This window comes from Vibrio frigidus (genome assembly GCF_042465995.1).
Taxonomy (GTDB): Bacteria; Pseudomonadota; Gammaproteobacteria; order Enterobacterales; family Vibrionaceae; genus Vibrio.
The window spans coordinates 115344-172695 of the sequence record NZ_JBCDMC010000010.1 but is presented as its reverse complement, the minus strand read 5'-3'; the positions used below and the strand labels follow the sequence as shown (position 1 = coordinate 172695).

Here is a 57352-nt window from a genome sequence, read left to right as displayed (position 1 = left end):
CATGTAGAAGATTCCCGTTTTCACGGGAATGACGGTGGCTTCATTTTGCGTTTTCAGCCTTGGATATGAGGCTAACTCACTCATTCCCGTCCTTTCGCCATTTCACAGTCCTTCACTCATTCCCATTCTTTCGTCATTCCCGTGAAAACGGGAATCTTGAGGGTATTAGATCCCCATTTTCATGGGGATGACGTTGGTTTGGCACTGATCACCAACATGGGTAACAGATCTGACCGGGCACATGGGTAACATGTAGAAGATTCCCGTTTTCACGGGAATGACGGTGGCTTCATTTTGCGTTTTCAGCCTTGGATATGAGGCTAACTCACTCATTCCCGTCCTTTCGCCATTTCACAGTCCTTCACTCATTCCCATTCTTTCGTCATTCCCGTGAAAACGGGAATCTTGAGGGTATTAGATCCCCCATTTTCATGGGGATGACGTTGGTTTGGCACTGATCACCAACATGGGTAACAGATCTGACCGGGCACATGGGTAACATGTAGAAGATTCCCGTTTTCACGGGAATGACGGTGGCTTCATTTTGCGTTTTCTATTTCTTTACACCAGAAAACAAAAAACCCAGCTACAAGAGCTGGGTTTTTATTGAAACTGTCAATCAATTACTTGATTTTTGCTTCTTTGTACATAACGTGCTTACGAACAACTGGATCAAATTTCTTGATCTCAAATTTGCCCGGCATGTTACGTTTGTTCTTATCAGTGGTATAGAAGTGTCCTGTACCAGCTGAAGAAACTAGCTTAATTTTCTCACGAATGCCTTTAGCCATCGTTCAATTCCTCTTAAACTTTTTCGCCAGAAGCTCGTACATCAACAAGAACAGCATCAATGCCTTTCTTATCAATAATACGCATACCTTTAGCAGTTAGACGTAGTTTAACAAAGCGTTTTTCGCTCTCTACCCAGAAACGATGAGTTTGTAGGTTCGGCAGAAAACGACGCTTAGTAGCATTTCGTGCGTGTGAACGGTTATTACCCGCTACTGGACGCTTACCAGTTACTTGGCATACTCGGGACATTTAAGTCTCTCCAAAATCGTTTCAGCTCGATATCAACCTTGGTGGCCGAACCTCTCTACATCTACTATATAAGTAAAGAATTGAGGTTAAAAACCGCTATGGAAATCCATACAAGGCTATCAAAGGTCGCGCATTATACTAACTTGACGTACATTGCTCAAGACCTGAATAGATCCTTTTGCAGGATTTCGTGATCTTTTTTTGAGCAGAGCTGATTTGTGTTCAAAAAATAGTGCGCGAATCATAGCAGAAAATTTAAAAAAGATAAGTGTTTTTTTGATTTTAGAGAAATAAGCTAAATATCGTCACTGCAACTGACGCAAACTGATTCAAAAAACTATTAACAATCTGAGTTATCGATGACATTGAATCGAGCACAGATAAGTGAAAAACTAAGGGACGAGTAAAAGATAAGTATTACCGCTCAAAAGTTTAGCGTGGTTTAGGCTTATGCTAAACTCCATCCCAGTATTAATATTTGGAAACGTGTATGAAACCTATTTTGCCTGAATATAGCCAATCGAATGTTTTAGTTATTGGTGATGTAATGCTTGACCGTTATTGGAATGGTCCAACTGGACGTATTTCACCAGAAGCGCCAGTACCCGTTGTCAAAGTAGAGAATAATGAAGAACGGCCCGGTGGCGCTGCGAACGTTGCAATGAATATTGCTTCTCTACGCGGTCATGTCCATATCATCGGCTTAACCGGTGATGATGAGCCAGCAAGAGTTTTACACGACACGTTAAATGGCTTAAAGATTGACTGCGACTTTGTAAAATTGCCCGAATACCCAACCATTACCAAACTGCGCGTCATTAGTCGTGGGCAACAGTTGATTCGTTTAGATTTTGAAGAAAAATTTAAACATGTCGATCCTGAATTAATCTTATCTCGCATGGACGCTGTACTTCCTACAATAAATGCCGTCATTTTGTCAGATTATGCGAAAGGCGCCTTAGAACACGCTCAACTGATGATTCAAAAAGCGCGTGCGGCTAACGTACCGGTGTTTATTGACCCTAAAGATGTTGATTTTGAACGCTATCGCGGTGCCACTCTCTTAACGCCTAATATGGCTGAGTTTGAATTGAAAGTCGGCAAAATCGAATCAGAAGAAGAGCTCGTAGCAAAAGGGTTAGGACTAATTGAAGAGTTTGACTTAGAGGCTCTACTCGTAACTCGTGGCGAACATGGCATGACTTTATTACGAAAAGGCATGGCTGCATTTAATCTTCCCACTCAGGCTCAGGAAGTGTATGACGTAACAGGCGCTGGCGATACGGTTATTTCCGTATTGGCCGCTTCCGTCGCGGCGGGAAAACCGTTGGATCAAGCCTGTGCGTTAGCCAATGCTGCTGCCGGTATTGTCGTCGGTAAGCTAGGTACTTCGACGGTATCTGAAATTGAACTTGCAGAAGCCATTCATGGTAGCCAAGACTCCGACTTTGGCGTCATAGGTGAAGAAGCCCTCGTTGAAGCCGTGAAGAAAGCAAAATCAAAAGGTGAAACGGTTGTCATGACCAATGGTTGTTTTGATATTCTTCATGCCGGTCACGTTTCTTACCTGAATCAAGCGGCAAAATTGGGTGAACGACTCATTGTTGCGGTCAATACTGATGAGTCAGTAAGAGAACTGAAAGGGCCAGGTCGACCCGTCAATCCAACCAACCGTCGCATGGCCGTACTGGCTGGTTTAGGTGCGGTTGATTGGGTCGTTCCGTTTAGTGAAGAAACACCACAACGATTGATCTCTAAGGTACTACCGTCATTGCTTGTTAAAGGTGGCGATTACAAACCAGAAGAGATTGCTGGAGGAACAGAGGTTATTGCCGCCGGTGGTGAGGTTCGCGTACTTAATTTTGAAATTGGTTGTTCGACGACAGAAATCATTGAAGCGATCAAGTCTGGTAGCTAATAACACGTTATATGATGCCAATGCTGTCGGGTTAACGTTATCGAAACTCGTCATCCCGACAAAACCCGTCATTCTCTCGCCCCTGTCGTCGTTCCCTCGAAGAAATAACGCTGTTCGGTTAGTGCTAAATACTTCGTCATTCCCGTGAAAACGGGAATCTTGGTGAAATCAGATCCCCACTTTCGTGAGGATGACGGAGAGTGGGGATGACGTTAGTTTTCGTGGAAGTAGATCAATTTTCGTCGGGATGATAAGTTTAAATAACCTTAACCGAACAGCATTACTCGAAAGACGGAAGCTAATGCGACAAGGTCGCTGACCACCCACACGGAAATGACGAATGAATGCAGGAATGACGGAATAGAGACGAGGATGAAAAAAGAGAGGCCGATACAACGGCGCATGTCATCGCCAACAGATCGGCCTGTATAAGCAACAAACATGGCCAGTTCAAGGGCAATACGTATTGATGTATAAGCTACAATAAACCTCTCTCTGCGAAAGACATCACGTCTCCATCACCAACGATGAAATGATCCAACAATCTAATGTCGACTAAGGCAAGCGCATCGATAATACGGTCCGTAATTCTTTTATCTGAAGAACTGGGTTCAGCAATTCCTGACGGATGATTATGAGCGACAATAATAGAGGCTGCATTGTGATAAAGCGCTCTCTTAACCACCTCTCTAGGATAAACACTCGCCGCATTAATAGTACCTTCAAACAAGATTTCATCCATAATGACGTGGTGTTGGCTATCTAGATAAAGGATCAAAAACGCTTCCCTGTCTCTGTGCCTTAAGCGACTAGACAGATACATCCTTGTATTGCTCGGTGCAGTGAGTATGTCACCTTTGCTGATTGTTTCCGCAAGATACCTGTTGGTCATCTCCAGTACCGCTTGTAGTTGCGCATATTTCGCCTCACCTAACCCTTTATGCCGACAAAATTCCTCTTTGCTACAACTGAATAGCTTTCTAAGCGAACCAAATTCAGAGATAAGAAAATCAGAAAGCACAACAACATTCATCCCTTTTATGCCAGTTCTTAAAAATATCGCCAACAGTTCAGCGTCTGATAAAGCCTGAGCCCCACGCAACAGAAGTTTTTCTCGTGGTTGAGATTCAAGTGGGAGCTTTTTGATAGTCATGACATATCCTTAATAAAAAAGGATATGTAACAAATAAGAAGCAAGATTAAAAAGCTTAGCGATGACTATGCGACTTAAACGGGTGAAGCTAATACTTAAAATAGTCGTGATGATGAAAATTAAAAACGTTGTCGCCTATATTTACACCAACTTTCTGTTTCATCTCTATACAGGTGATTTTTCATAATTTTGTGATATGGTTTGCTCATAAAATGGAGAATCAACATGCAATCTTTAACCGGGAAAAAAATCCTTTTAGGTATCAGTGGTGGTATTGCCGCATACAAATGTGCTGAGCTAACCAGACGCTTAACTGAAAGAGGCGCGCAGGTACACGTCGTAATGACTAAAGCTGCTAAAGAGTTTATTACGCCTTTAACCATGCAAGCCGTATCTGGCAATCCAGTTTCAGACAGCCTATTAGATCCTGCGGCAGAGGCCTCTATGGGGCACATTGAGTTAGGGAAGTGGGCCGATATTGTATTGTTGGCTCCGGCTACGGCCGACCTTATCGCTCGAATAACTGCCGGTATGGGAAATGACCTACTTTCAACCGTCATATTGGCGACAAATGCCCCAGTGGCCATCGCCCCAGCCATGAATCAACAGATGTATACAAATATCGCAACTCAAGAAAATATCGCCACGCTAACAAAACGCGGCTTTCACATTTGGGGCCCAGCAGCGGGTGAACAAGCGTGCGGTGATGTTGGATATGGCAGAATGTTAGAACCGATGCAGTTGGTCGAAAGGTGCGAAAGTTTTTTCCAGTCAGCCTTTAAACTGGATAAAATTCTGGACGGAAAATCCGTACTGATCACTGCAGGTCCTACCCGTGAAGCGATAGACCCGGTTAGATTCATTTCTAATCATAGCTCTGGAAAGATGGGATACGCACTCGCTCAGGCCGCTTCGAAGCTAGGTGCCAACGTAACCCTTATCAGTGGGCCTGTCGCACTCAACACACCCAAGAATGTACGTAGAATTGATGTAGAAAGTGCAAAAAACATGCATGCAGAAGTGATGGACAATGTAAGCGATAACCATATATTTATTGCCTGTGCTGCCGTCGCTGACTATCGTCCCGGATCCGTATCCGATCAAAAAATCAAAAAGAGAGAGGATTCTGACGAAATGTCTCTCACCATGATTAAGAATCCAGATATCGTTGCCAGTGTGGCGAACCTCGAAAAAAACAGACCCTTCACCGTTGGCTTTGCGGCTGAAACTCAAGATGTCGAAAAGTATGCCAGAGGAAAATTAACGAAGAAGAATCTAGACCTTATCTGCGCCAACGATGTATCAATTGAAGGGCAAGGGTTTAACTCAAACGACAATGCGCTAACGCTCTACTGGCATCAAGAGGAAGGGCAACAAAGCGAACAATCATTGCCACTTGACTCTAAAGAGGCACTTGCCTTACAAATAATGCAAAAAATAAATGCGCTTATGGAATAGAGTAAATAAAACTTAACCTTGTGTCTTAAATTGATATACCTATGCAAGTCAGGGGTAGATTTGGACACACAAGTAAGCAATAATCAGCAAAGAATCTATAGTAAGCACCAACTTCATTGATAATGGTGCTTCAACAAGTCTATTCAACTTAAGACTACTGCTGTAAAAGCATTTCAAAAAATGACATTACAGAACCGTCAGTTTGTAGTCACTCTATTTGTTGTAAAAGAGAATAAATACTCAATACGCAAGTAGAGATACGTAAAGGAATCGGAACCATGACCGGAACCAGAAAATCCAATCGCCGTGAAGAAATCCTTCAGGCCTTAGCTCATATGCTAGAGACTACCGATGGCGCATCTAGAATCACTACCGCCAAATTAGCCAAACAAGTTGGTGTCTCTGAAGCAGCACTTTATCGCCACTTTCCGAGCAAGGCTCGTATGTTTGAAGGCTTAATAGAGTTTATCGAAGACTCGCTTATGTCCCGAATCAACCGCATACTCGATGAAGAAAAAGACACGTTGCAGCGGATCCGATTGGTTCTTCAACTGATACTGGCTTTTGCAGAGAAAAACCCAGGGCTAACAAGGATTATGTCTGGTCACGCGTTGATGTTTGAAAACGAGCGATTACGCGGTCGAATTAATCAGCTCTTTGAAAGAATCGAAATGCAACTCAGACAAATTTTACGCGAACGTCAGTTACGTGAAGGTAAATCATTTCCTGTTGATGAATCTATTTTGGCGGCACAACTTCTCGGCCAAGTAGAGGGCAGTCTCAATCGATTTGTTCGTTCTGATTTCAAATATCAACCCACTGAAAATTTCGAAGAATATTGGGCTCTACTGAGTGCTCAAATTCAATAATATGTATAACGCCTCAAAGCGAGCCCATAATGAGTAGAAGCATTAAACCTAAGTTTACCTTATCTCTTCTCCACCCCAAATACTGGTTGGTTTGGTTGGGCTTTGGTTTTCTAGCACTGTTCGTCAATATATTGCCTTATAAGTTGCTTTATCTTGTCGGTAGAAAGCTTGGTCAAGTGAGTATGAAAATAGGTAAGAGCAGAGTAAAGGTTGCTAGACGTAATCTAGAACTCGCCTTTCCGGAAAGAACCGCGCAAGAGAACCAAGACTTTGTAGAAGAAAACTTTAAAAATACCGGACTTGCATTAATAGAAACCGCGATTACTTGGTTTTGGCCGACTTGGCGCTTTAAAAGGTTGTTAAACGCCGGAGATTTTTCTGAGATAACGAAATTCGAAAATGAAAAAAAAGGCATACTCTTTTGTTGCGCTCACGCACTTAATTTAGAGATAACCGGCCGAGCACTTGCTGTATTGGGCATTGGTGGTTTTGGCGTTTACCGCCCACATAATAACCCTGTCTATAATTTCATTCAGTATCGAGGTCGAGCCCACAATGGCAACCGACTGATAGACAGGAAAGATGTCAAAGGGATGATTCGCGCACTCAAAAGCGGAGATCGTATTCTTTACCTACCAGATCATGACTACGGCCGAAAAAAATCCGTGTTTGTTCCATTTTTTGCCGTTGAGGATGCCTGTACCACAACAGGTACCAGTATTTTGGCCTACACAAGCCATTGCGCCATTGTCACAGTATCTGGGTTTAGAAATCGGAATCTAAAATATGATATTCAAGTTGACTCATCGTTCCATCTCGATTACCCACAACGCGATGAAAAAGCAGCGGCTGCATTTATGAATAAACATATCGAAAATATTATTTTAAAAGCACCAGAACAATGGATGTGGCTACATAAACGTTTCAAAACAATGGAAGACGAATCCATTCCGCGCGGAATAAGATACAAATAATATGACCACTTCGCTTTAAGAAGCGAAGTGGTCATGATTCAAGGTTTCTTTTTAAACCCCAAACTCAGCTCGATAGGCTTTCACTTTCTCTAATTGATCAACGCTACCACCTTTCTCTTCGAGATAAGAGATAAGATCCGTAAGGCTAACAATAGAGACAATCTGACACTGGAAATCGCGTTCTACTTCTTGAATCGCAGAAAGCTCGCCTTTTCCTTTCTCTTGTCTATCAATAGCAACAAGAACACCAGCTAAGTCTGCGCCATTGGCTTGGATTATCTCCATAGATTCGCGGATAGCGGTACCAGCAGTAATAACATCGTCCACAAGCATGATACGCCCTTCTAGCGCGCTGCCGACAAGGTTGCCACCTTCACCATGATTTTTCGCTTCTTTGCGATTAAAGCAATAAGGTGCATCCACGTCATGGTGATCAGCTAAAGCAACCGCCGTCGTTGTTGCTATAGGAATGCCTTTATATGCAGGACCAAAGAGAACATCATATGAAATACCAGAATCGATGAGTGCAGCAGCATAGAATCGACCTAGTCGAGCGAGATCTCTTCCGGTATTAAACAAGCCAGCATTAAAAAAATAAGGGCTAATACGCCCGGACTTTAAAGTAAACTCACCGAACTTAAGAACCTCTTTTTCTAATGCGAATTCTATAAATTCACGCTGATATGCTTTCATTTCGTTTTCCCCTCAACACTTAAGGTGATTAAATTAGCCATCCACCAATAAGCTTGTTGGATTTATACTTCTCTGAACAATGAACCTAACACCTCGTCACACTCGTAAAAACAGGAAACTTGGTGGAATTAGATCCCCACTTTCGTGGGGATAACGTTGTGTTCCGTAAGGACGACAGGATTAGAACAACATTGCGAGACTAATCGACTAGCGCCGCTTTCTGCACCTCAATAATATCGGCAATACCCTGTTTAGCGAGCGCCAGTAAATCCATTAATTCGTCATGCGAGAAAGGTTCGCCTTCTGCAGTACCTTGGATTTCGATCATCTTACCTTCTTCTGTCATAACGACATTCATATCGGTATCTGCCGCAGAATCTTCAACATATTCTAGATCACACAACGCTTCACCATTAACGATTCCAACCGATACAGCAGCAACATGACCCTTCATAGGGTTTTGCTTAAGCTTACCTTCTGCAACCAAATGTTGGAACGCATCCGCCATTGCGACACTAGCACCAGAAATAGAGGCGGTTCTTGTTCCGCCGTCAGCTTGAATCACATCACAGTCAACAGTAACCATGAACTCACCCATCGCTTCAAGATCAACAACGGCACGCAAACTACGAGCGATAAGGCGTTGAATTTCCATCGTACGCCCACCCTGCTTTCCACTTGCGGCTTCACGGCGGTTACGAGTGTGTGTTGCTCTTGGTAACATGCCGTATTCCGCCGTTACCCAACCTTTTCCTTTCCCTTTTAGCCAACGAGGTACATTCTCTTCAACCGTTGCATTACATAACACTTTGGTGTTTCCAAACTCTACTAACACAGAACCTTCAGCATACGCTGTATAGTTACGAGTCATTTTAATTGGACGAACTTGTACCGCGCTTCTGTCGTTTGGACGCATGGGTATTTACCTATTATGTAATGGATTTCAATTGGGCGGGAATTATAGCGGAAAACATGAATGGTTCCTAGGTGCGCTATGGAGGCTTCGCCCCAACTTGTGCTACCATCTTTTACTTATTACTTACATTCAAAAAAACACGTATTTCGACTATCAAGGAAATATCCATGATCTACAGCATGACGGCATACTCTCGCAAAGAAGTGAAAGGCGATTGGGGTAGCGCAGTATGGGAAATTCGTAGCGTGAACCAACGCTATTTAGAAACTTACTTTCGCTTACCAGAACAATTTCGTGGTTTAGAGCCTATTTTGCGCGAGCGCTTTCGTAAACGTCTTGCTAGAGGCAAAGTAGAGTGCCATTTGCGCTTTGAAGCTAACCCTGATGCGAAGGGTGAGTTATCAATCAATGAAACACTGGCTAAACAAGTCATTAATGCGGCAAACCAAGTATCTAATCTTATTGGTGAAAGTAATCGAATCAATCCATTTCAAGTTATGCAATGGCCTGGCGTGATGGAAACACCAGAACAAGACATGGATACGATCAAAAAAGATTTATTAGCGGCGTTTGATGAAGGTGTAAGTGAATTCATTGAAGCTCGCGGCCGTGAAGGCACAAACATGAAAGATTTGATTACCACTCGCCTTGACGCGATTACGGATGAAGCCATCAAAGTTCGTGATCGTATGCCTGAAATTATTGAGTGGCAACGTGAAAGATTAATCAAGAAATTTGAAGAAGCTAAAATCGAACTTGACGCGACTCGTGTAGAGCAGGAACTCATTATGCTTGCTCAAAAAGTAGACGTAGCCGAAGAGATAGATCGTTTAGATTCTCACGTTAAAGAAACAAATAATATTCTGAAAAAAGGCGGGGCATGTGGCAGAAAGCTCGACTTTATGATGCAAGAATTCAATCGTGAAGCAAATACTCTGGCTTCTAAATCAATCAGTACAGATATCACCGCTTCAGGTGTTGAGCTGAAAGTATTGATTGAGCAGATGAGAGAACAGATCCAGAATATAGAGTAATTACGATTTATCTTACAAAAAAAAGCCCTCGTCAATAGAGGGCTCTTTTTTTCTCTGTGTACACTATCTTTTATAGAGATAAAGTTCCCACAACCACGTTGAGAATAGGTGATAACCTGTGCTACTCTTCGCCTCCATTTTTCCGACCTCTGGTTTATCCAATTAGAAGTCGTTATTATCTTGTTTTGGCTCGCCGTTCGATGGTTCACGAATCGGCGAAAAACATCAAATTAGTGTGGGGTAAAAAAGATGGCTCAAGGGACTCTTTATATAGTATCCGCTCCTAGCGGTGCAGGTAAATCTAGCTTAATTTCAGCGCTGCTGGAAACAAACCCGACTTACGCAATGAAAGTCTCTGTATCTCACACAACGCGTGACATGCGCTCTGGTGAAGAAGATGGTTTGCACTACCATTTTATTCCAAAAGAGAGCTTTGAAGCGCTAATCGAGAAAAACGAATTTCTCGAACATGCTGAAGTTTTCGGTAATTACTATGGAACTTCTCGTGTATGGATTGAAGATAACTTGAACAAAGGTATCGACGTTTTCCTCGATATTGATTGGCAAGGTGCTCGACAGATCCGTAAACAGATGCCACTTGCTAAGAGCGTTTTTATTATTCCACCGTCCAACGGTGAATTAGAACGTCGTCTCAATGCAAGAGGACAAGATAATGAAGCAGTCATAGCAAAGCGCATGAGTGAAGCTAAATCCGAAATGTCACATTTTGACGAATACGATTATCTTATTGTTAATGACGATTTCGATGCGTCATTGATGGACTTTAAGGCGATTATTCGTGCGGAGCGCTTAAAACAAGACAAACAAGCGGCGAAATATAATGGTATGCTCACAGCACTATTGGCAGAGTAAGCCTTTAGACTGTATACTTTCTCGTCATTCAGAATATTTAGTTAACCTATTGGAGTCCACATGGCACGCGTAACCGTTCAAGATGCAGTTGAAAAAGTTGGCAACCGCTTCGACCTAGTACTAATCTCGGCTCGCCGCGCTCGTCAGATGCAAACTGGCGGCAAAGATTCACTAGTGCCTGAAGAGAATGATAAGCCTACTGTTATCGCACTTCGTGAAATCGAAGAAGGCTTGATCACTAAGGACGTTCTTGATGCACGTGAACGTCAAGAGCAACAAGAACAAGAAGCGGCTGAACTTGCGGCTGTAAGTAGCATTACTCACACTCGTTAATTCTAGTGAATAATTTTAAGTAACCTTTCGGGCCTTTAATTTGTATCTATTCGATAGCCTAAAAGATGTTGCCCAAGAATACCTAACAGAGCCTCACCTAGAGGCTCTGCGTCAATCCTATGTGGTAGCAAAAGACGCCCATGAAGGGCAAACCCGCTCAAGCGGGGAACCTTATATCATTCACCCTGTTGCTGTAGCTCGTATCCTCGCAGAAATGCGTTTGGATCATGAAACCTTAATGGCTGCACTTTTACACGACGTGATAGAAGATACGGAAGTCTCTAAGGAAGAACTTGCTAATCAGTTTGGTGATACGGTTGCTGAACTCGTTGATGGGGTATCTAAGTTAGATAAACTTAAATTTAGAGATCGAAAAGAAGCACAAGCAGAGAACTTTCGTAAGATGGTTCTTGCTATGGTGCAAGACATTCGCGTCATCCTTATCAAGCTTGCTGACCGCACACACAACATGCGTACCCTTGGTGCACTTCGTCCAGACAAACGTCGTCGAATAGCAAAAGAAACACTCGAAATATACTCTCCCCTTGCCCATCGATTAGGCATCCACAATATTAAAACTGAGTTAGAAGAACTTGGTTTTGAAGCGCTCTATCCAAATCGCTACAAAGTCCTTAAGGAAGTAGTGAAGACCGCGCGTGGTAACCGAAAAGAGATGATTCAACGTATTCACTCAGAAATCGAAGGTCGTTTAGAGGAAGTAGGCTTAAAAGCCAGTGTGTTAGGACGAGAAAAAAATCTCTTTTCGATCTACAACAAAATGAAAACCAAAGAGCAAAAATTCCATACCATTATGGACATCTATGCTTTTCGAGTCATCGTAGATAGCCCCGATACATGTTATCGAGTATTAGGTCAGGTGCATAACCTTTATAAACCTCGCCCAGCTCGAATGAAAGATTATATTGCCGTCCCAAAAGCCAATGGCTATCAGTCGCTGCACACTTCAATGGTTGGCCCACACGGCGTACCTGTAGAAGTACAGATTCGTACCGATGACATGGATCAAATGGCGGACAAAGGTGTTGCTGCACATTGGTCATATAAAGCAGGTGGCGAACGCAAAGGCACTACCGCTCAGGTTAAAGCGCAGCGTTGGATGCAGAGCTTACTTGAGCTTCAACAAAGCGCAGGGAACTCCTTTGAGTTTATTGAAAACGTTAAGTCCGACCTTTTTCCTGACGAGATTTTCGTTTTCACACCTAAAGGCCGTATTGTTGAATTACCTGCTGGCGCGACTGCCGTCGATTTCGCCTATGCCGTCCACACTGATGTAGGTAATACCTGCGTAGGTGCTCGAGTTGACCGTCAACCTTATCCTCTGAGTAAATCACTTAAGAACGGTCAAGCAATCGAAATTATTAGTGCTCCTGGGGCTCGCCCTAATGCTGCATGGCTCAACTATGTGGTTACCTCCAGAGCAAGAACCAAGATACGCCAAGTGCTGAAAACCATGCGTCGTGAAGAATCGGTGGCATTGGGTCGCAGACTGCTAAACCATGCTTTAGGCCGACACACTATAGAGAGCGTTTACCCAACAAACATTGAACATGTTTTATCTGACCTTAAGGTCAAGTCCATGGACGATTTACTTGCGGCTATCGGTTTGGGTGAGCTCATGAGTATTGTTATTGCTCGCCGTTTGTTGGGCGATGCTGATGCACTGACTGAAACCAGTTCAGTAACGTCAACATCAAGCAAGAAACTATCTATTAAAGGTGCTGATGGCATTCTGCTTACCTATGCCAAGTGCTGTCATCCAATACCCGGCGACCATATCATTGCTCATGTTTCACCAGGACGTGGGTTAGTCGTACACCTTGAATCTTGTCCTAATATACGTGGTTATCAAAAAGAACCGGATAAATACATGTCTGTTGAATGGTCTGATGAACACGAACACGAGTTCATTTCTGAGTTGCAAATTGATATGCATAACAAACAAGGTGCGCTTGCAGAACTCACCAACGTTGTTTCGCGTACTGGCTCTAATATTCACGGCATTACAACGGAAGAAAAAGATGGTCGTTTATACACAGTCACTTTAGCGATCACTACAAAAAACCGCGTTCATTTAGCGGAAATAATGAAGAAAATCCGCGTTATACCACATGCATTGAAAGTTAGACGTAAAAGAACGTAGCCATACTATCCTGAGTCTTGAACCTAAAATGAAGAAAATAGGTGCTCAAGGCTCAAGATTCTACAACCCAACCAGTCATCGTTGAATTATCATGAACCTAGACCGCTATAACCGCATCCAAACTGTCCTTAAAGCTCGCCAAACCGACTTAACCCTTTGCCTTGAAGAGGTTCACAAACCAAACAACGTCTCTGCAATTATTCGTACCGCCGATGCGGCTGGTGTCCATAAAGTACATGCTGTTTGGCCCAACAAAAATATGCGAACCTTAAGCCACACCTCTGCTGGTGCGCGCAACTGGGTCGAAGTCGAGACTCACGAAACTATCGAAAGTGCCGTTAGCGAACTAAAAACCCAGAATATGCAGATCTTAGCAACTAACCTTTCCGACAAAGCTGTCGATTTCAGAGAAATCGATTACACCAAACCAACCGCAATCATTCTTGGCGGCGAAAAGTACGGTATCTCTAGTAAGGCATTAGAGTTTGCCGATCAAGACATTATCATTCCAATGGTCGGTATGGTTCAGTCTCTCAACGTTTCGGTTGCCAGTGCGCTCATTCTTTTCGAAGCACAAAGACAACGCCAACGTGCAGGAATGTATGACAGAGAAACCTCAGCATTAGCGAAAGAGGTCATACACAGAACGCTATTTGAGCGTGGCCATCCTGTTCTTGCTAAAGTCGCTAAACGTAAGAAACTCGAATACCCTCCCCTAGACGAAGAGGGCCAGATTGTCGCCGATGCGGCTTGGTGGGCAGAGATGCAGAGACGCTAACACCTGTTACCCATTTACCCCCTCTTATCGGTTACTTATGTGTCCGACCAGTCCGGGATCTTGCCAGAGTAAATCACACGCTCTTGAGAGTGACGGAACGTTGAAAACAACGAAGTTACGTTACCTTCTATTTACGTTTTAATGAGTAAACCAGGCCGCCACTTGCTCTACCTTCGGTACACTGCCTTTGTGTACCACCGTTTCATCTATAACCACAGCAGGTGTTTTCATTACGCCATAAGCCATAATGTCTTTAAGATCTTGAACCTTTATCAGCTCTATCTCTATATTATTTGATCTAGCCACTTCTTCGATGACCGATGCCGTTACCTGACAATTTTTACAACCAGAACCTAATATTTTGACTACTTTCATTACTTTCTCCTTGAATAAAAATGATTTTTAGAGCAGCGGTATGGCATTGAAAATCCAACCAACGAGCGTAAACGCGACTAATAAGACGGCGAATAGCACCATAAGTAACGGCCACTTCATCACCTGCTTTAAAAGAATGAATTCAGGAAAACTCGCGGCAACAGTACTCATACAAAAAGCCAACGTCGTACCAATTGGCAGCCCGTTCATGATCAAACTCTCCATAACCGGAATGACACCCGTCGCATTAGAATAGAGAGGTATCCCTAGGAGAACAGCCGCTGGTACAGACCACCATTGCCTATCGCCTAAATAGGCTTCAATCCACCCCTCGGGAACAAAACCGTGTAAAGCGGCACCTAAACCAACACCAATAAATACCCACTTCCAAACCCGTCCAAAGATCTCACTGGTTTCATCTTTGGCAAACTGATGGCGCTCTTGTAGGGATAATTTTTTAGCCTCTTGAGTGCGAGTAGTGCTCTCTTTTTGATTGATTGACCCTTGCTTTAAAGCATCAGCAGCAAAAGAAACCAACCAACGTTCCGCTTTTATCACATCTAAAAATAAACCCCCTAACATACCAACGCTAATACCAATCAATACATACAAAACCGTAAACTTCCAACCTAACAAACTAACCAGTAGCAATACGGCTACTTCATTGATAAGCGGTGAAGTAATAAGAAATGCCATCGTAATACCAAGCGGTATACCCGCCGAGGTAAATCCGAGGAATACGGGAATGCTTGAACATGAGCAAAACGGGGTGATTGCACCAAAAATTGAGCCTAGTAAGTAACCAGTAAGACGATGCTTTCCCGCCAAGTAATCTCGAACACGTTCGATATCCAATGAAGCTCGGATGATAGCAATTAGGTAGATCATAATGATAAGAAGCGCGAAGATCTTAGTGGTATCTTCTACAAAAAAATGCAGTGCATCACCAAGCTTAGAATTGGGAGATAGATTAAGCAGATCAAACACCAACCATGATGCTAAATCAGTGAACATTTGAAACATATGAACCCTATAAAATAAAACTTCTTTGTCTTAAAGACGAAGCGGTTTTAAAAAGGATTCATAGAAAATGATATTTCTTTTAGTCTCGACGAGTAAAACAACAAACCTGTTGATTTTCGTCTAGCTTTACTTGACAAGAAAGTTCTATTTGTCGTTTCAATTTGTCTCTTGCACGACGAATTCGAGATTTCGTCGCCGCAAGGGTCAGCCCATGTTCAATGGCAAACTTTTGTTGACTGACGCCTTCTAAATCACACGCCACAATAATGGCTTGGTCCGCTTTATCAAGTTCAGAGATCACTCGAGGAAGACAACTTAAGGCAAGGAGATCAACGGGCGCTAAGTCTTCTTCTTCCTGTTCAATATCGTCACTTATCTGCTGAAACGTGCGCTTTCTTGTATGATCAATAAACAAGTTTTTAGCCACTCGAAACAGCCATGCTTTCGTATTGGTTACCTCACAAAACGTCGCTTGTTGATGCATGATTTTAATAAAAACGTCTTGCAGGATATCCTGAGCAAGTTGTCTGTCGTTGGTCTTTTTAAACAGCCACTGCAGCAGTGGCTGTTCATGTTGATGCCAAGCACGCATCGCACAAGGAAACGCGTCACCTAGGTTTTTGGATCGATTCTCTAACATCACTGTTTTATATCTTTTTCAGACCCACCCAGCAGAAACTTGCTATCACTGGTAACGACCACACCATGACGCAGAAAGTTTTCACCAAGGATCATACTGTAGCCAAATCGAGAACGGTCTTGTAGGTTAACTTTGACCTTCTTACGTATATCACCAATCTGTACATCCATCTTCACTACTGGTCTGTGATTGGCTTTTTCCCCTTCCTTCGCTTTAACGGTCATCATTCTCACGACCTGTCGGGTAAACGATTTTTTGTCGCCTTGTTTGTTCTCATACACAAAGTCGACCATGTCTTTACCTTCTTTTTGGTATAATTTGATCTCTTTGGCATTCATTGAACTGACATCCGCGCCAGTATCTAACTTCACCGGAAAACTTAACCCTTCGACCGTGGCGTTTTCAATGTAACCCGCCTTGACTAGGTCGTGAGACTCTAGCAATAGATCCGTCCGCGTATTAATTATCACACCACCTTTCTTTGTTTTCTGCCCTATTAGAAAAACCTGTTCCTCATTTTTATCTAGGGTTTCTAGCGCGATGTCATATTCAGTATATTTTCCGTCAGCCTCAAGTCTGACCTCAATCACGGGTCTTATTGAGTCACCCACTTTGATTTTTCGAAGAATAGATTTAACAAATTTCTTCTTATCACCTTCATCATCTTCTAAGAAATAGGTGACATGTTCGCCTTTGTCAGCGCTTGATATCTCAAAACTGGTTACCTTGAGCACTGGGGTTTTCACTCTAAGATCAGGTTTTGCGTTTACCTCTATGCCATCGACTAAAATTAACTCTTCTGGCGAGACCACAAGTGGGTTCTTATCTTTAACTCGCTGAGTAAATTTCTCTTTAGGCTTATCCAAAAGATTCTTTTCACTGGCACTAATGACAAAGTTTTTACTCAGCGCTTCTTTACCTAGTCTCAATTGGCTAGAACTGTTGGAGCGATCTTTTAAATAAACATGCAGATTAGTATCAAAGTGCTTTTCACCTTTTACTGGGATATAGACCTCTGGACGCTCAATATCACCAAATTTAATCATGCCTATCAGAGGGAGAGTGAATGACTTACTATTTCCCTCTTTGTCATTGGTATCAAAGCTGACTTTCTTTGCCTTTTTGTCTACCTTGATATTCGTAGCATGTAAAACGGACGATTTACTTTCCATTGAAATGCTGACATTCATCGAAAGACCATTCACCATCATTGTCTCTTCACGACCAATAAGGGTTGCTTTCGGCTGCTCTTGTAAATAATCATAACCTGCAAATACCCAAGCATTCTGTTTTAGAAATGTCTTACCAATCAAAATTGGGGTACTAAAATTACCTCTATCTGTCAGGCTTGCTTCTGTTTCAATTTCAACGTCACCTATCTTCATTTTAAGCTCTATAACAGGGCGATAAAGAGGTTCTTTACTGGTACGACTTCGAACTACACTCACTCTCGCTAAGCGCCTTTCAAACTCTAAAACGTCACCAGTGTAGGGGTTCGTCACATTGAACTTCACGTTAAGCTTTAGGTCTCTTTCTGGGGTATCAAACTCATCTAACCACCAATTACTTTGGGAACCACCATATTCATCCACGATATGCTTAAGCAATTCAGTATCCGAAAGGTTTTTATATTTAGGGTTACTACTCAAAATATGAATATTATCGGCGTGAATGGACGTAGTATCCGCTCCGGTATCTATCTTCCCATCGAATGGGATATGTTTGTATTTGTCTGTGCTCGTCAGATACACATTTTCTATACGACCAAATACGGATAAACCATCTAACTCATAGGCTGGATTCTGTGTTGTGTAACTGTTTTCGCTGGCGATAGCGCTAGCGCTAAATAACATTATTATTAATAACGAGATGGGCATTTTTTTCATTCTTATAATCCGTAACATGCAGATATTCCTTTTATTTATTCTAGTCAATGTAACCAATAACAACAGCAATTCATGTCAAAGTTACGCAAAAGAAAATTAAAGATTGCGATAACCAACGACAACCTAGTAATTCTCCGTTTTGCCCCCATTTATGAAACAATGCAAAAAATTGATTAAAGAGATCTACGGATGAGCCAAACTCCTTCTCAGCAACAAAGAGACTCACAACACTTAAGCCAGCAGATTGCGAAAGAGCTTAACGTTCGAACCGAGCAGGTTGCTGCAACGATTCGTCTTATCGATGAAGGAAGTACCATCCCTTTCATTGCCCGATATCGTAAAGAGGTAACGGGTGGCTTGGACGATACCCAACTGAGAACCCTTGATTCGCGCTTGAGTTATCTTCGAGAGCTGAATGAACGTCGAGTGACGATTCTTAAATCCATCAATGATCAAGAAAAACTAACGCCTAAATTAGAGCACGATATTAATCAAGCAGAGAGCAAAACTCGACTTGAAGATCTTTACCTTCCCTATAAACCCAAAAGAAGAACCAAGGGACAGATTGCTATCGAGGCAGGGCTAGAACCATTGGCATTGAAGCTATGGAAAGAAGCACAAGGCGATCCTGAATTAGAAGCCCTACATTATATAAACGCTGAAAAAGGAATTAATGACACTAAAGCGGCACTGGATGGCGCTCGTTTTATTATCATGGAGCAGATTGCTGAAAATGCCGATTTGATAAGTAAACTTAGACAATACCTCACTACTCAAGCTGAGATCGTGTCTCGAGTTATTAGCGGAAAAGAACAAGAGGGACAGAAGTTCAAAGATTATTTCGAACATAATGAAAAGCTAAGTAAAGCACCGTCTCACCGTGCATTAGCGATGCTTCGTGGCCGAAATGAAGGTTTTTTGCAGCTATCTATGAACGCTGATCCAAACCAAGACGAAAGCATTCGCCGCTCATATTGCGAAGATATCATCACCAACCATTACGGACTTCATCTCAGTGACACGCCAGCAAATAAATGGCGCACTCAGGTAATAAGCTGGGCGTGGCGAATCAAAATTTCGACCCATATGGAAACTGAATTGATGGGCGCGATGAAGGAACGCAGCGAGGTGGATGCAATAGACGTGTTTGCTTCTAATCTAAAAGACCTATTGATGGCAGCCCCTGCGGGCCCTAAAGCAACACTTGGTTTAGACCCTGGGCTTCGAACTGGTTCTAAAATTGCTGTCGTAGATGCCACAGGTAAAGTGCTTGATACCGACACTATTTACCCTAACCAGCCTCACAAACAGATCGATAAGTCAGCCCATGTAATTGAAAAGCTGATCAGAAAACATAACGTCGACCTGATTGCGATTGGAAATGGCACCGCTTCCCGTGAAACTGACGACTTTGTCGTAAATACATTAAAAAAGGCCAATTTAAGTACACAAAATATTATTGTGAGTGAGGCAGGCGCATCGGTTTATTCTGCATCCGAGCTCGCCGCTAACGAGTTCCCTAACATGGATGTCTCTTTACGTGGTGCCGTTTCTATCGCCAGACGCTTGCAAGATCCTCTGGCTGAGTTAGTTAAGATCGATCCTAAATCTATCGGCGTTGGCCAATACCAACATGACGTAGGTCAAAATGCATTGGCAAAACGATTAAATGCCGTAGTAGAAGATTGTGTCAACGCTGTTGGCGTTGACGTTAATACGGCATCAACAGCACTTCTTACTCGTGTTGCCGGACTTTCTAACACTATTGCAGAAAACATTGTCAAATATCGAGATGAAAATGGTCGCTTTGAAACTCGAGCAACCTTAAAAAAAGTTGCTCGTTTGGGGCCTAAAGCCTTTGAACAGTGTGCTGGTTTCCTTCGTATCATGGATGGTAAAAATCCATTAGATGCGTCTTCTGTTCACCCTGAAGCCTATCCTTTGGTTAAAGCCGTCGCAGAGAAAAATAACAAACCAATAAAGGCCCTTATTGGTGACACACTATTTTTGCGTTCTCTCAATGCGATAGATTATACCGACAGTACCTTTGGGGTTCCTACGGTGACCGATATTATCAAGGAGCTTGATAAGCCGGGTCGAGACCCTAGACCAGAATTTAAAACCGCAACTTTCGCCGACGGAATTAATGCTATCTCAGATCTTGAGCCGGGAATGATTCTTGAAGGGGTGGTCTCTAACGTGGCAAACTTTGGTGCATTTGTCGATATTGGCGTTCATCAAGATGGCTTAGTCCATATCTCTGCTTTGACTGACCGTTATGTCTCTGACCCTCGCGAAATCGTTAAAGCTGGTGATATTGTTAAGGTCAAAGTGATTGAGGTTGACGTTCAGCGCAAGCGAATTGCGTTGACTATGCGTCTAACCGACGAACCTGGCCAAACAAATAAACCACAGACGAATCGAAATACGCCGCCAGAACGTAAGAACAAACCCAAAAGCCAAGGTTCTCAAAAGCAGCCAATGGGAAACAGTGCGTTTGCTGATGCGTTCAAGAAAGCAGGGCGGTGATGACAGGTTAACAAGGGAAAAATAAGTTATAGATCCTAGAACATTCTAGAATCTATAACTCTATTCAGAGTTGTCAAAGCACCGCAATAACCTCAGAAGGGCAGTTTGGTGCTACAGCATGACCGTAGTGATATTTAATCACAGTACGTCTCCGCTCCATTTTTCCCGAAGTAATCGCTGCATCAATGATTTTTTTAGGCAAACGAAAGCGAATCGTGTAACCCAACCCCTGTTTCTCCGAATAGGTCTGAAGTGCAAGCAGTTCAAACAACCGGCTTAAGGTATCTTTGGGTTCTTCACTCTTCGCTGACTTAGTGTTTGTCTCACTGTCCAGTTCATAATCCGGATGGTCCGACGCGTCCCAAGCAGGTCGTTTCCGGCGCTTATCTTCTGCCTTAATGCGCCTTTCTGCATTGGATTTTGCCAGTTCTACTGGCGGCGTAACAGGTTCACGAACTTTGTTATCTCTCGCCGCTTGTTCAGTTTGAACATTGACCGAAGGAGCGATTAGTGGCACGTTCACATTGGTCGGCGACACAATCATAACAAACCTCCTTCTAATACAACCCATTGCTTCATAGCGAATATTAGTTACCTATCTTCCTAGGTAACACTTTCTCCTAGGTAGATAAGACGCTATTTGTAATTGGTTACATATCTTATCGGCCAAACTGTTCAATTATTTACCACTAAATTGTATTAATTGTGTGCAAAACTCATCGAGCTCAGTCATAAATGGAGCATGAGAGGATTGGTTAAATATGTAATGGTCTGAATTTGATAGTAATTCTTGTAAGTCATTCGCGACTTTTATCGGTACTAAACCATCAAGTCGGCCATAAAAACGCAAAAATGGCATACTGATCTGATTCAACTGTCCACGTAAATCTACATTTCCTAGCATATTTAAGCCAACCAACAAGGACTCTGGAGTAGGAAGAGGGCGTGACAACACGGCCTTTTTTAGTAATTTTACATCCTGTCTTGCGGTTGGGCTTCCCATCGCTTGCAACGCCATAAACCGTTCAATAGTTGGATGAAAATCTTCTACTAACTGTTCAGTAAAGGTAGACAATACGGCGGGTTTAATACCTCTCCAACGCTTCTCCGCAGCGAATTTAGGTGAGCTGGCAACAGTGACGAGTTTCGATACTCGATTTGGGGTGTTTAACGCGATATGGGTAGCGATTAACCCTCCTAATGACCAACCCACCCAAATAGCTTGCTCCGGTGCATGTTCCAGAACCATCTTAGCTGCGCTATCGATATCATCTGCATGTCGTTCTGAACTGTGGCCATAGCCCGGCAAATCGACCACATGAACCGTAAAGTGTGCGGAAAGTCGCTCAACCGTTTGTTGCCAAACCGCGCCATTCATTCCCCATCCATGGATTAAGACCAAGTCTTTACCATTTCCTTCTCTATGCCAAAACAAAGGTGGGGGAGTTGTCATCTTCTGTGCTACTTCAATCATGAATTATCTCTTCGCGTATTCTTTATTATTTAATCTGAACTCAAATCCAGTGATGCCCCTAAATACCAACTACTGAGATTCTAATGTGGAAAAAAGAAATCCGTCGTATTATTACCCAATATTCTAACCCAATTTGCCATTTATGTGGCCTTAGTAAGGGTAGAAAATCTGGTGATCTCATTTGGTGCCAGAGTTGTTTATTATTCTTCTTAGCCAAACCTAGATGCTGTCAATGTGGATTAGAGACACTATTATCTGTTGCCAAATGTGGTGCTTGTTTATCCGAGCCACCACTCTGGGACAGGCTTTTTTGTGTCGGTGATTATAAAGCGCCATTATCTAACTATATCCACAACTTAAAGTATTCAGGCCAATTGCAATACGCCTACGATCTGACCTATTTATTGTCACAAAGGATAGATAATCCTGCTCCGCTCATCGTGAGTATGCCACTTCATTGGCGACGTTTCGTGCATCGAGGTTACAACCAGAGTGATATTCTCGGGCACTACCTAATGGCTCATTTACAAGGAAAGAGTACCTTCGATCAAACGCTCTTTAAAAGGGTTAAATCTACCCCTAGCCAACAGGGGTTAGATAAGCAACAAAGGATGAAAAACTTGACCCACGCATTCACCCTCAATTGGTTACCTAATCAAACACATATCGCAATTATTGACGACGTAGTTACCACAGGAAGTTCAGTCCGACAATTATGCCAATTACTGCTTGATGTTGGAGTGAAAAAAATTGATATTTATTGCATCTGCAGAACAGGAACATAATGCCTAATAACTCGACGTTATTGAAGCAAACAACAAAGTATCAATTTTCATTTGGCATCCTGTAATCGCAAGAGTAGAATAGAATCAAATAACCTACAAAAACAGTCAGGTATTAGTCGTGTCAATTATTATTACTGAAAGTGCTCAAGCACACTTTGCTAAACTGCTAGAACAGCAACCAGAAAATACCAATATACGTGTATTTGTCGTTAACCCAGGAACACCAAATGCAGAGTGTGGTGTCTCTTATTGTCCACCAGAAGCGGTAGAAGCAAGCGATACCGAGATGAAATTAGAGCCCTTTTCAGCCTTTGTTGATGAGCTAAGCTTACCTTTTCTCGAAGATGCTGAAATCGACTACATAACGGACAAAATGGGATCGCAGCTTACCTTGAAAGCACCTAACGCAAAAATGCGTAAGGTTTCTGACGATGCCTCTTTGATGGAACGCCTTGAATATGCAATTCAAACGCAGGTAAATCCACAGCTTGCTGGCCACGGTGGTCACGTAAGCCTGGTAGAAATCACAGAAGACGGAATTGCCCTAGTTCAATTTGGTGGCGGCTGTAATGGCTGTTCGATGGTTGACGTAACGCTGAAAGAAGGCATAGAGAAAGAGCTAGTACAGCAATTTGAAGGTGAATTGACTGCGGTTCGCGATGCAACAGAACACGCTCGCGGCGAGCACTCATATTACTAACTGGTTACCGTTTGTTTCCTATTTACATGGAGCGTCGCTTCAGTGAATAACGAAATAATCTGTATTCTAGAAAGCAAAAAGGACAGCGATTAACTGTAATGCCGTTCATTTAAGAAAACGTATTCATCGTCATTCCCGTGAAAACGGGAATCTGGGTGGGTTTAGATCCCCACTTTCGTGAGGATGATGGAGTTTGATGTCTTAAGTAAACAGCATTAGCGATTCGCCGTCCTTTTTTAATGTTTGTTAATCTTTTATTTGTAATATTTCATCCCAAGGCAGATTTTCATCTCCTAACACGATAAAATTAGGGTTCTCAAAGGTTTCTCTTTCATTGTAAGAAAGAGGTTCCAGCTTAGTACTCAATATCCTGCCTCCGGCTTCTTGGACAATACATTGAGTCGCCGCGGTATCCCATTCTCCTGTTGGCCCAAGCCTTAGATAACAATCAACTGCGCCTTCTGCAACCAAGCATGCTTTTAACGCCGCCGATCCTAATGGAATAAGATCATAATTCCATGCCGGCGACATTCTGTTGGTGATTCTATTGATATCCTGACGGCGGCTGATCGCGATCGCGATGGTTTGCTGTCCAACCTCATGCGTGAGTGTTTTTATACGAACACTTTTATGCATATCTGGAATCTTCCAAGCACCCTTGCCTTCGTAGGCATAATACGTTACGCCAGAAACAGGTCCGTATACCACCCCCATCACTGGTCTGTTATTTTCTATCAAAGCAATGACTGTCGCAAAGTCGCCACTTCGAGCGATAAATTCTTGAGTACCATCCAATGGGTCCACAAGCCAATAGCGACTCCAGTGAGCACGCTGTTCAAGTGTTATATCTGCGGCTTCTTCGGATAATACTGGGATATCAGGTGTTAGCTCAGATAATTTCTCTTCGATGAATTTGTGCGCAGCTAAGTCGGCAGTGGTTACAGGCGTCGAGTCCGATTTGGTGAATTCTTCATACTCTTTTTTCTCATAAATATCTAAAATGAGTTGTCCTGCTGCTCTAGCAACGTCAATGACCGACGGTAGTAGGTTAGATAGATCTTTGTTAAAGGTTGCCATGTCAGTTCCTAGTTCGTCTTATTCAGTGACGCTTCTTTCGCTAAGTAACGCTGAGCCAGCATGAGCGCTGCAATACTTCTGGCTTCACTAAAATCCAAATGGGACAGTAATTCATCCGCTTGATTTAAAGGCCAACGTACCAATTCTAAGGGTTCTGGCTCATCCCCTTCTAACGTTTCAGGATATAAACCTTCGACTAGAAAAAGCGTCATTTCACTTGAAAAATAAGAAGGTGCTAAGACCACTTTTTTAAGTGGTGTAAAAACAGTGCCACCCAAGCCTATTTCTTCTTTTAATTCTCGATTCGCTGCCTCTTGCGGTGTTTCACCTAAATCAACAAGTCCTTTTGGAAAACCAAGTTCATATTCTTCGGTACCTGCGGCATACTCCCTAACGAGTAATAGATCACCATTTTCCGTTATGGGCACCATCATGACCGCTTCACGACCACTGCGGCGCATTCGCTCATAAGTGCGCTTTACCCCATTAGAAAATTCAAGGTCAAGAGATTCAATAGTAAATAACTTCGATTTAGCGGCTGTCTCAACGGCTAATATTTTCGGCTTTTGAATTTTCGCCATCCCTTGCTCCTTGTTTGTTCGATAACTTAATATTAACGGTAATATTCATTCTAGCAATAACAATGCATCTCAAACACTTCTACTACAAGCTAGATTAGTTTAATTTGCCTGCATAAGTAAATGAGTATTCACCTTTGTTGTTAGGACTTCCAAGCCATTTAAGCTGAGATGTCATAGCCGTCGGAAATTCCGCATTAGGTTTGAACCAAGCATCCACGTTATAACGTAGGTTCGGTTGTAATTCGGCTTGTAGTGAACCCGCTAACTGATTGTTATTGTGCTCACCCGTTGCACTTAGCTTGCTTTCTTGGCACTGTAAATCCGTTATAACGCTACCTAAATCTAACCCACCTAAAGGTGACCCAATTTTACTTCCAGCCCACACTAGTGTACCCGTTGCCGACTGGCACCATGGTTGCGCATATTGATAGTCATTAATAGATAACTCTAGGTTTCCTTTTACAGTAATCGGAACAGGTATAGATAGTCGCTGCAATACATTTACAGCGGGCATGGAGATAATCACGTTATCGGCAAATAAACCTGATAAACCAACACCTACATTTCCTTTACCCATTAGTTTTACATCGCTCCCTCGACCAAAACGCAACGAGTAATTGGCTTTACCTTGAAGCAGTTTTAGTGGTTTAAACTGCCAATTCACCTGACCAAGGTTATCATTTTTCCAACGAACATTTTGGGCTTCACCTGCCCAAATAGTGCCACTTGGCGACTCAATTTTTAAGTTCGGCACCTCTGGCATCGCTTTTAAAGCAAAGGAGACTGGCATGTGAATAAAGGCACTAATACACAGTACTGATATAAAACAAATGACGAGAAGAATTATACGTTTCAAATTATCCTCCCCGCTTTAGCTGCAAGCGTTTCACTTCAATAATCCCTTTAGAATCACTGCTCGAAATTTCCATAAATTCAACCTGAACCGCTTGTTTTTGTTGTAAATAAGCAAGCCAATGTACAAATTGGTCAAAGGCAACGGGTTTAACCCAAACTTGTAGCATTTCATCACGTGGCTGAATTCTAACTAATTCAATTTTGTAGCTTTTGGCTGATGTGGAAATGACCTGATTAAACGGCTCATTCGAGACAGACACTCCACCGTTCCCTCTAAGTTCGATGATTCGGTCGGCACGATCAGATACCCATTGAAGCAACGCTTTCTCACTATTTATTCTTACTTTCGCCGTATTCGCTCTTTCGGATAGAGGTTGAATCAACCCCCAATAAAAACCACCAACTATCATTAATATTGAGCAAGCAATAACCATACGCTGCTCTCTTAAAGAAATACTTCTCCACCAAGAGAAAATGGACTCTTTTAAAGTACTCATTACTTTCTCCTCAAAACGAAACTGCCTGACACTCGATTCTCTTTTCGATCAAGAGGTCCTTGAGTCACGCTAAACTTCTCAGCCAATTTAGTTCTTACCTGCTCAAAGGTTTGAAAGTCCTTCATTGAGGCATCAAGACGGACCTCACCGCGATTCGCGTCATACCGAATATTGCTTATTTCAACGGAGGTGTGCCCTTTTAGCGCGTCAGGTAACAGTGCTAACCAACCTAATACGGAAGTCTCGTCATGACCACGTGAGAGTGCGCTCTCTTCGTCTGACATTTGGCGCTTTAAGTAGCTGACTGTAGGTATCTTGTTTTTATTTGGAAATATAGTGCGGAAAATTCGTTCACTTTCAGAACGGTAAGCGAAGGCTTGAGCTTCATATTGATTGACTTGAAGAACCCGTTGAGTGGTCAATACTAATAGGAAAAGACACGCTGCGAATACAACATTCTTCCAAACTTTCAAGTGCTTAAATATTGAGGACTGGGGTTTAAACATTCCTGTTAATAGGTTGGTTGGTGAATGGATTGCACCTTTAGTAAGGAGTGCCATAACCAATTCAGGTTCCGCCTGCTTCCAATCTGTATTACTGGTTACAGAATCAGGTATCGTGCTATAGCTTAATATTTTGTAACCTTCACTTTGACTAGCGCACCAATCAGATTCAATGAAGAGAGGTAACCACTGTTCATCTATTGATGTGGACTGATTTTGAGACTTTCTAAACAGCCATTGCGAATCCATTTGAACCGCTGACACTGTATTATCCATTAGTGGTAATGTCTGTGCATCAGGCACAATTTTACTTATCGCAATCCCAACCGCCGTAAAAGCTTGAATCCACTCAGATAAATACGCTTTATCAATGGCAGCAACGTCGACTTTGTTTGCATTTTTTTTCAGAATCGTAAAGTGCAACTCGTCAACATCCTGAGCAATATCATCTTCAAGCAAATATGGCAGCATCGTATCAACTTGCCGAACTGCGCCTGCCGGAATTTCTGCTTCCATTAGCAATATGTCACGGCTATCCAATAACAACAAAGTTGTACGTTGGTCCGCGTAAATAAAAAGCTCACCTAGCTGCTCTTTGCTGCTAAGTTCTCCGCTCGCAATAATTTCATTCTGACTAGTAGACCAAACCAACCACCGTATAGGGGCCTGCTTGTCTCTACTTAGTCGAACTGTCAGAAACTCGCTCAATGACTCCTCCAAAACGCCGTCGTATAACTGAAACGTCCTTCTTGTCTTTACTAAAGAGTAGGCTTCTTATCCTAACTCTTGATTCATTTACCATAACCTGAGCATCAAGCTCAAAGTAATGGCTATCTGTCGTTAAATAACCATTGGCTTTATCTTTTATCGTCGCATCTATTGTCGCGATCTGTCTTTCGGCTAAGAAGTCATCCACAGATGCCCAGCCATCATAAGGTCTGTTTTCTATCAATGAGGAAGCGTCACTTGCACTCAACAGTGGTGAAAACATTGCCACCAATATAACCGAACCCGCCTCATTAATCGTATTCACATTTAAACGCCAATCGTCCCAAGGTAACGCACACACTACCGGGCCAATCTTCTCCATCACTCCACTATCCATTTGATGAACCGCCCTTAGCTCCGTGTTATCAGAGATCATCCCGTTAGGGGTGATATAGGCGGGGTGCAGTGCTTCATAAAAGCTATCTTCGACACCATAATTGGTCGATGATGTAGTATTTTTATCTAAAAATTCCCATGTGGAATCGGCTATAACCTCAGCTTGATAATTTTCTATCTCAAGCTCTTCGAGCATACGCTGAAAAACAGCCACCAAATAGGGCTTTGATGTACTATTGGCCTGCTGCTTTTCTTTCCCTAATGCGTTGATATTAAAACACGCTTGCTTGTCTATTATTTTTCCAGATGCCGTACCATAATCGAGCGGAAAAACTTGTTCTTTCAACGCCCAAGGTTGACTAGTGTTGATCGTATCACCATCTTCATAGCTCTGCTGAATACCATATTTGGCTAACGCTTCAATGCCAATGCTGTACCAGTACGCCTGTTGGTGACTGATCCGATTCTCGGCACGTGTATAGTTAACAAACAGCCTCTCAGTCATTGTGGCGGCAATTGAAACCATCACTGCAAGAATCAGTAATACAACAATTAAAGCCGCACCCGCATTCTTTTTAACGGATCTATTAAATGGCCTGTTAGTCATTGCTAACACCTTCGGTGGCGACTTGCAAACGCTCTCCAGCCGTCAAATAAACTCGTTCTATATTGCCATAATCTTGTAGCGTAAATGTAATTGAAAGTGCCTTGGGTAAAGCTAATGCCTCATCCCAGCTTTCACTCCATCCACCCTCTTTATAAAATTGCATATCAATCTTTTCAACATCGTTGAGTAGATTGGTGATCACGCCTTCCTGTCCCACCGGTGTGTCTGGATATCGCCACCAAACCCGTTCAAGCCGATTTGCGACAATTCGATAACCAACCTTGGTAATCTCCCCACGAGGAAACACCTGCTGTGGGTTTTGCCATCCTAACCGAGTAAACAGTACAGCCTTGTCATCTGAATCGAGTAACCCATCGCCCCAAAAGAGAATATTTTCTGCTGCTTCTTCTCCATTGGTTCTGAATCTTCTTAACGCTATCTGTCTAAAGTCATTATCGATAATCACCATCGCTCGTTGAATCTCTTTCAACCTTTCTGTCTTTTCAAGCGATACTTGATTGCTACGCTGTACCTGATTTAATACCATGTAAGCCGACACACTTAGAGACGCAAAAATAGCAATCGCGACAAGCACTTCTATTAAGGTAAAACCCCGCTGTAGTTTGCGATAAGACACCTTATTTTTCGACATAACTTCTCACCGTCAATATTGGGCTTTTTGCGTTTTCATTCAATGATACGCTAACATCAAATGCAGCAATAAAACCAACGGCGGTTTCAACAGGCGTTACTTTCCAATACCACTGTTTACCCACCATTTCTGTTTTGCCCGACTTGGTACTTTTAGGTGCACCAGATAATATTACTCGGCTAATTTGATTGTCTATAACAAATGATGCGAACGTTTTTTCTTCCAGATAAGACAGCGTATTTAGGTGTTGAGTAACAGATCGCATTACACTGATCGCAGCAGTAGCAAATATAGCTAGCGCAACCAATACTTCAAGCAATGTCATACCACGAGTACGCTGATTCATCGAATACCCGTCTCATCTTGTGTGTCTTTTGCATGAATAAGGTCGATAGAACCGGATTCTTTTACATCGACAACCCAACCATTATATTTGTCTTCCTTTGAAAATATGGAGAGACGAAAAGGGGTCATCTCGCCACTGGACAACACAAACAACTGGGGTGGTTTGATTTTTTTTTCTTTATCAAACTCAGTAAACATATCTTCATCAAATAAACTTTCTTGTTTAAATAGGCTTTCATTCTGCGACCATGCATCACTACCTAACTCCAATGAAAGTAATACACCGTCTTGCAGTTGTGTTTCGACGTACGTTTTATTTTCAAAAACTTGCCACCCGTTACTCTCTAGCTGTAGGTAACAGTAGGTGCCTTTTTTTTCATCTACTCTTATACCCAAATCTTTACCATTTAAAATGGCATGCTCATTAAGAAGTTGTATTCGATAGTAAAAACGCTGTGCTTGTTCTTTCGCAATATCTTGCTTTGAATCAGGCAAATTAATGACCACGGCCACGGCACTAAGCGACATCAAGACTAATACCAGCATGATCTCAATTAGGGTAAAACCTGTATTTTTCTTATTCATTACTGCCACAAGTCGCGCCTACTATATGGACATGGTTAGGTCTATTGATAATTAGAAATCTTGAATATTCCAATTGCCAATATCCGCAGCACTGCCTTCTCCACCCTCTTGTCCATCTGAACCCAGGCTAAAGATATCGATCGTTCCTTTGTCACCAGGGCTTAGATATTGATAATCGTATCCCCAAGGGTCTTGTGGTAGTCGCCTTATGTAACCACCGTCTCGGTAGTTTCTTGGCTCAGGGCTGCCACTTGGGTTTGTAACGAGTGCTTCTAAACCTTGATCTGTCGATGGGTATACACTGTTGTCTAACTTATACATATCGAACGCTTGCTCTAATCCAGAGATGTCAGATACGGCCTTTTGTTGATCCGCTTTTTCTTTGTTTCCTAACAAATTAGGCACAACAACGCTGGCCAAAATACCTAAAATCACAACAACAACCATAATCTCAAGTAAGGTAAAACCATTTTGTTTTCTTTGTTTCATTTTCATCTCCTAACAAACTCAATCCTTCTGCTCAGGTCGGCGGAACACCAAATCATTAAGCAGAAATCAAATTATTCATCTCTAAAATAGGCATCAACGTTGCCATTACAATGAACAAAACCACACCAGCCATCACAGCAACAAGTGCAGGTGTAAATAGCCCTAAGGCAATATTAACCGTGGATTCGAAATCCCTATCTTGATTATCTGCTGCTCTAGTAAGCATCTGCTCTAACTCACCACTTTGCTCACCACTTGCAATCATATGTAACATCATGGGCGGGAATAATTTAGTTTGTTCTAAAGCACGCCTTAAACTGCCCCCTTCTCTTACTTTTTCGCAGGCCTCCAAAACGTGTTGCTCCATATATCGATTGCTTATTACGTCTGTCGCAACTTTCATGCCTTCCAATAATGGAATAGCACTCGAGGTACAGATAGATAACGTTCGAGCAAAGCGAGACGTGTTGATCCCTTTTGTTATTTTTCCTATCAAAGGAATACTCAGCAACTTCTTATCCCAAGACATCCTTGTATTCGAATTCTTTAAGGCTATTTTTAAACCATAGTAAGAACAGATAACACCAACTAACAGATAAATTCCCCAGTTTTGTACAAAACCACTGGCATCTAAAAGAAATTGAGTTGAGCCGGGTAGCTCCTGTCCCATTTGAACAAACTGATCAACGATTTTTGGCACAACACTGGCTAATAGAAAACTAACAACCGCAAATGCGAATACGGTTAACACCACAGGATAAATCATCGCCTGTTGCAGTTTAGAACGCATTAACTGGCGATTTTCAGCGTAATCAGCGAGTCGATTTAACACGCTATCCAAATGACCGGAACGTTCACCAGCGGCCACCATAGAGCGGAAAAGATCATCAAATACATTCGGGTAATCGGCAAGGCTATCGGCAAGCGTATACCCTTCTACCACTCGAGAGCGGACCCCCATTAGCATATTGGTGATACGTGGCTTCTCCGATTGCTCTGCAACCGCTCTTAAACATTCTTCTAAAGGCATGCTTGCTTGAACTAATGTTGAAAGCTGACGTGTTAATAACGCGAGATCATTGGTGCTAATACTTCGATTAAATGATGTAGACGATTTTTCGGCACTGTTTTTTACTTTGGTTTCAATGACCTCAACAGGAATCAAGCCCTGTTCTTTCAATCGTTGTCGAACTTGGCGTGCATTATCTCCCTCAATGACACCTTTTTTCTGCCTACCTTTGTCATTCAGTGCTTTGTATTCAAATGCAGCCATTAGACTTCCTTGGTTACTCGCATAACTTCTTCAAGAGTAGTGATTCCTTGACGAACTTTTTTCAATCCATCAGCTCGGATACTTGGCGTATAGGCACGGACTTCTTTCTCTATGCTCATTTCTCCCGCTTCTGAATGAATGAGTTCTTGAACGTTATCGTCAACAAGAAGCAGCTCATGTATTCCAGTTCGTCCTCTGTACCCCTTGAAATTGCACGCCTCACATCCATTCGCACGATAAAGTGTTAAGGGCTCTTGCTCCGTTAACTTAAACACTTTCTTCTGTTCTCTGTCAGCTTCAAAGCCTTGCTTACAATCAGGGCACAAGGTCCTTATCAGACGTTGAGATAGCACTCCTAACAAAGAGGATGAAATAAGGAAAGGTTCAATGCCCATATCCCTTAGTCGAGTTATTGCCCCTATTGCTGTATTAGTATGCAAGGTAGACATAACTAAGTGACCCGTTAACGAAGCTTGCACACCTATTTGTGCCGTTTCAAGATCACGTATTTCACCGACCATAACGACATCTGGATCTTGGCGCAAAATGGCACGTAAACCACGGGCGAAGGTCATATCAACTTTAGGGTTAACCTGTGTTTGACCTATTCCGTCAATATCAAACTCGATAGGATCTTCTACCGTTAAAATATTCCGTTCCGTACTATTCAGCTCTTGTAACGCGGCATATAAGGTTGTTGATTTACCTGAACCTGTTGGTCCGGTAACCAAAATGATGCCATGCGGCCTAGCGATCAATTTTCTTATTACTTCGTGGTTTTCTTCCGTCATCCCTAGGCTGTGTAAATCAAGGCGGGTAGCGTTTTTATCCAGTAAGCGCATTACAACGCGTTCACCATGCGAAGAGGGCATTGTAGAGACACGGACATCAACCGCACGACCACCAATTCTCAATGAGATTCTTCCATCTTGAGGAACACGTTTTTCAGCGATATCGAGTTTTGCCATAACCTTAACTCGTGAGACGAGAAGTGGTGCTAGCTTGCGGCTTGGTTCTAATACCTCACGTAATACTCCATCAACGCGAAATCGAATAGACAAACTCTGTTCAAAGGTTTCAATGTGAATATCCGAAGCACCTTCTTTAATTGCTTCGCCTAGCATCGCGTTGATCAACTTAATGATAGGGGCGTCATCTTCTGTTTCTAATAGATCTTCATTTTGAGGTAACTCTTCAGCCAATGAGAAAAAATCATCATTATCTGCGCCAATATCTTCCATTAACTGTCGTGCTTCTGACGAATCTCGTTGATAGATCTCTGTCAGTTTCTTCTCAAAGCTATCTTTATCGGTCGAAACCAATGCAAACGGCACCTTAATGACTCGTTGTACTTCCGCTAAAATTGATATTGCAATAGGTTCGACATAATACAACTGAGGCAGTTCTGTTCGTTGCGGACCATTGTCTAAAACCACATGGTGACGCCTAGCAAAACCAAATGGTAAACGCCCAACAAAGCTGGCCAACTGTGTCATCAATCTAACTCCAACTGGTCAATAAAGGCCTGTACTTCTGCCGGATAACGTGGCGAATCGCCTTTAAATTCTGCAAGGACAGGAATGAGGTCATCCGATAGCAGTTTCAGGCCTTCTTCGGCTTTAAATAGCTGCTCAGCACGAATGTAGTTATATTTACGTTGGGTAATGCCATCTGCGGTCACACCATCACGAATAATGGTCGGCTTGATGAACACCATCAGGTTTTTCTTTTCAACGGAACTGCTTGTTGATTTAAAAAGATGACCAATGACTGGAATATCGCCTAAGAATGGGACTTTAGATTCACTCTCCATGACCCGTTCATCGATCAATCCACCTAGAACCAACATCTGACCATCTTGGATCATAACCTGCGTATTAAGTTGTCGTTTAGCAAAACGCACATCGACTGCGCCACTGGCACCAAGTACGTTTGAAACTTCCTGCTCTATCGTTAATTGAACAGAGTCGCCTTCATTTATTTGAGGAATAACTTTAAGCTTAATCCCGACTTCTTTGCGCTCTACGGTCTGAAATGGGTTGCTGTTGTTTGCCCCTGCCGTGGAACCTGTTAACACTGGAACCTCTTCGCCAACGATAAAGGATGCTTCTCCGTTGTCCATCACGGTAATACTAGGAGAAGAGAGAATATTAGAATTGGAATCGGTAGATACGGCGCTGATCAGAGCAGTCCAGTCTCCCAGAACTAAACTCATTGCTGCTCCGTTCACCCCACTTAATGCGGAAGCTAGTGAGGAATAGTCACCGGATTCAGTGGTGGTTTCATTTCTCAAGAAACTTCCATCGTCATCATATACGGCGGTTGTGGTAGTGGTATCTTTTGCCTCTTCAAGGCCCACCATTACACCACCAATTGATGCACCTGTATTGCCATATTGAATAACGGCACCAGTATCCAAGTTACCCCATTGCACGCCCAAATTAATGCCATCACCTTCAGACATTTCAACAATAAGCGCCTCTATAAGAACCTGAGCACGACGAATGTCCAACTGAGCAATAACATCCATAAGGGCGTTCATAATATCTGGTGGGGCCGTCAACACTAATGCATTGGTATCTTTGTGAGCGGCAATCATCACCTGTGATTTACTTGACGCGCCTTGAGCCTTAGATGAGCTCTGCTTCTCTGACTGAATATTTTCAGATACACCTTTTAAAACGTCGACAATATCTTCGGCTTGCGCATATTTCAGATAGACAACTTGATTATTACCTCGACTCGCCATTTCAATATCGAGCTGTTTTATCAACTTGCGAAGACGTTCACGTACGGTTGGGTCACCGGAGATAAGAACGGAGTTAGTGCGGTCATCAGCAACAAGTTTAGGTTGTAAAAATGCCGGCGTATTTTTTGTATCGGTCGTTTTATTTAGCGCATCAACTATTCGCACCATTTCTGAAGCAGACGCATTTTTAAGAACAACCACCTCTATTGATTTGTCCCCAGCCTGATCAACACGTTCAATAATTTCGGCAAGACGATTAACAACGGCAGCACGACCTGTAATCAAGATGATATTGGCAGGGTCATAATGGACCACGTTACCCGCACCAGCGTTATCATTTAATTGACGCAATAATGGAGACAACTCTCGAACAGAAACATTTTTTACTGCGACGACACGAGTAACAACGGCATCACCTAATATTTTTTCATCAGCCCCGACAACAGGAATTGCGGATGTTTTCGCATCTTTAGCCTTTATAATTTTAAGTACACCACTCTCCATTTCGACAACGGCAAAACCATAAACTTCTAAAACATTAAGGAAAAATTGATAGTATTGTTTTTCATTTAATACGTCGTAGCTTCGAACATCTATCTTCCCACGAACAGAAGGGTCGACAATGATGGTCTTTTCTAAATTTCGTCCAACAATATTAATGAACTCTTGAATATCCGTGCCTTTGAAGCTCGCACTATATTCATCGGCAGAAACAGATAAGCACATTAGACTTCCTATCAGTAACATCGCACTTCTGCTTAACCAGTTCTTCACTAAAAAACCTCCAAATCACCGACACTTAAGCCAGTATTAAAATTCTAAATATATTTCATGTGCTTGACCGTCACGCTCTACGGTCAAGTTGAATTCTGTCATTTCCGACATCGACTGCCAAACTTTACCCATTGAAGCCGGATCCGTTAGATCCTCACCATTCAAAGACGTGGCAATATCACCATTTTTAAGTCCTGCAGAATCAAATAATGCACGCTGCTTTCCAGGCCTAATTCGATAACCGACAAGCTTCCCGTCTTTCTTTACTTGAGATAAACGTATGTATTGGAGGATTTTTTGAGGATCAGCTAAAACCTCTGCTCGAATCGATTCAATCTCATTACCTGAGGGAGCAGGATTATTTCCTATTTCGCTAATCATTTCGTTACTCGCTCGTTTATTCGCTGCGGGTAGCACCTTTTTGTACTCGATTCCTTCAAGCATCAACGTTTCATCTCGACCCGCATTGTCAATAATAATACGGTCAATAAAAACGTTCTTTAGTTTCGCTTGTGTCCCTTCAATTTTCTCACCAATACCATACGTTTCTTGGGACCCATTATTAGCGATAACAGCTAAGCTACTTTCTGCTACAGAACTAGAGACAGCACCAACCAAAATTAAGTTCAAACGCGTTTTTGGTGCATCCTGTATTACCGGCGCTGACACGACCTTCTCTACCTTTTCGTCGTGCCGACCAAATAGTGCTGCTTGTAATAAACCAGATATAATAATCCCCTTCGACTCAGAAGAAGATTGAGCATTAACAGTTTGACCGGACCATTTAGATACCGTCGTCTGATCATCTGAAAAATACCACACCGTTTGACCCGCAATCCATGCTGATAAGCAGACCAACAAGATAGTCAATAAAGTGCAGAGCTTAGACTGAGAAGCAGCAAATAAACGGAAAACCTTTTCCGATAAGCCGGAAAACGGATAAGTTCGGCTCAAAACAGAAGACATTTACAACCTCTTTAGTGTCTATAATCACAGTAAACATTATGCAGAAGAATATCATACCCCTTTCAAGATTGAGGTAAGGGAATTCCTAAAATTTACATTTACCACTTGAAAAAAGAGATATGTGTCACCATTTTTACAGAAAATAGTTTACAGCATGGAGTCGTATAAAAATGAGCACAAATACAGAGACAGTAAGGCTCGACAAATGGCTTTGGGCTGCAAGATTTTACAAAACTCGGTCGGTAGCTCGAAATATGATAGACGGGGGCAAAGTTCATTATAATGGGCAGCGCTCAAAACCAAGTAAAATAATAGAACTTGGTGCAACAATAACGCTAAGACAGAGACATGAAGAGAAGATCGTTGTCATAGATAAAATTTCAGAGCAAAGACGTGGAGCACCAGAAGCACAACTGCTCTACACTGAGACACCAGAAAGCATCTCAAAACGAGAAGAAAACGCACAAAAGCGTAAACTCAATACGTTATTCAGCCCTAGCCCCGAACGTAGGCCAGACAAGAAGCAACGTAGAGACATTATTAAATTTAAAAACCAGTAAGCCGGAGTGTTCTGACATGGCACAAGACGTTTTAAATCGTTATTTATTCGAGAATCTTTCTGTACGTGGGGAACTTGTACAGTTAGATAAAGCATATCAAGAGATTATATCTAGTAAAGAGTACCCAGCACCGGTACAAAACTTATTAGGCGAGCTATTAGTCGCCACCACCCTTTTAACTGCAACACTAAAATTTGAGGGTTCTATCACACTTCAACTGCAAGGCGATGGTCCTGTCTCTTTGGCTGTCATCAATGGTGATCAAAACCAAAAAGTACGCGGCGTTGCGCGATGGGAAGGTGATATTGCTTCTGATGCATCACTTCACCAACTGGTAGGAAAAGGGCATCTTGTGATTACAATTTCACCAGATAAAGGGGAACGCTATCAAGGTGTAGTAGGTCTTGAAGGGGATGTTCTTGCGACGGTTTTAGAAAATTACTTCCTTCGTTCTGAACAGCTCAAAACACGCCTATGGATTCGCCTTGGTACTCAAGATGGAGCGCCTCATGCTGCTGGTATGTTGCTTCAAGTTATGCCTGATGGAACCGGCACAGAAAACGATTTTGAACATTTAGAACAACTTACAAACACAGTTAAGAATGAAGAACTCTTTACTTTAGAGGCAAACGAACTGCTCTATCGATTGTACAATCAAGAGACGGTAAACCTTTTCGAGCCACAACCTGTTGTTTTTCATTGCGGCTGTTCAAGGGAAAAAAGTGGCTCTGCAATCCTAACGGTTGCCAAAGACGAAGTTTATGAGATCTTAGCGACTGAAGGTACAATTTCTTTACATTGTGATTACTGCGGCACGGATTATTCGTTCGACGAAAATCAGGTGTCAGACCTTTATTCTCAAGCAGATCAAGGCAACACTACCCTTCATTAACATGCATATATATAAGAATTCATTCAAATTATGTATTAAGCCGGTGTAAACCGGCTTTTTTTGGAGTGATACTTATATAAATCACACAATTAAGCACTTTTCACTCCAACTCTCATTTCTGAAAACAAAGATAAAATTGATCTAGCGCAAAGCTAACAAATGGTGATAAAACAACCACTCGAAAATGTGACGGGTGATTTAAAACCCCGAATAAATCATCGGCAATTTATGACTTATCTCCCTGTTTTCTCGCTTTCACGTTGCTAGCATGGTGAACAGAATAAAAACAAATTATATAAAATCCCTACAAAAATCTTAATTAAGGAGCACCTATGACCGTTATGGAACATACCAAGGCTGCAGAACTAGACCTAACTGAATACGGACTATCTGGCGTAAAAGAGATTCTTCGCAATCCAAGTTATGACATGTTGTTCGAGGAGGAAACTCGCACTGATTTAGAAGGCTATGAAAGAGGCGTTGTTACAGAGTTAGGAGCCGTTTCTGTTGACACTGGCATCTTCACTGGTCGTTCACCTAAAGATAAATTCATCGTTTTGGATGACACCACAAAGGAAAATATGTGGTGGACTTCAGAGCAAGTCAAAAATGACAACAAAGCAATCTCCCAAGAAGTTTGGAACGAACTAAAAGTTCTGACAACAACTCAGCTTTCAGGCAAGCGCCTGTTTGTTCTAGATTGCTACTGTGGTGCTAACGAGGATACTCGTCTGTCCATTCGTTTCATTACTGAAGTGGCTTGGCAATGTCACTTTGTTAAAAACATGTTCATCCGTCCAACAGAAGAAGAGTTGGCCACATTTGAACCAGACTTCGTTGTTATGAACGCGGCAAAAACAACCAACCAAGATTGGGAAAAACAAGGCCTTAATTCAGAGAACTACACTGTATTTAACCTAACAGAGAAAATGCAACTTATTGGCGGTACTTGGTACGGCGGTGAGATGAAGAAAGGTATGTTCGCAATGATGAACTACTTCCTACCGTTGAAAGGCGTTGCATCTATGCACTGTTCTGCAAACGTTGGTGAAGAAGGCGATACGGCTATCTTCTTCGGCTTGTCTGGTACTGGTAAAACAACGCTATCTACAGACCCTAAACGCGCATTGATTGGTGATGACGAACATGGCTGGGATGACGATGGTGTATTCAACTTCGAAGGGGGTTGCTATGCCAAAACTATCAAGCTTTCTAAAGAAGCCGAGCCTGATATCTATAACGCTATCCGTAAAGATGCGTTACTAGAGAATGTAACGGTTCGTAATGATGGCTCTATCGATTTTGATGACGGCTCTAAAACCGAGAATACTCGTGTTTCATACCCTATCTATCACATCGATAATATCGTTAAACCAGTCTCTAAAGCTGGTCATGCAAACAAAGTTATTTTCTTAACAGCAGATGCATTTGGTGTTCTTCCACCTGTTGCTAAATTAACAGCAGAACAGACTAAATATCACTTCTTATCTGGTTTCACTGCGAAATTGGCCGGTACAGAACGTGGTATTACTGAACCAACACCAACCTTCTCTTCTTGTTTCGGTGCGGCATTCTTAACGCTACACCCAACTAAGTACGCTGAAGTATTAGTGAAGCGTATGGAAGCAGCAGGTGCAGAAGCCTATCTAGTTAATACGGGCTGGAATGGTACTGGTAAACGTATCTCTATCCAAGATACTCGCGGTATTATCGATGCCATCTTAAATGGTTCGATTGAGCAAGCAGAAACTAAGCAAATCCCGGTGTTTAATTTAGAAGTCCCAACAGCACTTCCAGGTGTAGACCCTGCGATTTTAGATCCTCGCGATACTTATGTTGATCCACTTCAGTGGGAAAGCAAAGCCGAAGATCTGGCACAACGTTTTGTTAAGAACTTCTCCAAGTACACTGACAATGCTGAAGGTGCAGCACTCGTCGCTGCTGGCCCGCAACTAGACTAAGCCTTGATAATCAGTAAATAGTGATTAAGCCCCTCATTTGAGGGGCTTTTTTGTTGAATCTCTTTCCTAATTAAGTCAATCTGTCCAAATTAAATAATGGGTTAGGTATTAATAGATGAAAAAAGCACTAGTCATATTCTCTATTGCGCTACTGCTGATCATATCTTGTGCTGTATTTGGTCTCTACTTAGCTATGCAGGGTCCCTATACGACCAAACTCACTAATCACTTACTCAAACAGTACTCTTCGATACCTATTTCTGTTTATGACGCTCGATTTGAATTCCCTAATCATTTCTCCTTTTTGGGCGTGGAAATACAAGAACTCCAGGAAGATACGATTAATATTGAACAGGTCGATGTCTGGATAAACTCCGACTCAATCGTTGAGTCTATGCCTGTGATAGATAGCCTTCTGATAAATGGTTTACTGCTCCAAAATGGGTTACCTGCTATTCCAACATTTGAAAACCTTAAGTTGCATCAGTTAGCCATTACCAACCTCGATTATTCTGACAGTGATTTTATCTCACGCGATACCAATATTCAGATAGAGAACCCACTCTATTTAAATAATAGTCAGAAAATTCCTTATGGTTCAATACAGTTCTCAGCTGAACAGATTTATTGGCACAGAGAAGCATTTAATAACGTTTTAGTTGATGCTAATTATAAGGCTGAAAATAGCACGGTTTATGGGGCTTCATTTGAGTGGCGAGGAGGCGATGTTTCGACCCAAGCAGAACAATACTCAGAAGGATGGTCGCTCGTTAATACGACAATAGACCGACTTAGATTAAACATGAAGCAGCAAGACGAAATTGAACCGTCCGACTGGTCGTTCCTTGTTGATAAGATAACCCATTTCAATAGCCTCGATATTTTGGGTAGCACAATTGAAACCCCTAACTTCCAAATCACTAACGGTAATTTTTCTGTCGAAAATCTATCCCTTTTAAACGGAGTTTGGCAACAGAAAGACGGCTATGTTTCTTTCAGTGCAGAAAGTATCCATTACCTAGACCACTTGTGGCTAGAACCTGCATTTGAAAGTTACTTTGATAATAACCTGATCTCCATTGAGGCGCTTAGCTTTGAGTTTGAGAAAGGACTTGTCAAAATGGTCGGCGAATTAACACCACATTCTGTTTATCTCAAAAATCTGGATATCGATGGCATTAAATGGTTTTACGAATTACCAGAAGACACTCTTGTTATAAAGAACTATTTAAACTCGCTAGATCAGTTGCTTATTGATGATGTGAAAATTAGACGATCACAGTTTGTTCAAATCGCTCATCAACCAAACTGGCAGTTTTCTGGCCTCTCATTGGATGGAAAACATCTCGCACTCATCAAACAAAATCGAGTTGGTCTTTGGGATGGGCAAGTAAGTGTCACGGCTAACAATGCCAGTTTTAAGAATTTGCTCACAAGCCAACCAATCATAACAATGCAGAGTAAAGAAGGTACTTGGCAATTGAACGAAGCTTTTATCCCCCTAGAGAATGGGCTTATTGAAGCGACGGCGAGCTACTCGCTCTCTCAACCAAGCCAACCTTGGCGGCTTGAAGCGTTCGCGGACGGCCTACCCACTGACCTATTTTCTGATTGGTTATCGCTACCGGTCGACATCGAAGCTATTGCAGAATTTCAGATTGGTTTAAATGGCTTAGGTGGAGACGCGTTAATGTTAAAGCATAGCTTGACCGGGCAGTTAGTCGGTTCGCTGAGAGACGCCTTTTTATTGCAGGATATCGAATCCGACCAGCCAGAAATCATACCATTTGAGAGCTCTGAAATTTCTATCTCTGTTGATAGAGGTCGAATCGATATTGCTCCCATCATAATTAACGGTGGTAGAATTACCGGACGCTTACGAGGTAATGTTGATTTGGTTCAAACTGACGATAACTCAATTTCACTTGAGCTAACGAATAGCTGTATAAAACAAAGCTTTGAATTGATAAAAGATATACGGCAAGAAAAGAATACTTGTCCAAAAAAATAGTCTCACGCAACGCTGTGACACTATTTGGCGATAAAGCCACCCATTGGTCTTATTCTCTTTATATTAAGATTTTTGTATCTCAGGCAGCAGCATATAAGTCCCAACAAATTCAACAGCTGCAGCATTGCCGCTATAAATAGTCACGCTGATGACGACTCGAGCCTTTCGCCCATTCTCAAACCGATCTAGGTCACCACTGATTCCATCTAAAGATGTCGTGGCAATGGGTGTTTCTTCAACTGGATGACGGTAACGTACTTTACTATCTGCCAACACAATGTCGGCTTTAAGGCCACGCTCTTTCATCAGTAGCCATGTCATTCCCCAGCCTGTCAACGTTGCTAACGTAAAGGCAGAACCAGCAAACATTGAATTTCTAGGGTTTAAATTCGGGTTTAGTTGTGCACTACACTCGAATTGATAGCCCGTATATTGTGTTATTTTGATACCCATTTTGTCGCTAATGGGGATTTGCTGTTCCCAACGTTCTTGCAGCTCAGCACACCAATCTGGTCTTCGTAAAATATTATCCATAGGATCGAGCTGTTTTACCAACTGCTGGTGACGGTTCGCACCATATTGTCCACTTATCTCACCTTGACTCTCAAACCCATTTTTTATATAGAAACTCATGGCTTCTTGGCGAGCATTACAAACCAACCGCTTTACACCTTCTTGCCGAGCAAACGATTCTAGTGCCACAAGGATAAGAGAACCAACGCCCTTATCTCTACGATTGGGCTTGACCGCCATAAATCGAATCTGTCCCTCATGATCGGAGGTCACGTACAAACGCCCTACAGCCACTGGGCGGCCTCTTCCATCAACAATCATGCGATGATGACTCATCTCATCAAATTCATCCCGTTCGGAGCCCACAGGCATGCGTAGAGGCTCTCGAAGCATCTGCCATCGAAAATGATAGTATTTAGCAATTTGATTTGCTGTTTTAGGCGTGATTAGTTTAAACATTTAAATCCTTTTAAAATTTTTCTACTTTAAAGCTTTATATTTAAAACCATAAAAAACGGAAAAACTTGCGATTTCAAACCTGTAGCCAAAATGTGACAGGTCCATCATTAACCAAAGACACTTTCATGTCAGCCGCAAAGCGTCCTCGCTCTGTTGGCAGAATGTCATGGCAACGTTCAAAAAAGTAATTATACAATCGTTCGGCATCAATTGGGTGAGCACCACGTGAAAAACCAGCTCTTGTTCCCTTTTTTGTATCGGCGGGCAAGGTAAATTGCGAGACAACCAGAACACTGCCACCCACTTGTTTAACATTCAGATTCATCTTGCCTTCTGCATCGCCAAACACACGATAATTAACGACTTTCTCTACCAAACGTTGGGCTTTTGATTCGTCATCCTCTTTTTCAACACCTAATAGTATAAGAAGCCCTTCATCAATTTGCCCAACAATCTTCTCATCTACTTTAACAGACGCTTCACTCACTCTTTGTATTAGCGCTATCAATACCTTCTCTCCTATCCCCAAACATACGCTCTACAAACTTCGGTATTACTAAATCCGAATCTTGGTTCCACTGTTCTCTTTCGCCTAAGCTTGCTGTTAGCTCTGCACCAATTAATACTATAAACCAACACAAATAGATCCAGACAAAGAGTATCGGTACAGCCGCAAGCGTGCCATAAATCAACTGATAACTAGGGAATGCCGATATATAGTAGGCGAATATGCTTTTACTTATTTCAAACAAAAAAGTACTAACAAAGGCACCAAACATCGCATGCCGAATTTTGACTTGGATATTGGGCACAAATAAATATAGTCCTAAAAACCCAATATAAGAAAAAAGTAGAGGTAACCTACCGTATAAAAAGTTAACGGTATCGTCACTAAAAAATTTAAGAGACATAATGTGGGAGCTAACGGCAATACTCGCACCCATTAAAAGAGGGCCTAATGTAAGCACCATCCAGTACATAGAGAAGGAAAAGACCATGCGTCGCTTTTTCTTTACTCTCCAGATGTAATTCAGATTTTTATCGATACTAGAAATAAGCAAAATCGCAGTAACAAATAAAAATGCGGCACCGACTGTTGTCATTTGAGCGGTATTTTGTACAAACGCTTCTAATGCATCTTCTATTGCTTCACCAGCAGCAGGAACAAAATTGTTAATAATAAATTGCTGTATTGTATCACCGACACCGTCAAACGCGGGAAATCGTGCAAGAGCAGAGAATATAACCGTTGTTAGAGGAACCAATGATAACAGAGTAATATACGTCATATAGCCTGAATTCACGGTTAACCTATCGTGTATAACTCTCTGCTTCAAATAGAATAAGTAATAAATAGTTGTGCGCATGAAGCACTTTAGTTTTTCCATAAACCGCCTTTAACCAATCTGCTCCAATATAAAATCTGTTCGTTCTTCTACACTGCCCCATGGCACCTTAATCGGTTGATAGCCCAAATTTCGGTAGCACGTTAAAAGTAACTGATGAATCTCTAATGCCTCAGAAAAAGAGTGAGGACGAACCGCATCTTGAGTGTATATTAATTGTTTGGGAGCGCAGAAAAAAACCTTCTCAAAATAACCGTTACTGGCATCAATATATCTTTTTTCGACGTCCAGTTTACCGAGCTGAAGATAAGCGCATATATCAGGTATCGCTCTATCCAAGAAAGAAATATTTCTCTGCTTTTCCGATGTCCGTTTCTGATTTTTCATCATATCTAGGCACATTTCTGCAAATTCAGCCAAATGTGTCCAAGGCAGTATGCCATTAGTCAACAAGGATTGCTGCTCAATTAAATAGCGAGGGCTCTCTTCAAAAGTAAGGTACCCGCGCGTGGCAAGTACACCAATAATACTTGTTTTTCCTGCACCGGGGCCACCTGTTATTACTATCGGTTTCATAGACTTCCTTTGCTTAAAACAACCCACACTTTTCAGTCTACCAAAAAAACAATCCCCCTTCATGATCGCGCATGAAGGGGGATTCGTGTCATTTCTTAAAGTAAAGAGTGACGTTATGCTTTCGCTGGGCGACCTGCACGTTTACGTTCGTTTTCAGTAAGAAGTTTCTTACGAATACGAATGCTTTCAGGCGTTACTTCTACAAGTTCATCTTCATCGATAAACTCTAAAGCTTGCTCTAGTGTGTACTTGATAGCTGGCGACAATGTTTGCGCTTCATCTGTACCAGATGAACGAACGTTTGTTAGCTGCTTACCTTTAAGACAGTTGACTGTCAGGTCATTCGAACGGTTATGGATACCGACAATTTGACCCTCATACACTTCATCTGCGTGTTCAGCAAATAAACGACCACGCTCTTGAAGATTAAACAGAGCATATGTCAGAGCTTTACCTGTCGCATTTGAGACAAGAACACCATTAGCACGTCGACCAATAACACCACCTTTATGTGGGCCATAATGATCAAACGTATGATAAAGCAGACCTGAACCAGACGTCATCGTCATAAATTCAGTTTGGAAACCGATAAGACCACGAGAAGGCATCATAAAGTCCATACGTACACGGCCTTTACCATCTGGAGACATATCAGTTAGCTCACCTTTACGGATGCCGATGTTCTCCATGATATTACCTTGGTTTGCTTCAACCACATCGATAGTCACTGTCTCGTATGGTTCTAAAAGCTTACCATCTTCTTCTTTTAGAATTACTTCTGGGCGAGATACTGCAAGCTCGAAGCCTTCACGACGCATATTCTCGATAAGAATAGAAAGGTGAAGCTCTCCACGACCAGACACTCGGAATTTATCAGGATCATTTGTTTGTTCTACACGTAATGCAACGTTATGAACGGATTCTTTCTCAAGACGTTCTAGGATATTACGAGAGGTAACAAATTTACCTTCTTTACCTGCAAACGGAGAGGTGTTTACCTGAAACGTCATTGTTACCGTGGGTTCATCGACAGAAAGAGGAACCATGACTTCAACATTATTTTGATCACAAATAGTGTCAGAAATCTTCAACTCACCCAAACCTGTAAAGGCAATAATGTCACCCGCATTGGCTTGTTGTATTTCATGGCGGTCAAGACCAAGGTAACCAAGAACGGTACCAACTTTTCCATTTCGTCTTGTACCATCAGCACTAACAATTGTCACTTGCTGGTTTGGTGCAACTTTACCACGAGTAACACGCGCAACACCGATAACACCAACATAAGAGCTGTAATCAAGCTGAGAAACTTGCATCTGCAAAGAACCATTGATATCAACGGCAGGCGCCTCTACGTTGTCTACGATGGCTTGGAACAATGGTTCCATGTCTTCACCGACAACATCTTCTTCTAGCGTAGACCAACCGTTTAATGCTGAAGCATAAACAACTTGGAAATCCAATTGCTCATCTGTTGCACCTAGGTTGTCAAAAAGGTCAAAAACTTGGTCCATTACCCAATCAGGGCGAGCACCAGGACGGTCAACCTTGTTGATAACAACAATAGGTTTAAGGCCATGTCCGAACGCTTTTTGTGTTACAAAGCGAGTTTGAGGCATCGGTCCATCAACCGCATCAACAATAAGCAATACGGAGTCAACCATAGACATGATACGTTCCACTTCACCACCGAAATCGGCGTGTCCTGGGGTATCAACGATATTGATTCGGTAGTCGTGCCAGTTAATCGCTGTGTTTTTTGCAAGGATAGTGATACCGCGTTCTTTCTCGATATCATTCGAGTCCATTACACGTTCTTCAACTTCTCCACGAGATTCTAGCGTGCCTGACTGCTGAAGCAGTTTATCTACAAGAGTCGTTTTACCGTGGTCAACGTGCGCGATGATCGCGATATTTCTTAATTTTTCAATCTGTGGAGTAGTCATGAATTTTGATTCACTCAGTCATAATGAAGCTGCGAAACATCGCAACAATGGTTTAAAGTTGTGTAAAACCGTTTTAAAAATAAACAGTTTTAAAAATCGGCGCTAATGTATCAGATTTTTGCTCAAATACCTAAAGAATGTGATCTTTATCTATATATTGTTAAATAGCCGGAATTAAATACAACCGACATACCTCAAACCTGCGCTTTGCAACCTTCATTAACAGAGTCATTGATAACGGATAAACGTTAAAGTATTACCGTTTCTAAAATCAGATTGACATTTTTTAACCATGGGTGCTGAATAGAGATTGTTCGATTCTTAGTATAGTTCAACATTGAACGCACACTATTGGTGCATGCAAGGATCATTTTGGTGCACATTCTGCACCAAAAGAATACAAGAACAGCCCAAGACCTTGAAATTAAAGGATTAAAATAAGTGGCACAGTTTTCGCTTAGAAGGTTAGCATCGGGTAATTCACTTAATGTTTAGAAATTACTCAATGACAATTTTTTAGATTCGAAATTGTACCAAATTAATAACACTGGAGGTTATCCAAGATGTCAGTAGAAAATGTTTTATCACTGATCCAAGAAAATGAAGTTAAGTTTATTGACCTGCGCTTTACCGACACTAAAGGTAAAGAACAACATATTTCTATTCCATCTCACCAAATAGATGCTGACTTCTTTGAAGATGGCAAAATGTTTGATGGTTCTTCTGTTGCTGGTTGGAAAGGTATCAACGAGTCAGATATGGTCATGATGCCAGATCCATCAAGTGCTGTTCTAGACCCATTCACAGATGATGCGACACTGAATATTCGTTGTGACATCCTAGAACCTGCAACAATGCAAGGTTACGATCGTGACCCACGTTCAATCGCAAAACGTGCAGAAGACTTCATGCGTGCTTCTGGTGTTGCAGATACTGTACTTATCGGTCCTGAACCTGAGTTCTTCCTATTTGATGATGTTAAATTCCATTCTGACATGTCGGGCTCTTTCTACAAAATTGATGATGTAGAAGCAAGCTGGAACTCTGGTTCTGATTTCGAAGAAGGCAACAAAGGTCACCGTCCTGGCGTTAAAGGCGGTTACTTCCCTGTAGCACCTGTTGATTCGTCTCAAGATATCCGTTCTGCCATGTGTCTAGTTATGGAAGAAATGGGCCTTGTTGTTGAAGCACATCACCATGAAGTAGCCACTGCTGGTCAAAATGAAATCGCAACTCGCTTTAACACGTTAACGGCTAAAGCAGATGAAATCCAAATCTATAAGTACGTGGTTCATAACGTTGCTCACGCATACGGTAAAACAGCTACATTTATGCCTAAGCCAATTGTGGGTGATAACGGTTCTGGTATGCACGTCCATATGTCTCTTAATAAAGATGGCGTAAACTTATTTGCTGGTGACAAGTACGGCGGCCTATCTGAAATGGCGCTTTATTATATCGGCGGTATCATCAAGCATGCTCGTGCAATCAACGCATTTGCCAACGCATCAACGAACTCATACAAGCGCCTTGTCCCAGGTTTTGAAGCTCCAGTTATGCTCGCTTACTCAGCTCGTAACCGCTCTGCTTCTATCCGTATCCCTGTGGTACCAAGCCCGAAAGCACGTCGTATTGAACTACGTTTTGGTGACCCAACAGCTAACCCATATTTAGCATTCGCTGCAATGTTAATGGCTGGTCTTGATGGTATTAAGAACAAGACTCATCCTGGTGAAGCAATGGATAAAGACCTTTACGACCTTCCAGCTGAAGAAGCGGCCGAGATCCCAACCGTTGCAGAATCGCTACAACAAGCACTTCAGTGCTTAGACGAAGACCGTGAGTTCTTAACATCTGGCGGTGTATTCTCTGATGACTTTATCGATTCTTATATCGCACTTAAGACTGAAGATGTAGTGAAAGTAAACATGGCAACTCATCCACTTGAGTTTGAACTTTACTACTCTGTATAAACGTTCATTTTTCACTATCTAAAGGGCTCGCATAAGCGAGCCTTTTTTGTACCTCTAAATCACCTTCTAATACGTTGAAGTTTATACTTCGGCACTACGCCCTAGGAAGCGGCAAGGTTATTGCATTATTTAAACCATAACGGTGCATTAACGTTGTGAGTATATAAAATAGAGCGAGCTCGTGGATAAACCTTCAATTTTCTACGTTTTATCACCGGTTAACCGTTGTATCTTACTTTTCATGGTTCATACTGAACTTAGCGTTGCACCATTTTGGTGCTAGGTGCAATCATAGAGCAGAGCGAGGTCGGAAATTGTGACAACAGAGCTTTCAACAGCCATATTGGATAACATTGTAACCGCCACCTTAATGCTTGATGAAAATCTAGTCATTCGTTACGCCAACCCGGCTACAGAGCAGTTATTTTCGCAAAGTACTAAACGCATAATAGATAAGTCTTTGTCACAGCTCATTCAACACGCCTCGATGGATATCGCTTTATTAACTCAGCCTTTGCAAAGCGGTCAAAGCATGACGGATAGCGATGTCACTTTTATCATTGATGGTAAGCCACTAATGTTAGAAGTCACCGCCAGCCCACTCTCTTGGAATAAGCAATTAATGCTACTTATAGAGATGCGTAAAATTGGTCAGCAACGTCGCTTAAGCCAAGAGCTAAATCAACATGCACAACAACAAGCCGCCAAGCTGCTCGTGAGAGGATTGGCTCATGAAATTAAAAACCCTTTAGGTGGTTTAAGAGGTGCAGCTCAGTTATTAGGGAAAATGCTCCCAGATCCTTCTTTAACGGAATATACACAGATTATTATCGAGCAAGCGGATCGTCTAAGAGCACTTGTTGACCGCTTGCTTGGCCCTCAAAAACCAGGAAAAAAAGAACACGAAAACTTGCATGTTGTATTAGAAAAAGTACGACAACTGGTCGAACTGGAGTCAGGTTCTAATCTCACTATTGATAGGGATTATGACCCCAGTCTACCTGACATTCTGATGGATACGGATCAGGTAGAACAGGCGATGTTGAACATTGTAAGCAATGCGGCACAAATGATGATTAATCAAGATGATGCAAGGATAACTATTAAAACCAGAACCATGCATCAGGCCAATATCCATGGCCAACGTCATAAATTGGCCGCTCGAATTGAGGTCATAGATAATGGACCTGGCATTCCAACAAATCTGCAAGACACGCTCTTTTATCCAATGGTGAGTGGTAGAGATGGCGGAACTGGATTAGGGCTGTCAATTTCACAAAATTTAATCGACCAACACAATGGAAAAATAGATGTAGAAAGTTGGCCTGGTCGAACGACATTTACAATTTATCTCCCTATCTAACGGATGTGAGATAGGAAAAGGCAAGAAAGCCTCTATATGAGTAAAGGATATGTATGAGTAAAGGATATGTTTGGGTTGTTGATGACGATAGTTCCATCCGTTGGGTAATGGAAAAAACACTGTCGTCTGCCAATATCAAGTGTGAGACATTTGCAGATGCAGAGAGTGTCTTGATGTCACTGGAACGTGAAACCCCAGATGTGCTGGTATCCGACATACGTATGCCGGGTATCGATGGTCTGGACCTGCTTAATCAGGTTCATACTCGCTACCCTGAACTCCCAGTCATAATAATGACGGCACATTCAGACTTGGATGCTGCGGTAAATGCCTATCAAAAAGGGGCATTTGAATATCTACCTAAGCCATTTGACATCGATGAAGCTCTCACCTTAGTTGAAAGAGCAATTATTCATAGCCACGAACAGAAAAAAGAGACCGCGACCGGGGATACGTTTGCTAGCGAAACACCAGAAATCATTGGTGAAGCACCCGCGATGCAAGAAGTATTCAGAGCAATTGGTCGATTGTCCCGCTCTTCTATTTCAGTGCTCATCAATGGCGAGTCTGGTACAGGTAAAGAGCTTGTTGCCCACGCTCTCCACCGACACAGCCCAAGAGCAACAAAACCTTTTATTGCGCTCAACATGGCCGCCATACCTAAAGACTTAATTGAGTCAGAACTTTTTGGTCATGAAAAAGGGGCCTTCACTGGTGCGAATAATGTCCGTCAAGGCAGGTTTGAGCAAGCAAATGGTGGTACATTATTTCTAGATGAAATAGGCGATATGCCGCTTGATATTCAAACACGTTTGCTGCGTGTTTTGGCCGATGGGCAGTTTTATAGAGTCGGTGGTCACCAAGCTATTAAGGTAGATGTTAGAATTGTTGCTGCAACACACCAAAATCTTGAACAATTAGTTCATGAAGGTGGTTTTAGGGAGGATCTATTTCACCGACTCAATGTTATTCGAGTACATATCCCAGCATTAAGAGATAGAAAACAAGACATAGAAAAACTCACTCTGCATTTCTTAGCAAGTGCTGCAGACGAACTTGGCGTAGAAATGAAGTCTCTACATTCAGGCACCGTCGATGCGCTTAAGCGCCTAGCTTGGCCGGGAAATGTTCGTCAATTAGAGAACATCTGCCGCTGGTTAACCGTTATGGCAAGTGGTAGTGAAGTATTACCTTCAGATTTACCGACAGAGCTACTTGAAGAAAAAACCGTGACAAATACCGGGGGAACAGGAAGTTGGCAAACCCAACTAGAACACTGGGCTCAAACCGCTTTAAACTCTGGTGAAACAGAATTACTTGCCTACGCACTACCTGAGTTTGAGCGTATCTTGTTAAAAACGGCACTGAGTCATACCAATGGGCATAAGCAGGAAGCCGCAAAAGTACTTGGTTGGGGGCGAAATACGCTCACTCGTAAACTGAAAGAGCTGGATATCAACTAAGAAATAACATGGGCTGGAAATTTAACTGGTATTAGAAAAAACCTTTACGAAAATCGACCTATTCTCACAAAAAACAGCGAAATCCCCACGAAAGTGGGGATCTTGACGAATGATTTGAGTACTAACCGAACAGTATTCCAGCGAAAACGGGAATTTGACGAATAGTCTTTGCTATATAACTCGTGAGAATTGCTGTTGTCTTGCTCTATCTCGCAAGTACTTATCAAAACACATACAAATATTGCGAATAAGCAAACGACCTCGCGCGGTAACACGAATATCCGTTTCTGTCACTTCAACCAACTCATCATCAACAAACGTCTGTAGAAGCTTTAGATCTTCAGCAAAATAATCGTTAAATGTTAGGTCAAACATTGATTCGATTTGTGTCTTATCTAATTTGAAATTACAAATAAGCGCTTTAATCACCTCACGACGAATCAAGTCATCAGAATCTAAAGAAACGCCTTTCCATAATGCGTGGCGCATCTCATCAACTTGAGCGTAGTACTTCTTAAGTTCTTTCTGGTTTTGCGCGTAGGTATCGCCAATCATTGAAATAGCGGAAACACCAAAGCCAAGTAAATCACACTCTCCTTGCGTAGTGTAACCTTGGAAATTACGGTGCAATATTTCTTCACGCTGAGCGACGGCTAGCTCATCGTCAGGCAATGCAAAGTGATCCATACCGATAAACTGATAACCCGCGCCAGTCAGCGTAGAGATAGTATCCTGAAGGATATCCATCTTAACCTCTGCTAATGGCAACAGATCTTCATTTATCTTACGCTGAGCAGCAAATAAATTTGGCATATGCGCGTAGTTAAATACCGACAACCGACCAGGTTTCATCTCTAGCACTTGTTTTAAAGTGACAGCAAACGACTCTTTTGTTTGCAATGGTAACCCGTAAATCAGATCCAAGTTGGTTGAACGAAAGCCAAGCTTTTTAGCGCGTGCGACCATGGCGAAAATGAACGCTTCATCTTGCTCACGATTCACCACTTTTTGAACTTCTTTATTGAAATCTTGCACACCGATACTTAAACGGTTAAAACCTTCGCCACGCAGGTGATCAAGCATATCCAGTTCAATTTCGCGAGGATCAACCTCAATGCTAATCTCAGCATCAGGGTCAAAATTAAATTCACCTCGAACAATAGCCATCAAACGGCTCATCTGCTCTTTACTTAAGAACGTCGGCGTTCCACCACCAAAGTGCAGTTGAGTCACTCTACGCTCGTTTAACAGGAACGCCCTTTGGCGAATTTCATGTTCTATCGCGTCTAGATACTCGTCTGCCTTGTGAGAATGCCGAGTAATCACTTTATTACAGCCACAGTAGTAGCAGAGCTTGTGACAGAACGGTATATGAATATAAAGTGATAAGGGCCGTTCAGGATACTGACGGCATGCCATATCAAATTCCGCAATGGTAAAAGCTTCATGAAATTCTAAGGCTGTTGGATAGGAGGTATATCTTGGTCCCGAATAGTTATACTTATCTAATATCGCTTGATCCCAAACTATTTGTTCACTAGACATAATATTGCGTTCCATTAAATTTTGTTTTCATACTTTGACCACGTATTCTGCCATATCACTACAACAGACAGAGATAAACGGGAGTAATTTGCTGAAGAAATGTTCAGAACTGATAACAGGATCACTCACTCTTTCTGGTTAGATAAGAAAGAGTGAGCAAAAATCTATCTATTCGCGGTCACTGTGTCTGTAGGAGAGGCACTTAGAGGTTGTATTTGAATCTGCAGTTTTTGAAGATCTTTTATTATGTCATCCGCTAATCGAACTTCCGCTTTTTGTCGTTCTAGCGTCTGTTTCATCCGATCTTGTTTGACTAACTCTTGTCTCTTATCACCCCTAGCCATATCTTTGACAATCTCATATAGCTCAAAAAGTGCTGGGTATTCTTTTTCAATATCGATACGGGCTTCACCTTGAATGTAATCAAGAATACAGACCACACGAATACTAACTTCAGACAGATCACATTGACCTTGAATACCAGCCATACAAAGGGTATTTACACTATCAAAAATATTTGCATTCCGCTTAGCGATGGCGATATTCATTACTTCTTTTTCTAGCTGTTTTTGCTTCTTAACCTGTAACCACAGGTAAATGGCATAGGATGCTAAACCGAGAATAATTAGCCCACCAATAATAAGTACTATGGTTACGCTCACCATCTCTTATCCTTTAAAGTCATTTAGGTTTAGACCTTCAAACTGAGATAAAAGTTCTTCGTCCGAACTTGCACTCTTTTTCTTCTTTGTTAAAACCGGTTCGATAACAATTTCTTCATCTTCGTCTTCCAGCTCCTCTTCAGGCTCCATAAGACCAAGTTGATTCATCAATATTTCAATCCGATCTAACTTTTCATCCACATAACTTTGCAAACCAGTGCCGAGCTTCTCACCATTCTCAATTCTGTCTAACAGAACATTAAGTTGGGCGTCATTTTCTAGCGTTTCAAGTTCTTCCGCCGCAGATAAACGACGTTCTTGCTTGTTCAGTTTTTTCTTTGAATCCACAATCAATGGGATTTTCTTTTTACTACCTAAACGAGGATCTCGCTGCTGCGCAGCCGTTTTCTGTTTTTTTTCTGCAGCGTCGGTGTTACGAGTTCCAGTTTTTAGTCCTTTACGTTTTTTAACACGCTTACGCAAACGCCCTTCCACATCCGCTTCGCTACGATTTCGCGTTACGATTACTTCTACTTCACCTGAAGAACCAGGTTGTCTTGATCTTTTATTTCTACTCATTACTGGAGTTTCCTCAGTAAAATTACATCATTACCAACAAATTCAAGTTGGAGCTTATCCCGCTCGGCCAAGTACTGAAAAGTTTTTCGGCTATAAAAACAAACGTGAGTAAGATCATTTTTATAATGCCATTTCGAAAACGCTTCTACGTCTATTACTAGTTTGGTCATAACACCAATCCAGCCACTTGGTTTAACTAAATTCAACCATTTATACCACACATCTTTAGGGTAATAGAGGTGCTCTATTACCTCTGTGGCAGTGATGAAGTCATACGTTTTATCTAATACCTTATTATCAGGATAGTAGTAGATATCGTATAGCGTCATATTGTGTCCCGATTCTTGCAGCATCATAGATAAAGCAGGTCCCGGACCACAACCAAAATCTAACCCTGTAGAGTTCGGGCTAATTTTTTCCATTAGAGGATCTGACAATCGCGACAAAAAACGTCTATAACCTTCATCAGAAGGATTATTGTTATGCAGATCATACATCGCTTTTTCGGATTCGGTATCTAGCCGTTGCACCATTGGAACAAACACAAGATGACACCGGATACATTGAAAATAATCCCTTCTCTTGTCTTTGTAATAGTGTTGAGAGTGTTCATCTTCACACAAAGGACACGGCTGCATAGGTACATCCTCATATTGGGATGCGAAACATACCAGAATTGGAAGGAATAGTGGAGCTTATTTCACCAGAAAAATAGTGCTAATACCATTCACATTTATGTTTTCCTCATAGAACCCATATCAGCTGACCGTTATTTGTTGGGGTTGATATAACTTGTACGCAAAATAGGTATAAAAAATCCCTCAGCAATACAAAGTTTGCTAAGGGATCAGATTTAATACGTTTACTTGCTAGTGGTTAAATGTAAATTTAATGCAAACCACCAACATATTTTGAAAGCGTATCTATCTCTTTATCTGTCAGCTTCATTGCAATATCGCGCATCATCTCATTGAGATCATTTTTACGCTCACCTGCTCTAAACTTGGTTAACTGAATTTTGATGTAATCGGCATGTTGACCTGAAATTTTCGGGAATCCAGACAATGCGGTACCATTACCTCTTGGACCATGACACGCGACACAAGCGGTTAAACCACGCTCAGCATTACCAGCAAGATAAAGCGTCTTGCCTTGCTCAACGACATCTTCGGGCGTTGAGTTATCAGAGATAGGCAGAGATGAGTAATATGCGGCTAAATCTTGTCTATCTTGATCAGATAATGACATAGCCATTGGGCTCATTATTGGATCGTACCTACCTTTCTCTCCAGAAGTTTCTATACCGAGTTTAAGCTCAGCAAGCTGCTTCTCTAAATAGCCTGCATGCTGACCCGCTATTTTGGGGTATTGCGTGATTAGACTATTTCCATCAGCAGAGTGACAAGCAACACAGGTTGCAGATTTAGCTTTACCAGCTTCGACATTACCTTGGGCCCAAACAGTGAAGCTGGCGAACAGCCCCAAGATTAGTGCTAATTTATTCATGACATTCCATTATTATTATGAGGCTCTGCTTTTTTTCATACTTACACAACTGAATAAAAAGACAGACCTAGGCTTCCAGTACCACGTTTTTTTGGGTACGACGTGGTACAATATTCGACTTTATTACCCTTTAGCGGTTATTTTACACAATTTAACAAAAAAGCAATCAACTGACTACATAAAGTCAGATGGAGTTAACATTGAGCGCAAAAATTCACTATCAAAACACGCATTTTATCACTAGTGCACCCGATATTCGCCACTTACCAGAAGACGAAGGTATCGAAATTGCGTTTGCTGGACGATCAAATGCAGGTAAATCTAGCGCACTTAACCGCTTGACGAACCAGCGTAGTTTAGCAAAGACCAGTAAAACACCGGGTCGTACGCAGTTAATTAACCTATTTAAGGTTCAAGAGCACTGTCATATCGTTGATCTACCTGGATATGGATTTGCACAAGTTCCTATCGAACTAAAGAAGAAATGGCAAAAATCTTTAGGTGAATATCTACAAAAACGAGAATGTTTAAAAGGTCTCGTCGTATTAATGGATATTCGTCATCCGATGAAAGATCTCGATCAACAGCTTATATATTGGGCTGTAGAGTGCAATATCCCTGTACAAGTTTTGCTAACTAAAGCGGATAAATTGAAAAGTGGTGCACGTAAAGCACAACTAAATAAGATCAAAAAAGACGCATTAGAATTTGATGGCAATGTCGCCGTTGATCTATTTTCATCATTGAAGGGAATTGGTGTTGACCAGCTACGCGCTAAACTCGACATATGGTTTGCCCCTGCGATTTTAGCGCTGGAAGAACTGGCAGCAGAAACTTCCGTGTCAGAAGAGGCTTCTAGCGAGGAAGATACTGCACGTTCAGAAGACGACGCAGAATAGAAGACAATAAAAAACCCCACCGGAAATGGGTGGGGATAACGGTAGAATATTCGTATCTCATTCCCTTCATTACAACTGCCTATCTGTTTCCTACTTACCTAACGTCAAAAAACCGAATTTTCAACAAACGCCAAACGTCGCACTCAGTTATTTATTAACATTTATGTAACTTAATTTCATCCAAACACATCACGTTGAAGATTTACCTTTAAAGAGTTTCTGAGGGTTTGAATCGTTTCTTGACATATGAACTCAGATTTCATCATCTCAACAGACACTGATTTTCTTTCGCTCAATAAGAATTTACAACAAAATAAAAGTAAAGGCGCAGTCATATATTCAAACTAGTGATGGGGATTTATAACCTATTAAAACAATGAATTAATGGGAGTTTTACTATAATGACAATATTTTTTTTGCCGCAATAA

General features: G+C 42.0%; 55 protein-coding genes. 20 read left to right on the top strand and 35 right to left on the bottom strand.

Annotation, left to right across the window (positions count from 1 at the left end):
• Positions 1-623 precede the first annotated feature (623 nt).
• A complete protein-coding gene (gene rpmG, locus AACW90_RS17725; RefSeq protein WP_084884015.1) occupies positions 624-791 on the bottom strand; it encodes a 50S ribosomal protein L33 in 168 nt (55 codons plus the stop codon).
• A gap of 13 nt (positions 792-804) precedes the next feature.
• Positions 805-1041 carry a 50S ribosomal protein L28 gene (gene rpmB, locus AACW90_RS17720; RefSeq protein ID WP_195704889.1) on the bottom strand — a complete coding sequence of 79 codons (237 nt, stop codon included), beginning with the start codon at positions 1039-1041 and terminating at the stop codon, positions 805-807.
• Positions 1042-1531: 490 nt separating this feature from the next.
• Here rpmB and hldE point away from each other — a divergent pair, with 490 nt between their 5' ends.
• Positions 1532-2959, top strand: a complete 1428-nt coding sequence (hldE, locus tag AACW90_RS17715; protein WP_390237057.1) for a bifunctional D-glycero-beta-D-manno-heptose-7-phosphate kinase/D-glycero-beta-D-manno-heptose 1-phosphate adenylyltransferase HldE — start codon at positions 1532-1534, stop codon at positions 2957-2959.
• A 478-nt stretch (positions 2960-3437) separates the two neighbouring features.
• Here hldE and radC read toward each other — a convergent pair whose 3' ends face one another.
• Positions 3438-4112, bottom strand: coding sequence for a RadC family protein (gene radC, locus AACW90_RS17710; RefSeq protein ID WP_390237055.1), 675 nt, complete (start codon positions 4110-4112; stop codon positions 3438-3440).
• 225 nt (positions 4113-4337) lie between these two features.
• On the opposite strand from radC, the gene coaBC reads away from it, so the two are divergent.
• From coaBC to lpxL, 3 genes are all read left to right on the top strand, one after another.
• On the top strand, positions 4338-5570 hold the full coding sequence (coaBC, locus tag AACW90_RS17705; RefSeq protein WP_390237053.1) for a bifunctional phosphopantothenoylcysteine decarboxylase/phosphopantothenate--cysteine ligase CoaBC: 1233 nt from the start codon (positions 4338-4340) through the stop codon (positions 5568-5570).
• A 278-nt stretch (positions 5571-5848) separates the two neighbouring features.
• Positions 5849-6439 carry a nucleoid occlusion factor SlmA gene (slmA, locus tag AACW90_RS17700; RefSeq protein ID WP_195704885.1) on the top strand — a complete coding sequence of 197 codons (591 nt, stop codon included), beginning with the start codon at positions 5849-5851 and terminating at the stop codon, positions 6437-6439.
• A 29-nt stretch (positions 6440-6468) separates the two neighbouring features.
• Positions 6469-7413, top strand: coding sequence for an LpxL/LpxP family Kdo(2)-lipid IV(A) lauroyl/palmitoleoyl acyltransferase (gene lpxL, locus AACW90_RS17695; RefSeq protein ID WP_390237050.1), 945 nt, complete (start codon positions 6469-6471; stop codon positions 7411-7413).
• Positions 7414-7464: 51 nt separating this feature from the next.
• On the opposite strand, the gene pyrE is transcribed toward lpxL, so the two are convergent.
• Together pyrE and rph are read right to left on the bottom strand one after the other, a co-directional pair.
• Complete coding sequence (gene pyrE, locus AACW90_RS17690; protein WP_390237048.1) at positions 7465-8106, bottom strand: orotate phosphoribosyltransferase; 642 nt, start codon at positions 8104-8106, stop codon at positions 7465-7467.
• Positions 8107-8305: 199 nt separating this feature from the next.
• Positions 8306-9022 carry a ribonuclease PH gene (rph, locus tag AACW90_RS17685; RefSeq protein WP_390237046.1) on the bottom strand — a complete coding sequence of 239 codons (717 nt, stop codon included), beginning with the start codon at positions 9020-9022 and terminating at the stop codon, positions 8306-8308.
• 167 nt (positions 9023-9189) lie between these two features.
• Here rph and AACW90_RS17680 point away from each other — a divergent pair, with 167 nt between their 5' ends.
• The 5 genes from AACW90_RS17680 to trmH all read left to right on the top strand — a co-directional run bounded on the left by AACW90_RS17680 (position 9190) and on the right by trmH (position 14201).
• A complete protein-coding gene (locus AACW90_RS17680; RefSeq protein ID WP_390237043.1) occupies positions 9190-10056 on the top strand; it encodes a YicC/YloC family endoribonuclease in 867 nt (288 codons plus the stop codon).
• Between the two features lie 249 nt (positions 10057-10305).
• Positions 10306-10929 (top strand): guanylate kinase, encoded by a 624-nt coding sequence (gmk, locus tag AACW90_RS17675; RefSeq protein WP_390237041.1) that lies wholly within the window; start codon positions 10306-10308, stop codon positions 10927-10929.
• 60 nt (positions 10930-10989) lie between these two features.
• A complete protein-coding gene (gene rpoZ, locus AACW90_RS17670) occupies positions 10990-11262 on the top strand; it encodes a DNA-directed RNA polymerase subunit omega (RefSeq protein ID WP_102563458.1) in 273 nt (90 codons plus the stop codon).
• A 40-nt stretch (positions 11263-11302) separates the two neighbouring features.
• Positions 11303-13423, top strand: a complete 2121-nt coding sequence (gene spoT / locus AACW90_RS17665) for a bifunctional GTP diphosphokinase/guanosine-3',5'-bis pyrophosphate 3'-pyrophosphohydrolase (RefSeq protein ID WP_390237039.1) — start codon at positions 11303-11305, stop codon at positions 13421-13423.
• Between the two features lie 91 nt (positions 13424-13514).
• A complete protein-coding gene (trmH, locus tag AACW90_RS17660) occupies positions 13515-14201 on the top strand; it encodes a tRNA (guanosine(18)-2'-O)-methyltransferase TrmH (protein WP_390237037.1) in 687 nt (228 codons plus the stop codon).
• A 138-nt stretch (positions 14202-14339) separates the two neighbouring features.
• Here trmH and AACW90_RS17655 read toward each other — a convergent pair whose 3' ends face one another.
• The 4 genes from AACW90_RS17655 to AACW90_RS17640 form a co-directional block, all read right to left on the bottom strand.
• Positions 14340-14576 (bottom strand): thioredoxin family protein, encoded by a 237-nt coding sequence (locus AACW90_RS17655; RefSeq protein ID WP_390237035.1) that lies wholly within the window; start codon positions 14574-14576, stop codon positions 14340-14342.
• 27 nt (positions 14577-14603) lie between these two features.
• Entirely contained in the window at positions 14604-15599 is a 996-nt protein-coding gene (locus tag AACW90_RS17650) for a permease (RefSeq protein WP_390237033.1), read from the bottom strand.
• A gap of 79 nt (positions 15600-15678) precedes the next feature.
• Complete coding sequence (locus AACW90_RS17645; protein ID WP_390237030.1) at positions 15679-16239, bottom strand: sigma-70 family RNA polymerase sigma factor; 561 nt, start codon at positions 16237-16239, stop codon at positions 15679-15681.
• Positions 16239-18125 carry a putative ATP-dependent zinc protease gene (locus AACW90_RS17640; protein ID WP_390237028.1) on the bottom strand — a complete coding sequence of 629 codons (1887 nt, stop codon included), beginning with the start codon at positions 18123-18125 and terminating at the stop codon, positions 16239-16241. The genes AACW90_RS17645 and AACW90_RS17640 overlap by 1 nt, the downstream gene beginning before the upstream one ends.
• A gap of 189 nt (positions 18126-18314) precedes the next feature.
• Here AACW90_RS17640 and AACW90_RS17635 point away from each other — a divergent pair, with 189 nt between their 5' ends.
• Positions 18315-20654 (top strand): Tex family protein, encoded by a 2340-nt coding sequence (locus AACW90_RS17635; protein ID WP_390237026.1) that lies wholly within the window; start codon positions 18315-18317, stop codon positions 20652-20654.
• A gap of 73 nt (positions 20655-20727) precedes the next feature.
• Here the strand turns inward: AACW90_RS17635 and AACW90_RS17630 are convergent, their stop codons facing one another.
• Positions 20728-21198, bottom strand: coding sequence for an ATP-dependent Lon protease (locus AACW90_RS17630; RefSeq protein WP_390237024.1), 471 nt, complete (start codon positions 21196-21198; stop codon positions 20728-20730).
• 135 nt (positions 21199-21333) lie between these two features.
• Entirely contained in the window at positions 21334-22128 is a 795-nt protein-coding gene (gene bioH / locus AACW90_RS17625; protein WP_390237022.1) for a pimeloyl-ACP methyl ester esterase BioH, read from the bottom strand.
• An 83-nt stretch (positions 22129-22211) separates the two neighbouring features.
• Here bioH and AACW90_RS17620 point away from each other — a divergent pair, with 83 nt between their 5' ends.
• Together AACW90_RS17620 and nfuA are read left to right on the top strand one after the other, a co-directional pair.
• Entirely contained in the window at positions 22212-22913 is a 702-nt protein-coding gene (locus AACW90_RS17620; protein WP_390237020.1) for a ComF family protein, read from the top strand.
• Positions 22914-23031: 118 nt separating this feature from the next.
• Positions 23032-23613 (top strand): Fe-S biogenesis protein NfuA, encoded by a 582-nt coding sequence (nfuA, locus tag AACW90_RS17615; protein WP_390237018.1) that lies wholly within the window; start codon positions 23032-23034, stop codon positions 23611-23613.
• A 246-nt stretch (positions 23614-23859) separates the two neighbouring features.
• Here the strand turns inward: nfuA and cysQ are convergent, their stop codons facing one another.
• The 14 genes from cysQ to gspC form a co-directional block, all read right to left on the bottom strand.
• The gene (gene cysQ / locus AACW90_RS17610; protein ID WP_390237016.1) at positions 23860-24690 is read right to left on the bottom strand and encodes a 3'(2'),5'-bisphosphate nucleotidase CysQ; all 831 of its coding nucleotides are present in this window, start codon (positions 24688-24690) and stop codon (positions 23860-23862) included.
• An 8-nt stretch (positions 24691-24698) separates the two neighbouring features.
• Positions 24699-25271 carry an ADP compounds hydrolase NudE gene (gene nudE / locus AACW90_RS17605; RefSeq protein ID WP_390237014.1) on the bottom strand — a complete coding sequence of 191 codons (573 nt, stop codon included), beginning with the start codon at positions 25269-25271 and terminating at the stop codon, positions 24699-24701.
• 94 nt (positions 25272-25365) lie between these two features.
• A complete protein-coding gene (locus tag AACW90_RS17600; protein WP_390237012.1) occupies positions 25366-26127 on the bottom strand; it encodes a type II secretion system protein N in 762 nt (253 codons plus the stop codon).
• Between the two features lies 1 nt (position 26128).
• Entirely contained in the window at positions 26129-26623 is a 495-nt protein-coding gene (locus AACW90_RS17595) for a type II secretion system protein M (protein WP_390237010.1), read from the bottom strand.
• Positions 26623-27834, bottom strand: coding sequence for a type II secretion system protein GspL (gene gspL, locus AACW90_RS17590; protein WP_390237008.1), 1212 nt, complete (start codon positions 27832-27834; stop codon positions 26623-26625). The genes AACW90_RS17595 and gspL overlap by 1 nt, the downstream gene beginning before the upstream one ends.
• Positions 27803-28837, bottom strand: a complete 1035-nt coding sequence (gene gspK / locus AACW90_RS17585; RefSeq protein WP_390237006.1) for a type II secretion system minor pseudopilin GspK — start codon at positions 28835-28837, stop codon at positions 27803-27805. Before gspK ends, gspL begins: the two co-directional genes overlap by 32 nt.
• Entirely contained in the window at positions 28830-29489 is a 660-nt protein-coding gene (gspJ, locus tag AACW90_RS17580) for a type II secretion system minor pseudopilin GspJ (RefSeq protein WP_390237004.1), read from the bottom strand. The genes gspK and gspJ overlap by 8 nt, the downstream gene beginning before the upstream one ends.
• Positions 29476-29835 carry a type II secretion system minor pseudopilin GspI gene (gene gspI / locus AACW90_RS17575; protein WP_390237002.1) on the bottom strand — a complete coding sequence of 120 codons (360 nt, stop codon included), beginning with the start codon at positions 29833-29835 and terminating at the stop codon, positions 29476-29478. Before gspI ends, gspJ begins: the two co-directional genes overlap by 14 nt.
• Positions 29832-30419: a type II secretion system minor pseudopilin GspH gene (gene gspH, locus AACW90_RS17570; protein WP_390237075.1), complete on the bottom strand. Its 588-nt coding sequence runs from the start codon at positions 30417-30419 to the stop codon at positions 29832-29834. Before gspH ends, gspI begins: the two co-directional genes overlap by 4 nt.
• 51 nt (positions 30420-30470) lie before the next feature.
• The gene (gene gspG, locus AACW90_RS17565) at positions 30471-30914 is read right to left on the bottom strand and encodes a type II secretion system major pseudopilin GspG (protein ID WP_390237000.1); all 444 of its coding nucleotides are present in this window, start codon (positions 30912-30914) and stop codon (positions 30471-30473) included.
• A gap of 49 nt (positions 30915-30963) precedes the next feature.
• Positions 30964-32181, bottom strand: a complete 1218-nt coding sequence (gspF, locus tag AACW90_RS17560; protein WP_390236998.1) for a type II secretion system inner membrane protein GspF — start codon at positions 32179-32181, stop codon at positions 30964-30966.
• The gene (gene gspE / locus AACW90_RS17555; protein ID WP_390236995.1) at positions 32181-33677 is read right to left on the bottom strand and encodes a type II secretion system ATPase GspE; all 1497 of its coding nucleotides are present in this window, start codon (positions 33675-33677) and stop codon (positions 32181-32183) included. Before gspE ends, gspF begins: the two co-directional genes overlap by 1 nt.
• On the bottom strand, positions 33677-35677 hold the full coding sequence (gene gspD, locus AACW90_RS17550) for a type II secretion system secretin GspD (protein WP_390237073.1): 2001 nt from the start codon (positions 35675-35677) through the stop codon (positions 33677-33679). Before gspD ends, gspE begins: the two co-directional genes overlap by 1 nt.
• 63 nt (positions 35678-35740) lie before the next feature.
• On the bottom strand, positions 35741-36670 hold the full coding sequence (gene gspC / locus AACW90_RS17545) for a type II secretion system protein GspC (protein ID WP_390236993.1): 930 nt from the start codon (positions 36668-36670) through the stop codon (positions 35741-35743).
• A gap of 170 nt (positions 36671-36840) precedes the next feature.
• On the opposite strand from gspC, the gene hslR reads away from it, so the two are divergent.
• The 4 genes from hslR (at position 36841) to AACW90_RS17525 (ending at position 42094) form a co-directional block, all read left to right on the top strand.
• Positions 36841-37230 carry a ribosome-associated heat shock protein Hsp15 gene (gene hslR / locus AACW90_RS17540; RefSeq protein WP_275135299.1) on the top strand — a complete coding sequence of 130 codons (390 nt, stop codon included), beginning with the start codon at positions 36841-36843 and terminating at the stop codon, positions 37228-37230.
• A gap of 16 nt (positions 37231-37246) precedes the next feature.
• Positions 37247-38122, top strand: a complete 876-nt coding sequence (gene hslO / locus AACW90_RS17535; RefSeq protein ID WP_390236990.1) for an Hsp33 family molecular chaperone HslO — start codon at positions 37247-37249, stop codon at positions 38120-38122.
• Positions 38123-38454: 332 nt separating this feature from the next.
• On the top strand, positions 38455-40083 hold the full coding sequence (gene pckA / locus AACW90_RS17530; RefSeq protein ID WP_275135297.1) for a phosphoenolpyruvate carboxykinase (ATP): 1629 nt from the start codon (positions 38455-38457) through the stop codon (positions 40081-40083).
• Between the two features lie 115 nt (positions 40084-40198).
• On the top strand, positions 40199-42094 hold the full coding sequence (locus AACW90_RS17525; protein ID WP_390236987.1) for an AsmA family protein: 1896 nt from the start codon (positions 40199-40201) through the stop codon (positions 42092-42094).
• A gap of 63 nt (positions 42095-42157) precedes the next feature.
• Here AACW90_RS17525 and AACW90_RS17520 read toward each other — a convergent pair whose 3' ends face one another.
• The 5 genes from AACW90_RS17520 to typA all read right to left on the bottom strand — a co-directional run bounded on the left by AACW90_RS17520 (position 42158) and on the right by typA (position 46934).
• Positions 42158-43066, bottom strand: coding sequence for a bifunctional GNAT family N-acetyltransferase/hotdog fold thioesterase (locus AACW90_RS17520; RefSeq protein WP_390236985.1), 909 nt, complete (start codon positions 43064-43066; stop codon positions 42158-42160).
• A 73-nt stretch (positions 43067-43139) separates the two neighbouring features.
• A complete protein-coding gene (gene dtd, locus AACW90_RS17515; protein ID WP_390236983.1) occupies positions 43140-43574 on the bottom strand; it encodes a D-aminoacyl-tRNA deacylase in 435 nt (144 codons plus the stop codon).
• Complete coding sequence (locus tag AACW90_RS17510; RefSeq protein ID WP_390236981.1) at positions 43546-44454, bottom strand: virulence factor BrkB family protein; 909 nt, start codon at positions 44452-44454, stop codon at positions 43546-43548. The genes dtd and AACW90_RS17510 overlap by 29 nt, the downstream gene beginning before the upstream one ends.
• Positions 44455-44463: 9 nt before the next feature.
• Complete coding sequence (locus AACW90_RS17505) at positions 44464-44988, bottom strand: AAA family ATPase (protein ID WP_390236978.1); 525 nt, start codon at positions 44986-44988, stop codon at positions 44464-44466.
• 113 nt (positions 44989-45101) lie between these two features.
• On the bottom strand, positions 45102-46934 hold the full coding sequence (gene typA / locus AACW90_RS17500; protein ID WP_390236976.1) for a translational GTPase TypA: 1833 nt from the start codon (positions 46932-46934) through the stop codon (positions 45102-45104).
• Positions 46935-47497: 563 nt separating this feature from the next.
• Between typA and glnA the strand changes: the two genes are divergently transcribed.
• The 3 genes from glnA (at position 47498) to glnG (ending at position 51733) form a co-directional block, all read left to right on the top strand.
• A complete protein-coding gene (gene glnA / locus AACW90_RS17495; RefSeq protein WP_390236974.1) occupies positions 47498-48907 on the top strand; it encodes a glutamate--ammonia ligase in 1410 nt (469 codons plus the stop codon).
• A 370-nt stretch (positions 48908-49277) separates the two neighbouring features.
• Positions 49278-50270, top strand: a complete 993-nt coding sequence (gene glnL / locus AACW90_RS17490; protein WP_390237071.1) for a nitrogen regulation protein NR(II) — start codon at positions 49278-49280, stop codon at positions 50268-50270.
• A gap of 53 nt (positions 50271-50323) precedes the next feature.
• Positions 50324-51733, top strand: coding sequence for a nitrogen regulation protein NR(I) (glnG, locus tag AACW90_RS17485; protein ID WP_390236972.1), 1410 nt, complete (start codon positions 50324-50326; stop codon positions 51731-51733).
• A gap of 171 nt (positions 51734-51904) precedes the next feature.
• Here the strand turns inward: glnG and hemN are convergent, their stop codons facing one another.
• From hemN to AACW90_RS17460, 5 genes are all read right to left on the bottom strand, one after another.
• Positions 51905-53278: an oxygen-independent coproporphyrinogen III oxidase gene (gene hemN, locus AACW90_RS17480; RefSeq protein WP_390236970.1), complete on the bottom strand. Its 1374-nt coding sequence runs from the start codon at positions 53276-53278 to the stop codon at positions 51905-51907.
• 164 nt (positions 53279-53442) lie between these two features.
• A complete protein-coding gene (locus AACW90_RS17475; protein WP_348000143.1) occupies positions 53443-53940 on the bottom strand; it encodes a DUF2489 domain-containing protein in 498 nt (165 codons plus the stop codon).
• A 6-nt stretch (positions 53941-53946) separates the two neighbouring features.
• A complete protein-coding gene (gene yihI / locus AACW90_RS17470; RefSeq protein WP_390236968.1) occupies positions 53947-54519 on the bottom strand; it encodes a Der GTPase-activating protein YihI in 573 nt (190 codons plus the stop codon).
• Positions 54519-55157 carry a class I SAM-dependent methyltransferase gene (locus AACW90_RS17465; RefSeq protein ID WP_390236966.1) on the bottom strand — a complete coding sequence of 213 codons (639 nt, stop codon included), beginning with the start codon at positions 55155-55157 and terminating at the stop codon, positions 54519-54521. The genes yihI and AACW90_RS17465 overlap by 1 nt, the downstream gene beginning before the upstream one ends.
• 250 nt (positions 55158-55407) lie before the next feature.
• Positions 55408-56025 (bottom strand): c-type cytochrome, encoded by a 618-nt coding sequence (locus AACW90_RS17460; RefSeq protein WP_390236964.1) that lies wholly within the window; start codon positions 56023-56025, stop codon positions 55408-55410.
• Between the two features lie 188 nt (positions 56026-56213).
• Here AACW90_RS17460 and yihA point away from each other — a divergent pair, with 188 nt between their 5' ends.
• Positions 56214-56924, top strand: a complete 711-nt coding sequence (gene yihA / locus AACW90_RS17455) for a ribosome biogenesis GTP-binding protein YihA/YsxC (protein ID WP_390236961.1) — start codon at positions 56214-56216, stop codon at positions 56922-56924.
• Positions 56925-57352: the final 428 nt, after the last annotated feature.

Bases quoted from the DNA above. Each gene is read 5' to 3' on its own strand.
- AACW90_RS17650 (WP_390237033.1), bottom strand. From the start codon at position 15,599: ATGTTTCAAATGTTCACTGATTTAGCATCATGGTTGGTGTTTGATCTG.
- rpmG (WP_084884015.1), bottom strand. From the start codon at position 791: ATGGCTAAAGGCATTCGTGAGAAAATTAAGCTAGTTTCTTCAGCTGGT.
- AACW90_RS17635 (WP_390237026.1), top strand. From the start codon at position 18,315: ATGAGCCAAACTCCTTCTCAGCAACAAAGAGACTCACAACACTTAAGC.
- yihI (WP_390236968.1), bottom strand. From the start codon at position 54,519: ATGAGTAGAAATAAAAGATCAAGACAACCTGGTTCTTCAGGTGAAGTA.
- AACW90_RS17640 (WP_390237028.1), bottom strand. From the start codon at position 18,125: ATGAAAAAAATGCCCATCTCGTTATTAATAATAATGTTATTTAGCGCT.
- gspJ (WP_390237004.1), bottom strand. From the start codon at position 29,489: ATGTCGAAAAATAAGGTGTCTTATCGCAAACTACAGCGGGGTTTTACC.
- glnL (WP_390237071.1), top strand. From the start codon at position 49,278: ATGCTTGATGAAAATCTAGTCATTCGTTACGCCAACCCGGCTACAGAG.
- AACW90_RS17460 (WP_390236964.1), bottom strand. From the start codon at position 56,025: ATGAATAAATTAGCACTAATCTTGGGGCTGTTCGCCAGCTTCACTGTT.
- slmA (WP_195704885.1), top strand. From the start codon at position 5,849: ATGACCGGAACCAGAAAATCCAATCGCCGTGAAGAAATCCTTCAGGCC.
- AACW90_RS17620 (WP_390237020.1), top strand. From the start codon at position 22,212: ATGTGGAAAAAAGAAATCCGTCGTATTATTACCCAATATTCTAACCCA.
- AACW90_RS17505 (WP_390236978.1), bottom strand. From the start codon at position 44,988: ATGAAACCGATAGTAATAACAGGTGGCCCCGGTGCAGGAAAAACAAGT.
- trmH (WP_390237037.1), top strand. From the start codon at position 13,515: ATGAACCTAGACCGCTATAACCGCATCCAAACTGTCCTTAAAGCTCGC.
- gmk (WP_390237041.1), top strand. From the start codon at position 10,306: ATGGCTCAAGGGACTCTTTATATAGTATCCGCTCCTAGCGGTGCAGGT.
- gspF (WP_390236998.1), bottom strand. From the start codon at position 32,181: ATGGCTGCATTTGAATACAAAGCACTGAATGACAAAGGTAGGCAGAAA.
- coaBC (WP_390237053.1), top strand. From the start codon at position 4,338: ATGCAATCTTTAACCGGGAAAAAAATCCTTTTAGGTATCAGTGGTGGT.
- AACW90_RS17510 (WP_390236981.1), bottom strand. From the start codon at position 44,454: ATGGAAAAACTAAAGTGCTTCATGCGCACAACTATTTATTACTTATTC.
- glnA (WP_390236974.1), top strand. From the start codon at position 47,498: ATGTCAGTAGAAAATGTTTTATCACTGATCCAAGAAAATGAAGTTAAG.
- hldE (WP_390237057.1), top strand. From the start codon at position 1,532: ATGAAACCTATTTTGCCTGAATATAGCCAATCGAATGTTTTAGTTATT.
- AACW90_RS17655 (WP_390237035.1), bottom strand. From the start codon at position 14,576: ATGAAAGTAGTCAAAATATTAGGTTCTGGTTGTAAAAATTGTCAGGTA.
- AACW90_RS17595 (WP_390237010.1), bottom strand. From the start codon at position 26,623: ATGAGTACTTTAAAAGAGTCCATTTTCTCTTGGTGGAGAAGTATTTCT.
- AACW90_RS17525 (WP_390236987.1), top strand. From the start codon at position 40,199: ATGAAAAAAGCACTAGTCATATTCTCTATTGCGCTACTGCTGATCATA.
- rph (WP_390237046.1), bottom strand. From the start codon at position 9,022: ATGCGTCCAAACGACAGAAGCGCGGTACAAGTTCGTCCAATTAAAATG.
- gspG (WP_390237000.1), bottom strand. From the start codon at position 30,914: ATGAAAATGAAACAAAGAAAACAAAATGGTTTTACCTTACTTGAGATT.
- rpoZ (WP_102563458.1), top strand. From the start codon at position 10,990: ATGGCACGCGTAACCGTTCAAGATGCAGTTGAAAAAGTTGGCAACCGC.
- gspD (WP_390237073.1), bottom strand. From the start codon at position 35,677: ATGTTACTGATAGGAAGTCTAATGTGCTTATCTGTTTCTGCCGATGAA.
- gspE (WP_390236995.1), bottom strand. From the start codon at position 33,677: ATGACACAGTTGGCCAGCTTTGTTGGGCGTTTACCATTTGGTTTTGCT.
- AACW90_RS17645 (WP_390237030.1), bottom strand. From the start codon at position 16,239: ATGTTAGAGAATCGATCCAAAAACCTAGGTGACGCGTTTCCTTGTGCG.
- typA (WP_390236976.1), bottom strand. From the start codon at position 46,934: ATGACTACTCCACAGATTGAAAAATTAAGAAATATCGCGATCATCGCG.
- lpxL (WP_390237050.1), top strand. From the start codon at position 6,469: ATGAGTAGAAGCATTAAACCTAAGTTTACCTTATCTCTTCTCCACCCC.
- AACW90_RS17630 (WP_390237024.1), bottom strand. From the start codon at position 21,198: ATGATTGTGTCGCCGACCAATGTGAACGTGCCACTAATCGCTCCTTCG.
- cysQ (WP_390237016.1), bottom strand. From the start codon at position 24,690: ATGGCAACCTTTAACAAAGATCTATCTAACCTACTACCGTCGGTCATT.
- hemN (WP_390236970.1), bottom strand. From the start codon at position 53,278: ATGTCTAGTGAACAAATAGTTTGGGATCAAGCGATATTAGATAAGTAT.
- AACW90_RS17680 (WP_390237043.1), top strand. From the start codon at position 9,190: ATGATCTACAGCATGACGGCATACTCTCGCAAAGAAGTGAAAGGCGAT.
- pckA (WP_275135297.1), top strand. From the start codon at position 38,455: ATGACCGTTATGGAACATACCAAGGCTGCAGAACTAGACCTAACTGAA.
- gspH (WP_390237075.1), bottom strand. From the start codon at position 30,419: ATGAATAAGAAAAATACAGGTTTTACCCTAATTGAGATCATGCTGGTA.
- AACW90_RS17520 (WP_390236985.1), bottom strand. From the start codon at position 43,066: ATGTTTAAACTAATCACGCCTAAAACAGCAAATCAAATTGCTAAATAC.
- bioH (WP_390237022.1), bottom strand. From the start codon at position 22,128: ATGATTGAAGTAGCACAGAAGATGACAACTCCCCCACCTTTGTTTTGG.
- hslO (WP_390236990.1), top strand. From the start codon at position 37,247: ATGGCACAAGACGTTTTAAATCGTTATTTATTCGAGAATCTTTCTGTA.
- nudE (WP_390237014.1), bottom strand. From the start codon at position 25,271: ATGGCGAAAATTCAAAAGCCGAAAATATTAGCCGTTGAGACAGCCGCT.
- yihA (WP_390236961.1), top strand. From the start codon at position 56,214: ATGGAGTTAACATTGAGCGCAAAAATTCACTATCAAAACACGCATTTT.
- gspI (WP_390237002.1), bottom strand. From the start codon at position 29,835: ATGAATCAGCGTACTCGTGGTATGACATTGCTTGAAGTATTGGTTGCG.
- gspC (WP_390236993.1), bottom strand. From the start codon at position 36,670: ATGTCTTCTGTTTTGAGCCGAACTTATCCGTTTTCCGGCTTATCGGAA.
- radC (WP_390237055.1), bottom strand. From the start codon at position 4,112: ATGACTATCAAAAAGCTCCCACTTGAATCTCAACCACGAGAAAAACTT.
- hslR (WP_275135299.1), top strand. From the start codon at position 36,841: ATGAGCACAAATACAGAGACAGTAAGGCTCGACAAATGGCTTTGGGCT.
- rpmB (WP_195704889.1), bottom strand. From the start codon at position 1,041: ATGTCCCGAGTATGCCAAGTAACTGGTAAGCGTCCAGTAGCGGGTAAT.
- pyrE (WP_390237048.1), bottom strand. From the start codon at position 8,106: ATGAAAGCATATCAGCGTGAATTTATAGAATTCGCATTAGAAAAAGAG.
- glnG (WP_390236972.1), top strand. From the start codon at position 50,324: ATGAGTAAAGGATATGTTTGGGTTGTTGATGACGATAGTTCCATCCGT.
- gspK (WP_390237006.1), bottom strand. From the start codon at position 28,837: ATGACTAACAGGCCATTTAATAGATCCGTTAAAAAGAATGCGGGTGCG.
- AACW90_RS17465 (WP_390236966.1), bottom strand. From the start codon at position 55,157: ATGCAGCCGTGTCCTTTGTGTGAAGATGAACACTCTCAACACTATTAC.